Annotated in this window: 54 protein-coding genes (2 of these 54 running past the window's edge); 17 read left to right on the top strand and 37 right to left on the bottom strand. The window is 72.1% G+C overall.

The genetic code is table 11. The features are described from left to right. The 7 genes from ACNYS0_RS29815 to ACNYS0_RS29785 form a co-directional block, all read right to left on the bottom strand. Window positions 1–756 carry the 5' portion of an SDR family oxidoreductase gene (locus tag ACNYS0_RS29815; RefSeq protein WP_422477845.1) on the bottom strand. Its footprint begins 54 nt before the window's first position, so 756 of the gene's 810 nt are visible here — the first part of the coding sequence; its start codon is at window positions 754–756; its stop codon lies off the left edge, out of view. Window positions 757–799: 43 nt separating this feature from the next. After that, window positions 800–1,807, bottom strand: coding sequence for a 2Fe-2S iron-sulfur cluster-binding protein (locus ACNYS0_RS29810; protein WP_422477843.1), 1,008 nt, complete (start codon window positions 1,805–1,807; stop codon window positions 800–802). After that, window positions 1,794–1,997: a hypothetical protein gene (locus ACNYS0_RS29805; protein ID WP_422477841.1), complete on the bottom strand. Its 204-nt coding sequence runs from the start codon at window positions 1,995–1,997 to the stop codon at window positions 1,794–1,796. Before ACNYS0_RS29805 ends, ACNYS0_RS29810 begins: the two co-directional genes overlap by 14 nt. Further along, window positions 1,994–3,160, bottom strand: a complete 1,167-nt coding sequence (locus ACNYS0_RS29800) for a 3-ketosteroid-9-alpha-monooxygenase, oxygenase component (RefSeq protein WP_422477839.1) — start codon at window positions 3,158–3,160, stop codon at window positions 1,994–1,996. Before ACNYS0_RS29800 ends, ACNYS0_RS29805 begins: the two co-directional genes overlap by 4 nt. A gap of 6 nt (window positions 3,161–3,166) precedes the next feature. After that, window positions 3,167–4,225, bottom strand: a complete 1,059-nt coding sequence (gene dmpG / locus ACNYS0_RS29795; RefSeq protein WP_422477837.1) for a 4-hydroxy-2-oxovalerate aldolase — start codon at window positions 4,223–4,225, stop codon at window positions 3,167–3,169. Further along, window positions 4,222–5,130, bottom strand: a complete 909-nt coding sequence (locus ACNYS0_RS29790) for an acetaldehyde dehydrogenase (acetylating) (protein ID WP_422477835.1) — start codon at window positions 5,128–5,130, stop codon at window positions 4,222–4,224. The genes dmpG and ACNYS0_RS29790 overlap by 4 nt, the downstream gene beginning before the upstream one ends. A 62-nt stretch (window positions 5,131–5,192) precedes the next feature. Next, window positions 5,193–5,981 carry a 2-keto-4-pentenoate hydratase gene (locus ACNYS0_RS29785; RefSeq protein ID WP_422477833.1) on the bottom strand — a complete coding sequence of 263 codons (789 nt, stop codon included), beginning with the start codon at window positions 5,979–5,981 and terminating at the stop codon, window positions 5,193–5,195. A 196-nt stretch (window positions 5,982–6,177) separates the two neighbouring features. Between ACNYS0_RS29785 and ACNYS0_RS29780 the strand changes: the two genes are divergently transcribed. Next, window positions 6,178–7,779: a flavin-containing monooxygenase gene (locus tag ACNYS0_RS29780; RefSeq protein WP_422477831.1), complete on the top strand. Its 1,602-nt coding sequence runs from the start codon at window positions 6,178–6,180 to the stop codon at window positions 7,777–7,779. On the opposite strand, the gene ACNYS0_RS29775 is transcribed toward ACNYS0_RS29780, so the two are convergent. From ACNYS0_RS29775 to ACNYS0_RS29750, 6 genes are all read right to left on the bottom strand, one after another. Continuing rightward, window positions 7,769–8,701, bottom strand: a complete 933-nt coding sequence (locus ACNYS0_RS29775; protein WP_422477829.1) for an alpha/beta hydrolase — start codon at window positions 8,699–8,701, stop codon at window positions 7,769–7,771. The two genes, ACNYS0_RS29780 and ACNYS0_RS29775, sit on opposite strands and share 11 nt — an antisense overlap. Continuing rightward, window positions 8,698–9,489, bottom strand: coding sequence for an SDR family NAD(P)-dependent oxidoreductase (locus tag ACNYS0_RS29770; RefSeq protein ID WP_422477827.1), 792 nt, complete (start codon window positions 9,487–9,489; stop codon window positions 8,698–8,700). Before ACNYS0_RS29770 ends, ACNYS0_RS29775 begins: the two co-directional genes overlap by 4 nt. A gap of 108 nt (window positions 9,490–9,597) precedes the next feature. Continuing rightward, window positions 9,598–11,169 (bottom strand): FAD-dependent oxidoreductase, encoded by a 1,572-nt coding sequence (locus ACNYS0_RS29765; RefSeq protein WP_422477825.1) that lies wholly within the window; start codon window positions 11,167–11,169, stop codon window positions 9,598–9,600. 191 nt (window positions 11,170–11,360) lie between these two features. Beyond that, window positions 11,361–12,518: an acetyl-CoA C-acetyltransferase gene (locus tag ACNYS0_RS29760; protein WP_422477823.1), complete on the bottom strand. Its 1,158-nt coding sequence runs from the start codon at window positions 12,516–12,518 to the stop codon at window positions 11,361–11,363. 22 nt (window positions 12,519–12,540) lie between these two features. Then, entirely contained in the window at window positions 12,541–13,134 is a 594-nt protein-coding gene (locus tag ACNYS0_RS29755) for a TetR/AcrR family transcriptional regulator (protein WP_422477821.1), read from the bottom strand. Then, on the bottom strand, window positions 13,131–13,928 hold the full coding sequence (locus tag ACNYS0_RS29750; protein WP_422477819.1) for an SDR family oxidoreductase: 798 nt from the start codon (window positions 13,926–13,928) through the stop codon (window positions 13,131–13,133). The genes ACNYS0_RS29755 and ACNYS0_RS29750 overlap by 4 nt, the downstream gene beginning before the upstream one ends. A 79-nt stretch (window positions 13,929–14,007) precedes the next feature. Between ACNYS0_RS29750 and ACNYS0_RS29745 the strand changes: the two genes are divergently transcribed. The 4 genes from ACNYS0_RS29745 to ACNYS0_RS29730 all read left to right on the top strand — a co-directional run bounded on the left by ACNYS0_RS29745 (window position 14,008) and on the right by ACNYS0_RS29730 (window position 17,980). Continuing rightward, window positions 14,008–14,889, top strand: coding sequence for an enoyl-CoA hydratase (locus ACNYS0_RS29745; protein ID WP_422477817.1), 882 nt, complete (start codon window positions 14,008–14,010; stop codon window positions 14,887–14,889). Further along, on the top strand, window positions 14,886–16,025 hold the full coding sequence (locus tag ACNYS0_RS29740; protein ID WP_422477815.1) for an acyl-CoA dehydrogenase family protein: 1,140 nt from the start codon (window positions 14,886–14,888) through the stop codon (window positions 16,023–16,025). Before ACNYS0_RS29745 ends, ACNYS0_RS29740 begins: the two co-directional genes overlap by 4 nt. Further along, complete coding sequence (locus ACNYS0_RS29735; RefSeq protein ID WP_422477813.1) at window positions 16,025–16,963, top strand: acyl-CoA dehydrogenase family protein; 939 nt, start codon at window positions 16,025–16,027, stop codon at window positions 16,961–16,963. Before ACNYS0_RS29740 ends, ACNYS0_RS29735 begins: the two co-directional genes overlap by 1 nt. Window positions 16,964–17,077: 114 nt before the next feature. Continuing rightward, on the top strand, window positions 17,078–17,980 hold the full coding sequence (locus ACNYS0_RS29730) for a chitosanase (RefSeq protein ID WP_422477811.1): 903 nt from the start codon (window positions 17,078–17,080) through the stop codon (window positions 17,978–17,980). Window positions 17,981–18,104: 124 nt separating this feature from the next. Here ACNYS0_RS29730 and ACNYS0_RS29725 read toward each other — a convergent pair whose 3' ends face one another. From ACNYS0_RS29725 to ACNYS0_RS29715, 3 genes are all read right to left on the bottom strand, one after another. Then, entirely contained in the window at window positions 18,105–19,568 is a 1,464-nt protein-coding gene (locus ACNYS0_RS29725; RefSeq protein WP_422477809.1) for a glutamate synthase subunit beta, read from the bottom strand. Continuing rightward, a complete protein-coding gene (gene gltB / locus ACNYS0_RS29720) occupies window positions 19,561–24,159 on the bottom strand; it encodes a glutamate synthase large subunit (RefSeq protein WP_422477807.1) in 4,599 nt (1,532 codons plus the stop codon). The genes ACNYS0_RS29725 and gltB overlap by 8 nt, the downstream gene beginning before the upstream one ends. A 340-nt stretch (window positions 24,160–24,499) precedes the next feature. Further along, window positions 24,500–25,231, bottom strand: a complete 732-nt coding sequence (locus ACNYS0_RS29715; protein WP_422477805.1) for a VIT1/CCC1 transporter family protein — start codon at window positions 25,229–25,231, stop codon at window positions 24,500–24,502. 256 nt (window positions 25,232–25,487) lie between these two features. Here ACNYS0_RS29715 and ACNYS0_RS29710 point away from each other — a divergent pair, with 256 nt between their 5' ends. Genes ACNYS0_RS29710 through ACNYS0_RS29665 form a run of 10 tightly spaced genes read left to right on the top strand, consistent with a single transcriptional unit; the run spans window position 25,488 to window position 37,012 of the window. After that, window positions 25,488–26,519, top strand: coding sequence for a LacI family DNA-binding transcriptional regulator (locus tag ACNYS0_RS29710; RefSeq protein WP_422477803.1), 1,032 nt, complete (start codon window positions 25,488–25,490; stop codon window positions 26,517–26,519). Between the two features lie 16 nt (window positions 26,520–26,535). Beyond that, window positions 26,536–27,513 (top strand): carbohydrate ABC transporter permease, encoded by a 978-nt coding sequence (locus ACNYS0_RS29705; RefSeq protein ID WP_422477801.1) that lies wholly within the window; start codon window positions 26,536–26,538, stop codon window positions 27,511–27,513. Continuing rightward, window positions 27,510–28,358: a carbohydrate ABC transporter permease gene (locus tag ACNYS0_RS29700; protein WP_422477799.1), complete on the top strand. Its 849-nt coding sequence runs from the start codon at window positions 27,510–27,512 to the stop codon at window positions 28,356–28,358. The genes ACNYS0_RS29705 and ACNYS0_RS29700 overlap by 4 nt, the downstream gene beginning before the upstream one ends. Next, window positions 28,358–29,677 (top strand): ABC transporter substrate-binding protein, encoded by a 1,320-nt coding sequence (locus tag ACNYS0_RS29695; protein ID WP_422477797.1) that lies wholly within the window; start codon window positions 28,358–28,360, stop codon window positions 29,675–29,677. Before ACNYS0_RS29700 ends, ACNYS0_RS29695 begins: the two co-directional genes overlap by 1 nt. 55 nt (window positions 29,678–29,732) lie before the next feature. After that, complete coding sequence (locus tag ACNYS0_RS29690) at window positions 29,733–30,833, top strand: ADP-ribosylglycohydrolase family protein (RefSeq protein WP_422477795.1); 1,101 nt, start codon at window positions 29,733–29,735, stop codon at window positions 30,831–30,833. Window positions 30,834–30,839: 6 nt separating this feature from the next. Continuing rightward, window positions 30,840–32,363 carry an ADP-ribosylglycohydrolase family protein gene (locus tag ACNYS0_RS29685; protein WP_422482809.1) on the top strand — a complete coding sequence of 508 codons (1,524 nt, stop codon included), beginning with the start codon at window positions 30,840–30,842 and terminating at the stop codon, window positions 32,361–32,363. Continuing rightward, window positions 32,360–33,505: an ADP-ribosylglycohydrolase family protein gene (locus ACNYS0_RS29680; protein ID WP_422477793.1), complete on the top strand. Its 1,146-nt coding sequence runs from the start codon at window positions 32,360–32,362 to the stop codon at window positions 33,503–33,505. Before ACNYS0_RS29685 ends, ACNYS0_RS29680 begins: the two co-directional genes overlap by 4 nt. Beyond that, window positions 33,505–34,974 carry an ADP-ribosylglycohydrolase family protein gene (locus ACNYS0_RS29675; RefSeq protein ID WP_422477791.1) on the top strand — a complete coding sequence of 490 codons (1,470 nt, stop codon included), beginning with the start codon at window positions 33,505–33,507 and terminating at the stop codon, window positions 34,972–34,974. Before ACNYS0_RS29680 ends, ACNYS0_RS29675 begins: the two co-directional genes overlap by 1 nt. Continuing rightward, window positions 34,971–36,194 carry a CaiB/BaiF CoA transferase family protein gene (locus tag ACNYS0_RS29670; RefSeq protein ID WP_422477789.1) on the top strand — a complete coding sequence of 408 codons (1,224 nt, stop codon included), beginning with the start codon at window positions 34,971–34,973 and terminating at the stop codon, window positions 36,192–36,194. The genes ACNYS0_RS29675 and ACNYS0_RS29670 overlap by 4 nt, the downstream gene beginning before the upstream one ends. Beyond that, window positions 36,191–37,012: an HpcH/HpaI aldolase/citrate lyase family protein gene (locus ACNYS0_RS29665; protein ID WP_422477788.1), complete on the top strand. Its 822-nt coding sequence runs from the start codon at window positions 36,191–36,193 to the stop codon at window positions 37,010–37,012. Before ACNYS0_RS29670 ends, ACNYS0_RS29665 begins: the two co-directional genes overlap by 4 nt. A 55-nt stretch (window positions 37,013–37,067) precedes the next feature. Here ACNYS0_RS29665 and lgt read toward each other — a convergent pair whose 3' ends face one another. The 10 genes from lgt to ACNYS0_RS29615 form a co-directional block, all read right to left on the bottom strand. Beyond that, window positions 37,068–37,994 (bottom strand): prolipoprotein diacylglyceryl transferase, encoded by a 927-nt coding sequence (gene lgt, locus ACNYS0_RS29660; protein WP_422477787.1) that lies wholly within the window; start codon window positions 37,992–37,994, stop codon window positions 37,068–37,070. A 73-nt stretch (window positions 37,995–38,067) separates the two neighbouring features. After that, complete coding sequence (locus ACNYS0_RS29655; protein WP_422477785.1) at window positions 38,068–38,844, bottom strand: DsbA family protein; 777 nt, start codon at window positions 38,842–38,844, stop codon at window positions 38,068–38,070. Between the two features lie 95 nt (window positions 38,845–38,939). Further along, complete coding sequence (gene trpA, locus ACNYS0_RS29650; RefSeq protein WP_422477783.1) at window positions 38,940–39,755, bottom strand: tryptophan synthase subunit alpha; 816 nt, start codon at window positions 39,753–39,755, stop codon at window positions 38,940–38,942. Further along, the gene (gene trpB, locus ACNYS0_RS29645; protein ID WP_422477781.1) at window positions 39,752–41,038 is read right to left on the bottom strand and encodes a tryptophan synthase subunit beta; all 1,287 of its coding nucleotides are present in this window, start codon (window positions 41,036–41,038) and stop codon (window positions 39,752–39,754) included. The genes trpA and trpB overlap by 4 nt, the downstream gene beginning before the upstream one ends. Before the next feature lie 178 nt (window positions 41,039–41,216). Then, complete coding sequence (trpM, locus tag ACNYS0_RS29640; RefSeq protein WP_422477779.1) at window positions 41,217–41,363, bottom strand: tryptophan biosynthesis modulator TrpM; 147 nt, start codon at window positions 41,361–41,363, stop codon at window positions 41,217–41,219. A gap of 10 nt (window positions 41,364–41,373) precedes the next feature. Beyond that, a complete protein-coding gene (trpC, locus tag ACNYS0_RS29635) occupies window positions 41,374–42,180 on the bottom strand; it encodes an indole-3-glycerol phosphate synthase TrpC (RefSeq protein WP_422406764.1) in 807 nt (268 codons plus the stop codon). A gap of 125 nt (window positions 42,181–42,305) precedes the next feature. Beyond that, complete coding sequence (locus ACNYS0_RS29630; protein WP_422477777.1) at window positions 42,306–42,779, bottom strand: DUF2752 domain-containing protein; 474 nt, start codon at window positions 42,777–42,779, stop codon at window positions 42,306–42,308. Between the two features lie 97 nt (window positions 42,780–42,876). Then, a complete protein-coding gene (locus ACNYS0_RS29625; RefSeq protein ID WP_422477775.1) occupies window positions 42,877–43,128 on the bottom strand; it encodes an HGxxPAAW family protein in 252 nt (83 codons plus the stop codon). 105 nt (window positions 43,129–43,233) lie between these two features. Continuing rightward, on the bottom strand, window positions 43,234–43,878 hold the full coding sequence (locus ACNYS0_RS29620; protein ID WP_422477773.1) for a TIGR02234 family membrane protein: 645 nt from the start codon (window positions 43,876–43,878) through the stop codon (window positions 43,234–43,236). A 71-nt stretch (window positions 43,879–43,949) separates the two neighbouring features. Then, the gene (locus ACNYS0_RS29615; protein WP_422477771.1) at window positions 43,950–45,422 is read right to left on the bottom strand and encodes an anthranilate synthase component I; all 1,473 of its coding nucleotides are present in this window, start codon (window positions 45,420–45,422) and stop codon (window positions 43,950–43,952) included. A gap of 78 nt (window positions 45,423–45,500) precedes the next feature. Here ACNYS0_RS29615 and ACNYS0_RS29610 point away from each other — a divergent pair, with 78 nt between their 5' ends. Then, a complete protein-coding gene (locus ACNYS0_RS29610; protein ID WP_422477769.1) occupies window positions 45,501–45,995 on the top strand; it encodes a hypothetical protein in 495 nt (164 codons plus the stop codon). Here the strand turns inward: ACNYS0_RS29610 and hisI are convergent. Next, on the bottom strand, window positions 45,976–46,353 hold the full coding sequence (hisI, locus tag ACNYS0_RS29605) for a phosphoribosyl-AMP cyclohydrolase (protein ID WP_422477767.1): 378 nt from the start codon (window positions 46,351–46,353) through the stop codon (window positions 45,976–45,978). The two genes, ACNYS0_RS29610 and hisI, sit on opposite strands and share 20 nt — an antisense overlap. Window positions 46,354–46,424: 71 nt before the next feature. On the opposite strand from hisI, the gene ACNYS0_RS29600 reads away from it, so the two are divergent. Next, window positions 46,425–47,060, top strand: a complete 636-nt coding sequence (locus ACNYS0_RS29600; RefSeq protein ID WP_422477765.1) for a TIGR03085 family metal-binding protein — start codon at window positions 46,425–46,427, stop codon at window positions 47,058–47,060. On the opposite strand, the gene ACNYS0_RS29595 is transcribed toward ACNYS0_RS29600, so the two are convergent. The 10 genes from ACNYS0_RS29595 to ACNYS0_RS29550 all read right to left on the bottom strand — a co-directional run. After that, complete coding sequence (locus ACNYS0_RS29595; RefSeq protein WP_422477763.1) at window positions 47,032–48,288, bottom strand: PucR family transcriptional regulator; 1,257 nt, start codon at window positions 48,286–48,288, stop codon at window positions 47,032–47,034. The two genes, ACNYS0_RS29600 and ACNYS0_RS29595, sit on opposite strands and share 29 nt — an antisense overlap. A 102-nt stretch (window positions 48,289–48,390) precedes the next feature. Next, window positions 48,391–50,346, bottom strand: coding sequence for a LuxR C-terminal-related transcriptional regulator (locus tag ACNYS0_RS29590; RefSeq protein ID WP_422477761.1), 1,956 nt, complete (start codon window positions 50,344–50,346; stop codon window positions 48,391–48,393). Between the two features lie 126 nt (window positions 50,347–50,472). Further along, window positions 50,473–51,405, bottom strand: a complete 933-nt coding sequence (gene bdeA / locus ACNYS0_RS29585) for a bis(hydroxyethyl) terephthalate hydrolase (RefSeq protein WP_422477759.1) — start codon at window positions 51,403–51,405, stop codon at window positions 50,473–50,475. Between the two features lie 126 nt (window positions 51,406–51,531). Further along, window positions 51,532–52,287, bottom strand: a complete 756-nt coding sequence (gene hisF, locus ACNYS0_RS29580; protein ID WP_422477757.1) for an imidazole glycerol phosphate synthase subunit HisF — start codon at window positions 52,285–52,287, stop codon at window positions 51,532–51,534. Continuing rightward, a complete protein-coding gene (locus tag ACNYS0_RS29575; RefSeq protein WP_422477755.1) occupies window positions 52,284–52,688 on the bottom strand; it encodes a RidA family protein in 405 nt (134 codons plus the stop codon). Before ACNYS0_RS29575 ends, hisF begins: the two co-directional genes overlap by 4 nt. Then, on the bottom strand, window positions 52,685–53,425 hold the full coding sequence (gene priA / locus ACNYS0_RS29570) for a bifunctional 1-(5-phosphoribosyl)-5-((5-phosphoribosylamino)methylideneamino)imidazole-4-carboxamide isomerase/phosphoribosylanthranilate isomerase PriA (protein ID WP_422477753.1): 741 nt from the start codon (window positions 53,423–53,425) through the stop codon (window positions 52,685–52,687). The genes ACNYS0_RS29575 and priA overlap by 4 nt, the downstream gene beginning before the upstream one ends. Then, the gene (hisH, locus tag ACNYS0_RS29565) at window positions 53,422–54,069 is read right to left on the bottom strand and encodes an imidazole glycerol phosphate synthase subunit HisH (RefSeq protein ID WP_422477751.1); all 648 of its coding nucleotides are present in this window, start codon (window positions 54,067–54,069) and stop codon (window positions 53,422–53,424) included. The genes priA and hisH overlap by 4 nt, the downstream gene beginning before the upstream one ends. Next, window positions 54,069–54,233 (bottom strand): hypothetical protein, encoded by a 165-nt coding sequence (locus ACNYS0_RS29560; protein WP_422406778.1) that lies wholly within the window; start codon window positions 54,231–54,233, stop codon window positions 54,069–54,071. The genes hisH and ACNYS0_RS29560 overlap by 1 nt, the downstream gene beginning before the upstream one ends. Continuing rightward, window positions 54,230–54,829, bottom strand: coding sequence for an imidazoleglycerol-phosphate dehydratase HisB (hisB, locus tag ACNYS0_RS29555; protein ID WP_422477749.1), 600 nt, complete (start codon window positions 54,827–54,829; stop codon window positions 54,230–54,232). Before hisB ends, ACNYS0_RS29560 begins: the two co-directional genes overlap by 4 nt. Continuing rightward, window positions 54,826–55,377: the 3' portion of a histidinol-phosphate transaminase gene (locus ACNYS0_RS29550; RefSeq protein ID WP_422477747.1), read on the bottom strand. Its footprint extends 549 nt past the window's final position; only the last 552 of its 1,101 coding nucleotides appear in the window; its start codon lies beyond the right edge, outside the window; the stop codon is at window positions 54,826–54,828. The genes hisB and ACNYS0_RS29550 overlap by 4 nt, the downstream gene beginning before the upstream one ends.

Here is a 55,377-nt window from a genome sequence, read left to right as displayed (position 1 = left end):
GAGGCCGCCGTCCGCGAAGAAGACGGAGCCGACGCAGTACGCGGACTTCGGGGAGAGCAGGAACTCGACGAGTTCGGCGATCTCCTCCGCCCGGCCCGCACGGCCCGCCGGGATCGCGGCGAGGAACTGCCGGATGCTCTCGGCGGTCGCGGGGTCCTCGGCTGCGGCGCGGGTCATCGGGGTGTCGATGTAGCCGGGCGCGACCGCGTTCAGGCGGATGCCGTCGGCCTGGAAGTCGGCGGCGCGGGTGCGGGCGTACCAGGCGAGGGCCGCCTTCGTGGCGGGGTAGGCGCCGACGCCGCCGTCCTGGGCGCCCGCCTCGTCGGCGACGCGGCGGGCCTCGGCCTCGTCGCCCGCGAGGCAGGCCTCGGCGACCCGTTCCGGCCAGTCGGGCTGCGTGGTCGTCGAGTTGGAGGAGGCGAGGACGACGGACGAGGTCCCGGCCGCGGCGAGCGCCGGGCGCAGTCCCTCCAACAGGCGGATCGCACCGAAGTAGTTGACGGACACCAGCAGGCTCGACGAGCGGCCCGCGCCGCCGGCGAGCCCGGCGAACGGCAGGAGGCCGTCGAGTCTGCCGTCGCCGAGCCGGGTGATCTCGGCGACGGCGTGGGCGCGGCCCTCGGGGTCGCCGAGGTCGGCGGTGACGTCGGCGTTCTCGAGGTCGACGCCGATGACCGTGTGGCCCTGCGCGCGCAGCCGTTCGGTGAGTGCGGCACCCATGCCGGAACCGGCTCCGGTGACGGCGATCGTGGACATGTGCTCCTCCAGGTGTCCGGACGCTCGGCCGTCCGGACTTTCGTCAGTACTCGACCCGTACATGATCCGTCGTCGGCAGCGCCTGGCAGGCGAGCGTGTAGCCCTCGGCGAGGTCCTCCGCATCGAGGACCTCGTTGTGCCGCAGGGTCACCGTGCCCTCCACCACCCGGCATGCACAGGCCGCGCAGGCGCCCTCGCGGCACGAGTACGGGGCCGGGACGCCCGCCGCGAGGAGGGCGTCGAGGAGCGGGGTCCGCTCGTCGCCCGCCGCCTCGTGGGTCCGGCCGTACAGCTCGGCGGTGACCGTCACCGTGGACCCCACGGGGGCGGGCGCCTCGAACACGTCGCCGGACAGGGAGAAGTACCGCTCCCGGTGCACGGCGGACGCCCCCGCCTCGCGCAGCACGTCCTCGGCCCCGTCCATGAGCGGCTGCGGCCCGCACAGATAGGCGGTGCGGCCGGCCGCGAGCGGGGCGAGGAGCGCGCCGAGCGCGGCCCGGGTGGGCAGCCCCTGGAGGGTCTCCAGCCAGTGGACGAGGGCGAACCGGCCGGGGTGTTCCTCCGCGAGGCCCCACAGCGCGTCCCGGAAGATCACCGAGTCCTGGTCGCGGTTGGCGTAGACGAGGGTGACCGTGCCGGTGCCCGCGGCGAGCACGGAGCGGGCGATGGACAGGCACGGGGTGATGCCGCTGCCGCCCGCGAGCAGCAGCACGTCCTCGTCGAGGGACGCAGGGGTGAAGGTCCCGGCGGGCGGCAGGCACTCCAGTACGTCGCCGGGGCGCACCTCGTCGCACACCCACCCGGATCCCGCCCCGCCCGGCACCTTCTTCACGGTGACGCGCGGGGGCTCCCCGGTGTACGGGGAGGAGGCGAGGGAGTAGCAGCGGGCGCCGCCGCCGGGGATCCGCAGGGTGAGGAACTGGCCGGGCAGATACGGCAGTTCGGGGGCTTCGAGGACGAGGGACACCGCGTCGGCGGTCTCCCGTACGACCTCGGCGACGCGCAGGGTGAGCACGCCGGTGACGGGTTCGGCGAGGTCAGCGCTGGTCACGCCGGGTCACCTCCAGACGGCCCTCGTCGACGGCCCGGTCGATGGACGCGCGCAGCTGAGGACAGCCCTGCGCGCCGAGGTGCGGGCAGCCGGCCGACGCGGCGCGCGTCCACTGGATCTGAAGGTGGTGCGGGCTGTACTTCTCGCAGAGCACCTGGCCGCCGCAGGCGCCGCAGCCGACGGGCGTCATGCCCCGCCTCCGGTGATGTACGAGGTGACGCCGCCCGCCTTGAGGTTCCGCTCGGCCTCGGCGCGCCAGTTGTCGCCTGCGTGCCGGGTGTCCAGCTCGAACTCGAAGCGGTCGGTCATCTCGTCCTTGACGTCGGCGGCGTCGACGTAGAACTGCTCGTACCAGCGCCGCAGTTGATAGACCGGGCCGTCCTCCTCGGTGAGGAGCGGGTTGTCGATGCGGGTCTTGTTCTTCCAGATCTCGACGTCCTGCTCGAAGCCGACGGCCAGGCCCTCGCTGGTGACGCGGGCGGCCTCGGTGGCCTCCGCGTCGCTCATGCCGGGCAGCTTCTTGACCATGGCTCCGTACATGAGGACGAAGCGGTCCGGGCCCACCGGGTAGTGGCAGTTGATGAGGACCGTCTCCATCTCGGTGCCGGGTGCCACCTCCGCGTACAGCCAGTCGATCATGTACGAGGGGCCGAAGTAGGAGGCCTCGGAGCGCAGGCCGCCGGAGGCGGAGAGGGTGCCGAGGTCGACGTCGGGGCGCGGCTCCGACCTCATGTACTGGGTGGCGACGTGGCCCTCGAAGACGTTCTTGAAGAACACCGGGAACGAGTAGTGCACGTAGTAGAAGTGCGCCATGTCGACGACGTTGTCGACGATCTCGCGGCAGTTGGTGTCGATGGTGACGGCGTTCCACTGCCAGTCCGACCACAGCTCCCGCTCCTCCAACGGGCCGTGGATTCCGGCGAGTTCGGGAATGTCCTGCTCGGGCGGGGGCGGGTTGCCCTCGGGGTCGTGCCAGACGAAGAGCTGCTTGTTGCGCTCCAGGGCATGCCAGGTGCGGGTCTTGGCGCGCGGTGGGACGCGGCGGGCGTAGGGGATCTCGCGGCAGCGGCCGTTGCCGCCCCAGCGCCAGTCGTGGAAGGGGCAGGCGAGGGTGTCGCCCTTGACGGTGCCGTGGGCGAGGTTGCCGCCCATGTGGGGGCAGAAGGCGTTGAGGACGTGGAGCTCGTGGTCCTCGGCGCCCTCGAAGACGACGAGGGTGGTGCCGAACGCCTGGACCTCGTGCGGTTTTCCGTCGCGGAAGTCGGCGGCGAGGCCGATGCAGTGCCAGCCGCGGGCGAAGCGGGTGGGGGCGGCGCCGGAGTCGATGACACGTACGTCAGGGGTGGTCGTCATGGCGCATCAGGCTTTCTGTGAAGGATTCGACAGAGCGACGGCGATGTCGATGAGCTGGTCCTCCTGGCCGCCGACGAGCCCGCGGCGGCCGGCCTCCAGGAGGATGTCGGTGGCGCTGACCTCGTAGTGGGCGGCCTGGCGTTCGGCGTGCTTGAGGAACGAGGAGTACAGGCCCGCGTAGCCGATGAGCAGGGAGTTGCGGTCGAGGAGGCACTCGTCGGCCATGATCGGGCGGATCTCGTCCTCGGCCGCGTCGATGATCTTCAGTACGTCGATGCCGGTGCGCCAGCCGGAGCGTTCGGCGACCGCGGCCCAGGCCTCGGTCGGGGTGTTGCCCGCGCCCGCGCCGAAGCGCCGGGTGGAGGCGTCGATCTGGCGGGCGCCCGCGCGGACGGCGGCGATGGAGTTGCCGACGCCGAGGCCCAGGTTCTCGTGGCCGTGGAAGCCGACCTGCGCGTCGTCGCCCAGTTCGGCGACGAGCGCGGAGACGCGGTCGGTGACGCCTTCCATCAGGAGCGCGCCCGCGGAGTCGACGACGTACACGCACTGGCAGCCCGCGTCGGCCATGATCCGGGCCTGCTTCGCGAGGGCCTCCGGGGTGCTGGAGTGGGCCATCATCAGGAAGCCGACGGTCTCCAGGCCCCTCTCGCGGGCGAGCCGGAAGTGCTGCTCGCTGACGTCGGCCTCGGTGCAGTGGGTGGCGACGCGGCAGATCGCGGCGCCGTTCCCGTGGGCCTCGCGGATGTCGTCCTTGGTGCCGAGGCCGGGGAGCATCAGGAAGGCGATGCGCGCGTTGGTCGCCGCGTCGGCGGCCGTCTTGATGAGCTCCTGCTCGGGGGTGTGCGAGAAGCCGTAGTTGAAGGAGGAGCCGCCGAGCCCGTCGCCGTGGGTGACCTCGATGACGGGCACTCCGGCCGCGTCGAGGGCGCCGACCACCGTGCGCACCTGGTCGGTGGTGAACTGGTGGCGGTGGGCGTGCGAGCCGTCGCGGCAGAAGGAGTCCGTGACGCGGATGTCCAGGTCGGCCGAGTAGGGCTTGTCCAACGTGCGGGTGGTGCTGGTCACTTGGTGGCCCCCTTCAGCTGCTGCTTCGCGAACTCCTCGCCGACCCTGGTCGCGGCGGCGGTCATGATGTCGAGGTTCCCTGCGTACGGCGGCAGGAAGTCGCCCGCGCCCTCGACCTCAAGGAACAGGGCGACGCGGGCCATGCCGCCGTTCTCGGGGCGGGCCACGTCGAACTGCGGCTCCGCGCGCAGCCGGTAGCCGGGCACGTACGCGGCGACCTGGGCGGCGACCTCCTCGACGCTGCGCACGATCGCCTCGTGGTCGGCGTCCTCGGGGATGGCGCAGAAGACGGTGTCGCGCATGATGACGGGCGGCTCCGCGGGGTTGAGGATGATGATCGCCTTGCCGCGCTCGGCGCCGCCGATGTCCTCGATGCCGCGCGAGGTGGTGCGGGTGAACTCGTCGATGTTCTGCCGGGTGCCGGGCCCCGCGGAGATGGAGGCGACGGACGCCACGATCTCCGCGTACCGCACCGGGACGACCCGGGACACCGCGTACACCATGGGGATGGTGGCCTGGCCGCCGCAGGTGACCATGTTGACGTTGTCGGCGGCGAGGTGGGCGGTGAGGTTGGCGGGCGGGACGACGCCGGGGCCGACGGCGGCCGGGGTGAGGTCGATCGCCCTGATGCCGGCTTCCTTGTAGCGGGGCGCGTTGGCCGCGTGCACGTACGCGCTGGTCGCCTCGAAGACGAGGTCGGGGAGTTCGTCCCGCGCGAGCAGCCGGTCGACGCCCTCGTGGGTGGCGTCGAGCCCGGCGGCGCGGGCCTTGGCGAGGCCCTCGCTCGACGGGTCGACGCCGACCATCCAGCGCGGCTCGATGTGCTCGGAGCGCAGCAGTTTGTAGAGGAGGTCGGTTCCGATGTTGCCGGAGCCGACGATGGCGGCGGTCGCCTTCTTCGTCATACGGGGCCTCACTTGATTCACTTGATTCACTTGGCTCATTCGGCTCACTCGGCTCACTCGGCTCACTCGGTGAACGTCAGGGACACCGGGCCGAGCCCGGTGAAGTCGGCGGTGTAGGTGCGGCCGGGCGCCACGTCGACGGCCCGCGTGCACGAGCCGGGCAGGATCAGGTGCCCGGCCTCCAGGCGCACCCCGAACCGGGCGACCGTGCGGGCGAGCCAGGCGACGGACTCGGCGGGGTCGCCGAGCACGGCGTCGCCGCGTCCGGAGGCGAGCGCCGTACCGGTGTCGTCGCTGAGGTGCGCCTCCACGTCCTTGAGGTCGAGGTCGCCGATCGGCCGGCCGGCCCCGGTCACGTATCCGGCCGACGAGGCGTTGTCCGCGATGGTGTCGGCGATGGCGATGCGCCAGTCCGCGATCCGGGAGTCGATCAACTCCAGGGCGGGGACGACGCGTTCGGTGGCGGCGCGGACGTCGGCGGCGGTGCACCCTTCGCCGGGCAGCGCGGCGCCCAGTACGAAGCCGATCTCGACCTCGACGCGCGGCGCGCAGTACCGGCCGACCGGCACCGGGGTGTCCTCGGCCAGCTCCATCGTGGACAGGAGGTGGCCGTAGTCGGGTTCGTCGACGCCCATCATCCGCTGCATCACGGGCGACGACAGGCCGACCTTGTGACCGCGGACGGTCTCGCCCGCGGCAAGCCGGTCGCGGATGCCGATGAGCTGGATCTCGTAGGCGTCGACGGCGGTGATGCCGTCGAGGGTCTCGGTCAACGGACGGATCGGCGAGCGCGCGGACTCCGCCGCGGCCAGCGCCTCGGCGGCCTTGCGCCGCTCGGCTTCCGTGAGCATCGGGCCCGCTCCTCGCTGCTGGGTTGCTCGGGTGCGGTGACCGTAGGCGGCGCGCGAGTACGGCGGCGACGGCCTGTTCCCGGTGAGCGGGAAGCCGTGGCTGACCGGGTGGCGGCGGCTCTGCGAGCCTCCCCGGCGTGACCGGGTTCCCACAGGAGGGCACGCCGGACGACCACCCACGACCCTAAGGACCGCCATGCCCGAACAGGTGGATGTCGTCATCGTCGGCGCCGGGTTCTCCGGCCTCTACGCCGCGTACCGGATGCGTGAACTCGGCCTGAGCGTCGCCGGGTTCGAGCGCGGCGCGGACGTCGGCGGGGTCTGGTACTGGAACCGGTACCCGGGCGCCCGCTGCGACGTGGAGTCCGTCGACTACTCGTACTCCTTCGACGAGGACCTGGAGCAGGAGTGGGACTGGTCGGAGAAGTACGCGACGCAGCCCGAGATCCTGCGCTACGTGGAGCACGTCGCCGAACGCCACGACCTGCGGCGGCACTTCACCTTCGGCACGTCCGTGGTCGCCGCCGAGCTGGACGAGGAGCGGCTGCGCTGGACGGTGCGCACGGACGGCGGCCAGGAGGTCGAGGCGCGTTACGTGCTGTTCGGCGTCGGCTGCCTGTCCGCCACCCACCTCCCCGAGATCGAGGGCATCGCCGACTTCACCGGGGCCTCGTACCACACGGGTGAATGGCCGCACGAGGGCGTGGACTTCACCGGGCTGCGGGTCGGCGTCATCGGCACGGGCTCGTCCGGCATCCAGTCGATTCCCGAAATCGCGCGCCAGGCAGCGGATTTGACGGTGTTTCAGCGCAGCGCCAACTACTCGATCCCGGCGGGGAACAAGCCGCTGAGCGACGAGGACCGTGCCGCGCAGAAGGCGGGCTACGCCGAGCGGCGCCGCCTCGCCCGCCTGTCCGGCGGCGGCTCCCCGCACATGGCGCACCCGCTGAAGACGCTGGAGGCCTCGCCCGACGAGCGCAGGGCCGCGTTCGAGGAGCGCTGGGAGCTGGGCGGCGTGCTGTACTCGAAGACGTTCCCCGACCAGCTCACCGACCGCGCGGCCAACGACGAGGCGCGCCGGTTCTGGGAGGAGAAGGTGCGCGCGGAGATCGCCGACCCGGCGGTCGCCGAGAAGCTCGTCCCCACCGACCACCCCATCGGCACCAAGCGGATCGTCACGGACGACGGCTACTTCGCGACGTACAACCGCGACAACGTGCACCTGGTGAACCTGCGCGCCAACCCGATCGAGCGGGTGGAGGCGGACGGCATCCGCCTCGCGGACGGCACGCTCACCGAACTCGACGTGATCGTGTACGCGACCGGCTTCGACGCGATGACCGGCTCCCTCGACCGGATCTCGGTGACCGGCCGGGGCGGGCGCACCCTGAAGGAGGCGTGGGCGGCGGGCCCGCGCACGTACCTCGGGCTCGGGGTGGACGGCTTCCCGAACCTCTTCAACCTCGCGGGCCCCGGCTCGCCGTCCGTCCTCGCCAACATGATCCTCTGCGGCGAGCAGCACACCGACTGGATCGCCGGGCTGCTCGGGTATCTGCGCGAGGGCGGCTACGCGGGCGTGGAGGCGCGCCCCGAGGCCGTGGACGCGTGGGTGGACGAGTGCCGGGAGCGGGCGGACGGCACGCTGATGACGGCGGCGGACTCCTGGTACCTCGGCGCCAACATCCCGGGAAAGCCGCGGGTGTTCATGCCGTTCGTCGGCGGCTTCGGGGTGTACGGCGACATCATCGAGAAGGTCGCGGCGGCCGGGTACCTGGGGTTCGAGCTGCTCAGCGAGTGAGGTTCGCCAGGTCGGCGAAGGCGGCCGCGCAGGCCGCCTTCGCCTCGGGCAGAGCGGCCTGGCCGCCCATCGTCATGAAGCCGTGGAACGCCTCGTCGTAGCAGTGGTACCGCGTGGGCACCCCGGCCGCGGTCAGGAGTTGCGCGTAGCGCCGGCCCTCGTCGCGCAGCGGGTCGAGCCCGGCGGTGACGACGAACGCGGGCGGCAGTCCGTCGAGCCGCTCCGCGGCGAGAGGGGTGGCGCGGGGGTCGCGGGCGTCCTCGGGGCGGGGCAGGTACTGCTGCCAGTACCAGCGCAGATGGTCGGCGGTGACGAAGTACCCGTGCGCGTTCTCCTCGTACGAGGCCGAGGAGCGCTCCGGGTCCAGCATCGGGTAGTAGAGGTGCTGGGCGGCGAGGGCGGGGCCGCCGCGCTCCCGGGCGAGCAGCGCGGTGACCGCGGCGAGCGTGCCGCCCGCGCTGTCGCCCGCGACGACGAGGGGCCGGCCCGGGTGGGTCCTCGCGGCCCACAGGAGCGCGGTGTAGGCGTCCTCGGGTGCGGCGGGGAAGGGGTGTTCGGGCGCGAGCCGGTAGTCGACGGACACGACCGAGGAGCCGGTGGCGGCCGCGAGTTCGCGGCAGAACCCGTCGTGCGAGTCGAGGGAGCACAGCGCCATGCCGCCGCCGTGGAAGAAGACGACGACCGGCGCGTTCCCGGCCTCGCCCGCGGGGTCGTAGACCCGCACGGGCACGCCGTCGGCGTCCTGGTCGAGCACTCGGTGCAGCGCGGGGAGCCGGGGCGGGGGCGGGGCGGGGCGTTCCGCGAAGTACGTGCGTACGTCGCGGATGTCGGTGAACTCGGTGCCGAGGGCCGGGAAGTTGGCGGTGCAGGCGTCGATGAGGGCCTGCACGTCGGGGCGGGGGCGGCGGCCGTTCGGGGTCACTGTCCGCCTCCCTCTCCCCGCCCGCGCCGGGCGAACACCGGCATCCGTCCGGCCGACGCGCCGCCGTCCGCGGCGACCTCGGCACCGGTGAGGTAGGAGGCGTCGTCGGAGGCGAGGAACGCGACGAGCCGGGCGACCTCCTCGGGCCTGCCGATGCGGCCGAGCGCGGCGGCCGGGTGCTCGGTGGTGCCGAGGTGGGCGGTCATCGCCGTGTCGATGGCGCCGGGGAAGACGGCGTTGACGCGGATCCCGTCGCCGCCGAGTTCGAGGGCGGCGGTCCGGCTCAGGCCGCGCAGCCCCCACTTCGCGGCCCCGTACGAGCCGTGCCCCCAGATGCCCTGGACCCCGGCCTGCGAGGAGATGTTGACGATCGCCCCGCCACGCTCCCCCGCCCGCATGGCGGGAACGACGGCCTGGAGCCCCAGGAACGGCCCGACGAGGTCGACCTTGAGGATCCGCTCCAGCTGGGCCGGGTCCTCGTCGACGATGGGCGAGGTCGTGTAGATGGCGGCGTTGTTGACGAGGACGTCGAGCCGGCCGTACGTCCCGGTGGCGACGCGGACGGCGTCCGCCCAGGACGCGGCGTCGGTGACATCGAGGCGCACGAAACACGCGGCGCCGTCCCCCAGGTCATCGGCGACCTTCTCCCCCTCCGCCACGAGTACGTCCCCGAGCACGACCCTCGCCCCGCGTGCCACCAGCTCGCGGGCGATGGCCTCCCCCATCCCCCGCGCCGCGCCGGTCACCAGGGCGACCTTCCCGTCCAGTTGTCCCTCACGTCCACTCATCGCCGTACGCCTCCCACTCGGTTCCTGCCCGGCCCTTCCGCCTTGCTCGGCGCGGGGGCGGGGCCGGGCCCGACGGCCCACCCCCGCCCCCACCCGTACGCCCCGAGGTCACCCGCCCCCGGCCATCCGCTTCGCCGCCCGGTGGCCGAAGACCATTCCCGTGCCGATGGGGGCGCCGGGGCCCGGGTACACCGCCCCCGTCACGTTCGCCGCCGTGTTCCCCACCGCGTACAGGCCCTCGATCACGGAGCCGTCCGCGCGCAGCACCCGCGCGTCCACGTCCGTGCCGACCCCGCCCTTCGTGCCCAGGTCGCCGAGGACCATCCGCACCGCGTGGAACGAGCCGGAGGACAGCGGCAGCAGGCACGGGTTGGGCGCGCCCTCCTCGCCCTCGCCCGCGAAGAACCGGTCGTAGGGGTCGTCGCCGCGGCCGAACTCCGGGTCGTGTCCCTTCTCGGCGTACTCGTTGAAGGTCTCGACCGTGGCGGCGAGGCCCTCCGCCGGCACCCCGATCGCCTCGGCGAGCGCCTCCACGGAGTCCGCGCTGTGCCAGACCCCGGCCGCCTCGAACGACTCGCGGTCGACGGGGACGAGGACGATGCCGGGCGGCTCCTCGCCGTGCCGCGCGTCCCACACCCACCACACGGGGCGGTCCGGCGCGTCCCCGGCGCCCGCCGCGATCATGGCCCGGCCCATCCGGTCGTAGGACAGGCACTCGTTGGCGAACCGGCGGCCCTCGGCGTCGACGAAGACGCCGCCGCGGAAGCCGAGCGCGAACGCCGCGCCGCCGTCGGGGAAGAGCACGGACGGGCACCACCAGCTCTCGCCGAGCAGCGACGTCGCCGCGCCGAGCCCCTGGGCGGCCCGCAGCGCGTCCCCCGTGCCGCCGCCCTCGGGCCCCATCGTCCAGTCGGCCCCCGGCCCGTTGCCCCAGGCGCGGCGCAGCTCGGCGTTCCGCTCGTAGCCGCCCGCGGCGAGCAGCACGCCGCGCCGGGCCCGGACCGCGACCGTGCGGCCCTGCGCGTCGCGCACCTCGGCCCCGACGACGCGCCCGTCCTCGTCCTGCACGAGCCCGGTGAACGCGGTGCGCGTCCGCGCCCGCCCGCCGGCCGACTCCAGCGCCAGCAGCAGCCGGCCGATCAGCGCGCGGCCGTCCTCCAGCGCCCCCTCGGGCGCCGGCACGCCGAGCCGCTCGCTCCAGGCGGGCGGACGGACGGCGTCGAGCAGCGGCTGCTCGCCCGCGGGCCGCTCCAGGGCGACCGGGAAGACGCCGCGTCCCGCGTCGAAGCGGCCGGGTCCCGGGTAGTAGTCGGGGAACGGCCGGTACTCGAACCGCAGGAACGCGTTGCGCTCCAGGAACTCGACGGTGGGTCCGGCCCCGTCGAGGTACGCGTCCTGCATCTCGTGCGGCGTCGAGTCGCCGACCAGGGACCGGAAGTAGGCGCGGGCCAGGTCGGCGCTGTCCTCGACGCCCGCGCGGGCCTGCGCCTGGTTGCCGGGCAGCCACAGGCAGGCCCCGGCGTACGCGGTCGTCCCGCCGAAGTACTCGGTCTTCTCGACGACGAGGGTGTCGAGGCCGCGCGCGGCGGCGCTGTACGCGCCGGTGAGGGCGGCGCCGCCGGAACCGACGACCAGCACGTCGACCGTCTCGTCCCACTCCACAACAGCGTTACTGCTCACAGCGTCTCGCTCCTCTCGTACCACTGGGAAAGGACGGCGAGCGTGTCGCCGGGCTCGGGAGGAACAGGAGTACGGGTCATGCCCTCAGCCTGTCCGCACCTCACCCGGCGCTCCACCGCCGGTTCCCGCTCAGCGGGATGCTGCGGCCCCGGCGGGGGTTTTCACAGACGTTCAGAGGCGTTCACAGACGTTCAGAGGCGCTCGATGATCGTGACGTTGGCCTGGCCGCCGCCCTCGCACATCGTCTGGAGGCCGAACCGGCCGCCGGTGCGCTCCAGTTCGTGCAGCAGGGTCGTCATCAGCTTGCTGCCGGTGGCGCCGAGGGGGTGGCCGAGGGCGATGGCGCCGCCGTTCACATTGACCTTCTCGGGGTCGGTGCCGGTCTCCTTGAGCCAGGCGAGGACGACCGGCGCGAAGGCCTCGTTGATCTCGACGAGGTCGATGTCGTCCATGCTCAGGCCGGTCTTCTTCAGCGCGTACGCGGTCGCGGGGATGGGCGCGGACAGCATCCGGATGGGGTCCTCGCCGCGTACGGACAGGTGGTGGATGCGGGCCCTGGGCGTCAACCCGTGTTCCCGTACGGCCTGTTCGGAGGCGAGGAGCATGGCCGCCGCGCCGTCCGAGACCTGCGAGGAGCAGGCGGCGGTGATGGTGCCGCCCTCGACGACGGGGTTCAGGCCCGCCATCTTCTCCAGGGTGGTGTCCCGGCGCGGGCCCTCGTCGACGGTGACGTCCCCGTAGGCGACGGTCTCCTTCGCGAACCGGCCCTCGTCGATGGCGCGCAGTGCCCGCTGGTGGGACTGGAGCGCCCACCGCTCCTGGTCCTGCCGCGTGATGCCCCACTTCTCGGCGATCAGTTCCGCGCCGTGGAACTGGTTGACGGGCGCGTCGCCGTAGCGGGCACGCCAGCCCTCGCTGCCCAGGAAGGGGCCCTCGGTGAGGCCGAGGGGTTCGGCGGCCTGCCGGGAGGCGAAGGCGATGGGGATCATCGACATGTTCTGGGTGCCGCCCGCGACGACGAGGTCCTGGGTGCCGGAGAGCACGCCCTGCGCCGCGAAGTGGATCGCCTGCTGGGAGGAGCCGCACTGCCGGTCGACGGTGACGCCCGGCACCTCCTCGGGAAGCCCCGCGGCGAGCCAGCAGGTGCGGGCGATGTCGCCGGCCTGCGGCCCGACGGTGTCGAGGCAGCCGAAGACGACGTCCTCGACGGCGGCCGGGTCGATGCCGCTGCGCGCGACGAGCTCCTTCAGGACGTGGGCGCCCAGGTCGGCGGGGTGGACGGCGCTGAGCCCGCCCTTGCGCCGCCCGACGGGGGTGCGGACCGCATCGACGATGTAGGCCTCGGCCATGACGCATCAACTCCAGTCTCTTCTAAAGATGGTGGGGCTTGGCTATCCCGTCGAGCACCATCGCCAGGTACTCGCGGGCGATCTCCTCGGGGCTGTGTCTGCCGTCCGGCCGGTACCAGGAGGCGGCGACCCACACGGTGTCGCGCACGAACCGGTAGGTGAGCCGGATGTCGAGGTCGGCGCGGAACGATCCGGCGGCCACCCCTTCCTTCAGGGTGGTCAGCCAGGTCTGCTCGAACTTGCGCTGCGAGGCGGCGAGGAACGCGAACCGCTCCCGGGCCGCGAGCGCCTTCGACTCCTTCTGGTAGATGGCGACGGCGGGGCCGTGCCGGTCGATCTCCCGGAACGACTCGGTGACCAGGGCCCGCATCGTCTCGCGCGGATCGTGTCCGGCGGCGAGCACCGTGTCGTAGCGGCCCCACAGCTCGTCGAGGAAGCCGCGCAGGATCTCCTCGACGATCGAGTCCTTGGAGTCGAAGTGGTAGTAGAGGCTGCCCGCGAGCATCCCCGCGGCGTCGGCGATCCGGCGCACGGTGGTGGCGTCGTAGCCCTGCTCCGCGAACACCTCGGCCGCCGTGGCGAGGAGTTCGCGGCGCCGCTCGGGCGAGGGGCTCATGCGCGCTGGCTGCTGACGGAGACGGTCTCGCCGGTCATGTACGAGGAGTATCCGGAGGCGAGGAAGACCATCACGTTGGCCACCTCCCAGGGCTCCGCGTAGCGGCCGAAGGCCTCCTTCTCGGTCAGCTCGGCGAGCAGCTCCTCGGACGTGACCTTGACGAGGTGGGGGTGCATGGCGAGGCTCGGCGCCACCGCGTTGACCCGCACGCCGTACTCGGCGGCCTCTATCGCCGCTGTCCTGGTCAGGGCCATCACTGCGGCCTTGGCGGCGGCGTAGTGCGCCTGTCCGGCCTGGGCGCGCCAGCCGATGACGGACGCGTTGTTGACGATCGCGCCGCCGCGGCCGGTGTCGCGGAAGGCGCGCAGGGCGGCCCGGACGCACCGGAACGTCCCGTTCAAGGTCACGTCCAGGACCTTGGTCCACTGCTCGTCGGTCATGTCGACGAGTGCCGAAGTACCGCCGAGACCGGCGTTGTTGACGACGATGTCGAGTCCGCCGTGCCGCTCGGCGGTGTGCGCGAACAGGGCCTGCACCTGCTCCTCGTCGGTCACGTCGCAGGCGAGCGCGGAGACCCGCTCGGCTCCGAACTCGGCGGCGAGGGCCGCTTCGCTCTCCTTGAGGCGCCGCGCGTGCGCGTCGCTGATGACGACGCGGGCGCCCTCCTCCAGGAAGCGGCGCGCGGTGGCACCGCCGATCCCGGCGCCCGCGGCCGCGGTGATGACGGCGCCGCGCCCGTCGAGCAGCTGGTGGCCGGGGACGTATCCGGGAGCCGTGGACGTCACCGAACTCATACGCGCACCTCTTTCGGGTCGACGCTGTCCATGCTCATAAGCTAACCTACCAAACACTTGTTAGGGAAGGATGTATCCGATGCCAGCAGCGCAGTCCGCCGGGGCCGCCCCCGACACCGGTCCCGACACCCCCGTCCTGTACGAGGTCAGGGGCCGGGTCGCGCACGTGACGATGAACCGGCCGAAGTACCGCAACGCGCAGAACTCGGCGATGACGTACGCCCTGGACTCCGCCTTCTACCGGGCCGCCGAGGACGAGGACGTGAAGGTGGTCGTGCTCGCGGGCGCGGGCGAGCACTTCTCGGCGGGGCACGACATCGGGACACCGGAGCGGGACGCGCACCTGCCGTTCGAGCGCCGGGCCGGGCTGTGGTGGGACCACTCCGACAAGCGGGGCGCCGAGTCGCGGTTCGCGCGCGAGTCGGAGGTGTATCTGGGCATGTGCCGGCGCTGGCGCGAGCTGCCGAAGCCGGTGATCGCCTCGGTGCAGGGGGCGTGCGTGGCGGGCGGGTTGATGCTCGCCTGGATCTGCGACCTGATCGTGGCGAGCGAGGACGCGTTCTTCGCCGACCCGGTCGTCCGGATGGGGATACCGGGCGTCGAGTACTTCGCGCACCCGTGGGCGATGCCGCCGCGGATCGCCAAGGAGTTCCTGTTCACCGGCGAGCGGATGAGCGCGCGCAGGGCGCACGAGGTGGGGATGGTCAACAGGGTGGTGCCCCGGGACGAGTTGGCCGCCGCCACGTACGACCTGGCGGACCGGGTGGGCGAGATGCCGCGGCTCGGGCTCGCGCTGACCAAGCGCGCGGTGAACCAGGCGGAGGACCTCCAGGGCCTGCACGCGGGCATGGACTCGGTGTTCGGCCTGCACCACCTGGCGCACGCGCACAACGCGGAGACGGCCGCGGACTCCCTCGGCGGCATGGACGTACGCGCGATGAAGGAGGCGGGCAGCCGATGAACCTGGACCTCACGCCGGAGGAGGACGCGTTCCGGGAGGAGGCGCGGACATGGCTGGCCGCACATGTGCCTTCTGATCCCCTGCCGTCGCTGGAGACCGCCGAGGGCTTCGCGGCGCACCGCGCGTGGGAGGCGGAGCTGTCCGCGGACCGCTGGTCGGTCGTCTCGTGGCCCGAGGAGTTCGGCGGCCGCGGCGTGGACATCTTCAAGTGGCTGATCTTCGAGGAGGAGTACTACGCGGCGGGGGCCCCGGGCCGCGTCTCCCAGAACGGCATCAACCTCCTCGCCCCGACCCTCTTCGACCACGCCACGGACGAGCAGCGGGCGCGCGTGCTGCCGTCGATGGCGAGCGGCGAGGTGATCTGGGCGCAGGCGTGGTCGGAACCGGAGGCCGGGTCGGACCTGGCCTCCCTCCGCTCGCGGGCGATCCGCACGGACGGCGGCTGGCTCCTGCGCGGCCAGAAGACCTGGTCCTCACGGGCGGCGTTCGCCGACCGGGCCTTCGGCATCTTCCGCACGGACCCGGAGGCGGCCAAGCCGCACCACGGGCTGACCTACCTGATGTTCGACCTGCGCGCGCCGGGCGTCACGGTCCGCCCGATCGGCCGCATCGACGGCAAGCCGGCCTTCGCCGAGCTGTTCCTTGACGACGTGTTCGTGCCGGACGAGGACGTGATCGGCGAGGTGGGCAACGGCTGGCGGATCGCGATGTCGACGACGGGGAACGAGCGGGGGCTGATGCTCCGCTCCCCCGGTCGCTTCCTCGCCGCGTCCGACCGGCTGCTCGGGCTGTGGCGGGAGCGCGGCGCGGATCCGGCACTGCGGGACCGGGTGGCGGACGCGGTGGTCGGGGCGCGCGCGTACCAGCTGTTCACGTACGGCAACGCGTCGCGGTTCGCGGCGGGCGAGACGATCGGGGCCGAGTCGAGCCTGAACAAGGTGTTCTGGTCGGAGTACGACATCGCCTTGCACGAGACGGCGCTCGATCTGCTGGGCGCACAGGGCGAGTTGACCGGCGGGGAGTGGGCGGAGGGCTACGTGTTCTCGCTCGCGGGTCCCATCTACGCCGGTACGAACGAGATCCAGCGCGACATCATCGCCGAGCGGCTGCTCGGCCTGCCGAAGGGACGCCGCTGATGAGGTTCCTCCTGGACGCGGAGCAGGCCGAGTTCGGCCGCACGCTCGACCGGATGCTCTCGGCGGCGGACACGCCGTCGGCGATACGGGCGTGGGCGCGCGGCGACGCGGGCCCCGGGCGGGCGCTGTGGGGGCGGCTCGCGGAGGCGGGGGTGTTCGCGCTCGCCGTCCCGGAGGCGTACGAGGGGGTGGGCCCGCTGCCGGTGGAACTGGCGGTTTCGTACGTGGAGTTGGGCCGCCACGCGGTGCCGGGCCCGGTCGTGGAGAGCGCGGCGGTGGCGACACTGCTGAGCGGTTCGGAGGCCGCGAAGGAGTGGCTGCCCCGGATCGCGGCGGGAGACGTGCTGGTCACGTTGGCCTCCGGGCCTTGGGCGCTGGACGCCGACTCGGCGGACGGGGTGTTCGTGGTGGACGGCGACGAGGTGCGGCTCGCTGCGGGGCACGGTCCGCTGCGGGAGTCGGCGGATCCGGCGCGACGCCTGTTCGTCCCGGACGAGGGCGGCGAGGTCGTGGCGCGCGGCGCGCGGGTCCGGGAGGCGGTGGACATGGCGTCGTTCCTGACGGCGGCGCAGTCGCTCGGCGTGGGCCTTGAACTGCTGCGTCGCACGGTCGAGTACGTGAAGCAGCGCGAACAGTTCGGGGTCGCGGTCGGCTCCTTCCAGGCGGTGAAGCATCGCCTGGCGGACGCGCTGGTGGGCCTGGAGTTCGCGCGCCCGCTGCTCTTCGGGGCGGCGCTCACGATGAGGCCGTCCGACATCGCGGCGGCGAAACTGGCGACCGGCGAGGCGGCCTACGCGGCGGCCCGCGCGGCCCTCCAACTCCACGGCGCGGTGGGCTACACGGAGGAGCTGGACCTGTCCCTGTGGCTCCGCAAGGCCCGCCCATTGAGGGACGCGTGGGGCACACCTGCGGCGTGCCGAAGCCAGATCGTGGCGTAGGCCGACGCTCCCGGAGGTGAGCGGGGCAAATCGAGCCCCGCCGGCGATTGAGGCGCGGGGGCCGGGGTGGAGCCCCGAGGCCGCAACGCCGGTGCCCGGTCTAATCTGACCCGCATGAAACGCGCGGGCTGTCTGCTCCTCTCCTTCCTGGCCGTGGCCCCCGTGGCCACCGCCGCCGTGTACCTCCTGTCACCGGACGACTCACCGGAGGGAAAGGGCCCCCGCCCCACCGCCTCCGCCCCGGCCCGCCCCGGCGACCGGTCGGAAGCGGAGCGCAAGGCCGACGACAAGATGATCGCGAGCCTGCCGCCCGGTCTCGCCGCCCCGGAGAAGAAGGACCTGGCGCAGCGGATCGTCGCCAGCGCCGAGAACTCGACGCTCGACTGGCGCGGCCAGTACGGCTACATCGAGGACATCGACGACGGCCAGGGCTACACGGCGGGCATCATCGGCTTCTGCACCGGCACCCACGACCTGTTGACTTTGGTCGAGCGCTACACGAAGGCCCACCCGGACAACGGCCTGGCCCGCTACCTCCCCGCCCTGCGCGAGGTCGACGGCACGGACTCCCACGAGGGTCTCGACCCCGGCTTCACCGCGGCGTGGAAGAAGGAGGCCACGCACAAGGCCTTCAGGGACATCCAGGAGAAGGAGCGCGACCACAGCTACTTCGACCCGGCGGTCCGCCTCGCCAAGCTCGACGGCCTGGGCACGCTCGGCCAGTTCATCTACTACGACGCGATGGTCATGCACGGCCCCGGCACGGGACCGTACGGCTTCTACGGCCTGCGCGATGCGGCCCTCAAGGAGGCCGACACCCCGTCGCAGGGCGGCAAGGAGAAGGCGTACCTGGACATCTTCCTGGACCAGCGCCGCAAGGCCATGAAGTCCAAGACCCCCGACCGCGACACGACCCGCATCGACACGGCCCAGCGTCAGTTCCTCTACGACGGCAACCTGTCGCTCAAGACCCCGCTGACGTGGAAGGTCTACGGCGAGACGTTCCACATCGACTGACCCGGCCACCACGCACCGCGACGCCCGCCCAGGCGTCCGGTCGGGGACTGTAGGGCGAGCGTCGCGCTCTGTTCCGTACGCCGTTGTACGGGACGTATCTTGACGGCCTGTCAGGCCGTGTGGATCACACGGCCAGCGCGCGGTCCGTCGGCCGGATCGGGGCCGGCAGCTCCGACACCCCGGTCAGGAAGCGGTCCACGCCGCGGGCGGCCGAGCGGCCCTCCGCGATGGCCCAGACGATCAGCGACTGGCCGCGGCCGGCGTCGCCCGCCACGAACACACCCGGCACGTTGGTCTGGAACTCGTCGTCGCGGGCGACGTTGCCGCGCGCGTCGAGCTCCAGGCCGAACTGCGAGACCAGACCGTTCTCCTGGTCCGTGCCCGTGAAGCCCATCGCGAGGGTGACCAGCTGCGCCGGGATCTTGCGCTCGGTGCCGGGCTTGTTGACGAGCTTGCCGTCGACGAACTCGACCTCGGCGAGGTGCAGCCACTGGACGTTGCCGTCCTCGTCGCCCTCGAAGTGGGTGGTGCCCGCCGAGTAGATGCGCTCGCCGCCCTCCTCGTGCGCGGAGGTGACCTTGTAGAGCATCGGGAACGTCGGCCACGGCTGCGTGGTCGTGTTCCGCTCCGCGCCCGGCTGCGGCATGATCTCCAGCTGCGTCACCGAGGCGGCGCCCTGGCGGTGGGCGGTGCCCACGCAGTCGGCGCCGGTGTCGCCGCCGCCGATCACGACGACGTGCTTGCCCTCGGCGGTGATGGGCGGCTGGACGTAGTCGCCCTCCTGCACCTTGTTGGACAGGGGCAGGTACTCCATCGCGAAGTGGATGCCGTTCAGCTCGCGGCCGGGGACCGGGAGGTCGCGGGAGACCGTGGCGCCCGCGGCCACGACCACGGCGTCGTAGCGCTTGCGCAGGCCCGCCGCGTCGATGTCGCGGCCGACCTCGACACCGGTGCGGAACTTGGTGCCCTCCGCGCGCATCTGCTCGATGCGGCGGTTGATGTGGCGCTTCTCCATCTTGAACTCGGGGATGCCGTAGCGGAGCAGGCCGCCGATGCGGTCGGCGCGCTCGTAGACGGCGACCGTGTGACCGGCCCGCGTCAGCTGCTGGGCGGCGGCGAGTCCCGCCGGGCCCGAGCCGATGACGGCGACGGTCTTGCCCGACAGGCGCTCGGGGATCTGCGGGGCGACGTCGCCCCGGTCCCACGCCTGGTCGATGATCGAGACCTCGACGTTCTTGATGGTCACGGCCGGCTGGTTGATGCCGAGCACGCACGCCGACTCACAGGGGGCCGGGCAGAGACGACCGGTGAACTCCGGGAAGTTGTTGGTCGCGTGCAGGCGCTCCTGCGCGGCCGACCAGTCCTCGCGGTACGCGTAGTCGTTCCACTCGGGGATCAGGTTCCCCAGCGGGCAGCCGTTGTGACAGAACGGGATGCCGCAGTCCATGCAACGGGACGCCTGCTTGCTGATGATGGGCAGCAGGGACCCGGGAACGTAGACCTCGTTCCAGTCCTTGACGCGCTCCTCGACCGGGCGGGTCTGAGCGACCTCGCGGCCATGGTTGAGAAAGCCCTTGGGATCAGCCATTGGTCGCCGCCTCCATCATCTTCTCGGTGATCTCGGTCTCGGAGAGACCGTCTCGCTCGGCGGCGTCCTTGGCGGCGAGCACTGCCTTGTACGTGCTGGGGATGATCTTGGTGAACCGGGCCACCGTGGCGTCCCAGTCGACGAGCAGCTTCTCGGCGACCGTCGAACCGGTCTCCTCGGCGTGCCGGCGCACCACGTCGTGCAGCCACTGCTTGTCGGTGTCGTCGAGGGGCTCGACGGCCGACTTGTTCCCGGCGTTGAGGTTGTCCGGGTCCATGTCGATGACGTACGCGATGCCGCCCGACATACCGGCCGCGAAGTTGCGGCCCGTCTCGCCGAGGATCACCGCGTGGCCACCGGTCATGTACTCGCAGCCGTGGTCGCCCACGCCCTCGGAGACCACCGTGGCACCGGAGTTGCGGACGCAGAAGCGCTCGCCGGTGCGGCCGCGCAGGAACAGCTCGCCGCCCGTCGCGCCGTACGCGATGGTGTTGCCGGCGATCGTCGAGTACTCGGCGAGGTGGTCGGCGCCGCGGTCCGGGCGGACGACGATCCGGCCGCCGGACAGGCCCTTGCCGACGTAGTCGTTGGCGTCGCCCTCCAGGCGCAGCGTCACACCGCGCGGCACGAAGGCGCCGAAGGACTGGCCCGCGGAGCCCGTGAAGGTGATGTCGATGGTGTCGTCGGGCAGGCCCGCGCCACCGAACTTCTTCGTCACCTCGTGGCCGAGCATGGTGCCGACCGTGCGGTTGATGTTGCGGATGGCGACCTGGGCGCGGACCGGCTGGGCGTCCGTCTGGTCGTTCGCGGCGAGGGCGTCGGCGGCGAGCTTGATCAGCTCGTTGTCGAGCGCCTTCTCCAGGCCGTGGTCCTGCTCGATGATCCGGTGCCGGACGGCACCCTCGGGCAGCTCGGGCACGTGGAACAGCGGCTCCAGGTCGAGGCCCTGCGCCTTCCAGTGGTTCACGGCCCGCTCGGTGTCGAGGAGTTCGGCGTGGCCGACGGCCTCCTCGATGGAGCGGAAGCCCATCTCGGCGAGCAGCTCGCGGACCTCTTCGGCGATGAACTTGAAGAAGTTGACGATGTACTCGGCCTTGCCGGAGAACCGCTCGCGCAGCGTCGGGTTCTGCGTGGCGATGCCGACCGGACAGGTGTCCAGGTGGCAGACGCGCATCATGACGCAGCCGGAGACGACGAGCGGCGCGGTCGCGAAACCGAACTCCTCGGCGCCGAGCAGCGCGGCGATCAGCACGTCGCGGCCCGTCTTCAGCTGGCCGTCGGTCTGCACGACGATGCGGTCGCGCAGGCCGTTGAGCAGCAGCGTCTGCTGGGTCTCGGCGAGGCCGAGCTCCCAGGGACCACCGGCGTGCTTGAGCGAGGTGAGCGGCGAGGCGCCCGTGCCGCCGTCGTGACCGGAGATCAGGACGACGTCCGCGTGCGCCTTGGACACACCGGCCGCGACCGTACCCACGCCGACCTCGGAGACCAGCTTCACGTGGATGCGGGCCTGCGGGTTGGCGTTCTTGAGGTCGTGGATCAGCTGAGCCAGGTCCTCGATGGAGTAGATGTCGTGGTGCGGCGGCGGGGAGATGAGGCCCACGCCCGGCGTCGAGTGACGCGTCTTGGCGACCCACGGGTAGACCTTGTGGCCGGGCAGCTGACCGCCCTCACCGGGCTTGGCGCCCTGGGCCATCTTGATCTGGATGTCGTCGGAGTTGACGAGGTATTCGCTCGTCACGCCGAAGCGGCCGGAGGCGACCTGCTTGATCGACGAGCGGCGCGCCGGGTCGTACAGGCGCTCCGGGTCCTCGCCGCCCTCACCGGTGTTGGACTTGCCGCCCAGCTGGTTCATGGCGATGGCGAGGGTCTCGTGGGCCTCGCGCGAGATGGAGCCGTACGACATGGCGCCGGTCGAGAAGCGCTTGACGATCTCGGAGGCCGGCTCGACCTCGTCGATGGAGATCGGCTGGCGGCCCTCGGACTTGAAGTTGAACAGGCCGCGCAGCGTCATCAGACGCTCGGACTGCTCGTTCACGCGGTCCGTGTACTTCTTGAAGATGTCGTAGCTGCCCGAGCGCGTGGCGTGCTGGAGGCGGAAGACCGTCTCCGGGTCGAACAGGTGCGGCTCGCCCTCGCGGCGCCACTGGTACTCGCCGCCGATGTCGAGCGCGCGGTGTGCGGGCGCGATGCCGGAGGCGGGGTACGCCTTGGCGTGCCGGGCGGCGACCTCCTCGGCGATGACGCGCAGGTCGGCGCCGCCGATCTTGGTGGTCGTGCCGTTGAAGTACTTCTCGACGAAGGCCTCGTCGAGGCCGACGGCCTCGAAGACCTGGGCGCCGCGGTAGGAGGCGACGGTCGAGATGCCCATCTTGGACATGACCTTGAGGACGCCCTTGCCGAGCGCGTAGATCAGGTTCCGGATGGCCTGCTCGGGCTCTATGTCGTTCAGGAACGTCCCGGCGCGGACCAGGTCCTCGACGGACTCCATGGCGAGGTACGGGTTGACCGCCGCGGCACCGAAGCCGATGAGCAGGGCGACGTGGTGGACCTCGCGCACGTCACCGGCCTCGACGAGGAGGCCCACCTGGGTGCGCTTCTTCGTGCGGATGAGGTGGTGGTGGACGGCCGCGGTGAGCAGCAGCGACGGGATCGGCGCGTGCTCGGCGTCGGAGTGCCGGTCGGAGAGCACGATCAGGCGGGCGCCGGCCTCGAGGGCGGCGTCGGCCTCGGCGCAGATCTCGTCGATCCGGGCGGCGAGCGAGTCGCCGCCGCCGTGCACCCGGTACAGGCCGGACAGGGTCACGGCCTTCATGCCGGGCATGTCGCCGTCGGCGTTGATGTGGATGAGCTTGGCGAGCTCGTCGTTGTCGATCACCGGGAAGGGCAGGGTGACCGCGCGGCACGTGGCGGCCGTGGGCTCCAGGAGGTTGCTGCCGGGGCCCAGCGGGGAGCGCAGCGAGGTGACGAGCTCTTCACGGATGGCGTCAAGCGGCGGGTTGGTGACCTGCGCGAACAGCTGCGTGAAGTAGTCGAAGAGCAGCCGCGGGCGGGCGGACAGGGCCGCGATCGGGGTGTCCGTGCCCATCGAGCCGATCGGCTCGGCGGCGGCCTTGGCCATCGGCGCGAGGAGGATGCGGAGCTCTTCCTCGGTGTAGCCGAAGGTCTGCTGGCGGCGCGTGACGGAGGCGTGCGTGTGCACGATGTGCTCGCGCTCGGGGAGGTCGGAGAGCTCGATCTCGCCGGCCTCCAGCCACTCCTCGTAGGGGTGCTCGGAGGCGAGGGCGGACTTGATCTCGTCGTCCTCGATGATGCGGTGCTCGGCGGTGTCCACGAGGAACATCCGGCCGGGCTGGAGGCGGCCCTTCTTGACGACCTTGGCCGGGTCGATGTCGAGGACGCCGACCTCGGAGCCGAGGACGACGAGGCCGTCGTCGGTCACCCAGTAGCGGCCCGGACGCAGACCGTTGCGGTCGAGAACGGCGCCGACCTGGGTGCCGTCGGTGAAGGTGACACAGGCCGGGCCGTCCCAGGGCTCCATCAGGTTGGAGTGGTACTGGTAGAAGGCGCGCCGGGCCGGGTCCATGGAGGCGTGGTTCTCCCAGGCCTCCGGGATCATCATCAGGACGCTGTGCGGCAGCGAACGGCCACCGAGGTGCAGCAGCTCCAGGACCTCGTCGAAGGAGGCGGAGTCGGAGGCGTCCGGCGTACACACCGGGAAGGTCCGCTCGAGGTTGTCCGAACCGCCGAAGAGGTCGGAGGCGAGCTGCGACTCACGGGCGCGCATCCAGTTGCGGTTGCCCTTGACGGTGTTGATCTCACCGTTGTGCGCGACGAAGCGGTACGGGTGCGCGAGCGGCCACGACGGGAACGTGTTCGTGGAGAACCGGGAGTGCACGAGCGCGATCGCGGATGCGAAGCGGCGGTCGGACAGGTCCGGGAAGAAGGGCTCCAGCTGGCCGGTGGTCAGCATGCCCTTGTAGACGATCGTGCGCGCGGAGAGCGACGGGAAGTACACGTCGGCCTCGCGCTCGGCGCGCTTGCGCAGGACGAAGGCCTTGCGGTCGAGCGCGATGTCCTTGGAGGTGCCGTCCGCGACGAAGATCTGGCGGAAGGCCGGCATCGTCGAGCGGGCCATGGAACCGAGCAGCTGCGGGGCGACCGGGACCTCGCGCCAGCCGAGGACGTTCAGGTCCTCTTCGGCGGCGATCGTCTCGATCTTCGAGACGAACTCGTCCGTGCCCTCCTCGGGCAGGAAGGCGATACCGACAGCGTACGAACCGGCCTCGGGGAGGTCGAAGTCGACCACCTCGCGCAGGAAGGCGTCCGGAACCTGGGACAGGATGCCGGCGCCGTCGCCCGAGTCGGGCTCGGAGCCGGTGGCACCGCGGTGTTCCAGGTTTCGCAGAACGGTCAGCGCCTGCTCGACCAGCGTGTGGCTCGCCTCGCCGGTGAGGGTGGCCACGAACCCGACGCCACAGGCGTCGTGCTCGTTACGCGGGTCGTACATGCCCTGGGCAGCAGGGCGAGCATCCATGTGCGACCAAGTCTGGCCGCTGTTGGAATGCTGGGACGGCTGGCGCGAGGTACGCATCGGCTCTCCCGTCGTCGTCGTGGCAAGGTACGTGCCGAGGGACGACGTTGGCCCTCTGCGGAGAAGTGCAGCTCAAAAAATTTCGTGCAGATTACATGATGGGGCGGTTCTCGGGAACCGGATACTGCGTTCCAACATGCGGACACCGCGGGTGGCGGCGGGAGAGGCCTCAGCGGGCAGATCGATGACCGAGGGCCGGGGTGGTGCCGGTGTGCGCCGAGGGCCTCATTGCCCTCAGCGCTTACGGCTCATGCCCCGTGGTCAACTAATCGAAACCGCGCGGTAACGACTACTTATGCATGGGGCTGTATAGGCATCTTCAGGCCACGGCCGCGACCCGTCAACCAGCAAAAGTCCCGAAGACGCTTCCCAGGAGATACGTCACACCCGCCGCCGCGCCACCGAGGGCCAGCTGCCGCAGCCCGCTGAACCACCAGGAACGCGCCGTCACCTTGGCCACGACCGCCCCGCAGGCGAAGAGTCCGACGAGCGCGAGGAGCACGGCGGGCCACAGCGCGCTCGCGCCGAGCAGATAGGGCAGCACCGGAATCAGGGCACCGAGCGCGAACGACCCGAAGGACGAGACGGCGGCGACCATCGGCGAGGGAAGATCACCGGGGTCGATGCCCAGCTCCTCGCGCGCGTGGATCTCCAGAGCCTGCTCGGGGTCCTTCGACAGCTGCTTGGCCACCTCGTGCGCGAGCTCGGGCTCGACACCCCGGGACACGTACAGCTCGGCGAGCTCCTTCTCCTCGTCGGCCGGGTGCTTCCGCAACTCGCGGCGCTCGACGTCGAGTTCGGCCTCGACCAGCTCGCGCTGGGAGGCGACGGAGGTGTACTCGCCCGCGGCCATGGAGAAGGCTCCGGCGGCGAGGCCCGACAGGCCGGTGATGATGATCGTCTGCTGCGAGACGGCGCCGCCCGCGACACCCGCCATGAGCGCGAAGTTGGAGACGAGCCCGTCCATCGCGCCGAAGACCGCGGGGCGCAGCCAGCCACCGTTGACATCACGGTGCGTGTGGTTGTCCCGGTGGGCGTCGTGCAGTGCTGCCCCGGTCTCGATGATGGTCATGCTCGTGAACCCCGCTCCCCTGTGACTGCTGTTGCTTCGAGTCCGAAAGTACGCGCGAAAAAACGGCTCTGCCAGCAAGGAAGGCCGTACTTACCTGCGGTTTTGCGCCCTGCGCAACGCGCTGACCTCCATCTTCCCGAAGCGGCCAGTGACCTGGATCACAAGAAACGCGCGTTGACGGGCCGGAAACGAGGGAGCAACATCCGTAAACGTTTCCAGCAACGGAAAACGTTTACAGAAGAAGGGGAGGAACGCCGTGCCGCAGCCGACGATCATCTCCATCGCCGAGCGCGCCGGGGTCTCCATCGCGTCCGTCTCCCGCGTGCTCAACGGGATCGGGGCCCGCCCCGGGACCGTCGAGAAGGTCGAGCGCGCCGCCGCCGAACTCGGCTATGTGCCCAACGCGGTGGCCCGCTCCCTCAAAGGCGGCCGCACCCGCCAGCTCACCTTCGCGATGCCCGACATCGGCAACCCGGTCTACGTGGCGATGGTCCGCGCCATCCAGTCCGTCGCGAAGGCCGCCGGGTACCGCCTCCTGCTGCACTCCACGGACGCCGTCGCCGAGGACGAACTCGCCGTCCTGCGCAGCCTCGGCGACCGCACCAGCGACGGGCTCATCCTGTGCCCCATCCGCATCACGGACGCCCATGTGGACGCGCTGCGCTCGGCCTCGGGCCCGGTCGTCGTCATCGGCTCACTGCCCAGCGGCGTGCCGGTCGACAGCGTGCGCGCCGACTCCGTCGAGGGCGTCGCGCTCGCCGTGCGCCATCTGTACGGGACGGGCCGCCGCCGCATCGCCTTCGTCAACGGCCCCGCCGACACGGTCCCCGGCCGCAAGCGCGGCGAGGGCTTCCGCAAGGCCCTCGCGGACTGCGGCCTCGCGTACGACCCGGACCTCGTCGTGCACACGGACTTCGGCATCGAGTCGGGGGCCGCGGCCGCCGAAGCGCTCCTCGACCTGAAGCCCGACGCGGTCTTCGGCGCCAATGACCAGCTGGCGCTCGGCGCTGCCCGCGCCCTGCACGCCCGCGGCCTGCGGATCCCGGAGGACGTCGCGGTCGCGGGGATGGACGACAGCGTGCTCGCGCAGGCCGGCTGGCCCCCGCTGACCAGCGTCGACCTGGGTTCCACCGAGCGCGGACGGCTCGCCGCCGAACTGCTGCTGCACCGCCTGAACGACCCGGAAGCCCCCGGAAGCACCCCCGGGGACCGCACTCCCCGCTCCACCACCGCCCCTCCCCGCCTCGTCGTCCGCGCCTCCACGGGCCGGGCGGCGCCCGACAGTTGAGACATCGAGGATTCCCATGAGTCTCACCGCGCCACGGGACAACGCCGTCCCTGGTAGCCGCGGCACACCGCCACCTCGCACTCCCAGTCAGCGCAAGCGAGCGCTCGGCCTGGACCGGGGCGCGTGGTTCCTGCTGATGCCCGCGCTGATCCCGATCCTGGTCCTCAGCGTGGTCCCGCTCCTGTACGGCCTCTCGCTCGCGTTCACCGACTCGCAGGCGGGGCGGACCGCCCCCACGCGGTTCATCGGCCTGGACAACTTCCTCGACCTGCGCCACGACTCGCTCTTCTGGGAGTCGTTCCGGATCGGTCTGGTCTGGGCGGTGTCCGTGACGGCGCTCCAGTTCGTGCTCGCGCTCGGCCTCGCCCTCCTCCTCAACCAGAATCTGCGTTTCCGCTGGATGGCCCGGACGCTGGCGCTGGTCCCGTGGGCGATGCCCGAGGTCGTCGTCGGCATCATGTGGCGGCTCGTCTACCACTCGGACGCGGGCGTCCTGAACAAGACGCTGACCCAGCTGGGGATCATCCACGAGCATGTCGACTGGCTCGCGGACCTGTCGTACGCGCTGCCCGCCGTGATCGTGGTGGGCGTGTGGGCGGGCATGCCGCAGACGACGGTGGTGCTCCTCGCCGGGCTCCAGAACGTGCCGGTGGAACTGCGGGAGGCCGCGCAGCTGGACGGCGCGGGCCTGTGGCGCCGCTTCACGGCCGTGACCTGGCCGGCCCTGAAGCCGGTGGTCATCGCCATCACGGCGCTCAACTTCATCTGGAACTTCAACTCGTTCGGCCTGGTCTACGTGCTGACGCAGGGCGGACCCGGCGGCCAGACCCGCCTGCCGATGCTGTTCGCGTACGAAGAGGCCTTCAAGTACGGGCAGTTCGGCTACGCCGCCGCGATGGGCCTGGCGATGGTCGTGGTGATCGCGGTGCTGCTGACGCTGTTCCTCCGCAAGAAGCTCAAGGAAGACGTGGAAGGCGGGGTGGCGGCGGCATGAGCGCGAGTACGACACTCCCCCGGGTCGCGGGCCGCGCCGGCCAGTATGTGGCGCTGCTCTGCTACATGGTCTTCCTGGCCTTCCCGTTCCTGTGGCTGGTCTCGACGTCCTTCAAGTCCCCGCAGGAGCTGGGCGCGATCGACCCGAGCTGGCTGCCGAAGCATCCGAGCCTGGACAACTACCGCTCCGCGTTCGACGCGCAGCCGCTGCTCCGCTCGGCGCTCAACAGCCTGGTCGTCGCGGTCAGCGCCTCCGTGATCTCGGTGGCGATCGCGGTCCCGGCCTCGTACGTCATGGTCCGGTACCGGAGCCGGGTCAGTCAGGCGGGCACGGGCTGGATCCTGGTCAGCCAGATGTTCCCGTTCGTGCTGATCATCATCCCGCTGTTCCTGGTCCTGAAGAACCTGCGCATGATCGACAGCCTCCTCGGCCTGATCATCGTCTACGTCGTCTGGAACCTGCCCTTCTCGCTCTGGATGCTCCAGGGCTATGTGAAGTCGGTGCCGCGCTCCCTGGAGGAGGCCGCCGCGGTGGACGGCGCGGGCCGCCTGCGCACCCTGACCAGCGTGGTTCTCCCGCTCCTCGCCCCGGGCCTGGTCGCGACGCTGATGTTCAGCTTCGTGACCGCCTGGAACGAGTTCTTCTTCGCCCTCGTCCTCCTCAAGTCACCGGAGAACCAGACGATGTCGGTCATCCTCACCCGCTTCCTCGGCGCCGAGGGCGTCGCCGACCTCGGGCCGCTCGCCGCGGCCTCGGTCCTCGCGACGATCCCCAGCCTCGTCTTCTTCGCGCTGCTCCAGCGGCGGCTCGTCGGCGGCATGCTCAGCGGGGCGGTGAAGGGCTGATGCGCGGACGCGGGCTCACCGCGGCGGCCGCGGCCGCCCTCTCCCTCACCCTGCTCGCCGGCTGCTCCGGGTCGGGCTCGGACTCCGAGTCGGCGGACGGCACGGTCACCCTCGAATTCCTCAGCCTCGCCTGGCAGAAGGAGTCCATCGAGGCCAACAAGGCGCTGGTCAAGCAGTGGAACGACACCCACGCCAAGGTCAAGGTCACGTACGTCCAGGGCGTCTGGGACAGCATCCACGACCAGATGCTGACGTCCTTCGAGGGCGGCAAGGCACCGGACATCTTCCACGACGACGCCTCCGACCTCACCGACTTCGGGCACGGCGGCTACCTCGCCGACCTCAGCCCCTACCTCCCGAAGTCGCTGCGCGCGGACATCCCGAAGGCGTCCTGGGCCACGACGACGTACGGAAAGAAGATCTACGGCATCCCGTTCCTCCAGGAGCCCCGCGTCCTCGTCGTGAACGAGAAGCTCCTGAAGCAGTCGGGCGTACGCACACCGACGGTCCAACACCCATGGTCCTGGGCCGAGTTCGAGCGCGCGAGCAAGAGACTCACGCGCGATCGAAATCGCGACGGCAGGCCCGAACAGTACGGCGTCGCCTGGTCGATGAAGGAGCCCGTCACCCAGTCCGTGAACCTCGCGCGGTCCACCGGCGGCAAGATCTTCTACAAGGACGCGGACGGCAAGAACGAGATCCGCTACGACGCCGCAGACTCGGCCGTCGCGCGCCTGATCAACCGGCAGGTCGACCAGGCGCACACCGCACCCAGGTCGGCGCTCGGCATGGCAGGCTCGGACACGCTGCCCGGCTTCTTCGCGGGCAAGTACGCGATGCTCCCGCTGAACTTCTCGTTCCGGCAGCAGGTCCAGCAGCAGGCCCCCAAGGGCTTCGACTGGACCGTCCTGCCGATGCCCGCGGGCTCGGGCGGCCTGGCGCAGGGCGTCGCCCCGCAGACCCTGTCCGTCTCCGAGGACAGCAGGCACAAGAAGGCGGCCGCCCGGTTCATCGCCTACCTCACGCGCGCCGACCACCAGGTCCAACTGGCGCGCGGCGACTGGCTGTTGCCCACCAGCCGGAAGGCGCTCAAGGACCCGTCCCTCACCACGGAGAAGTACGGCTGGCGGACCGGCTCCGAGCTGGCCGCCGCGCTGCGCCCGTCGCCGGTGCTCGGGGTGCGGGGCTACGCCGAATGGAAGGACAAGATCGCCACTCCGGCCTACCAGGAGTACTACAACGGCGCGTTCGGCGTAACAGAGCTGCGCAAACGTCTGGCGGACGACGGCAATCTGATTCTGAACCGCTACCAACGATGAGCACCTGAGGTACCACCAGCACCAGCACAACCCCAGAGATGAGCACGAACACACCATGAGCGTCAGCGTCGAACCGGACCCTCCTTCGGGAGGACCGGCGCAGTCACGCAGACTCCGCACCGTTCCGCACCCTCCCCCCGCGGCCGCGATCTCCCTGCGGGACCGCGCCCGCGGGGCGCTCCTCGGCCTCGCCGTCGGTGACGCGCTCGGCGCGCCGGCGGAGAACATGAAGCCGTCCCAGATCCGCGAACGCTGGGGCCGCATCGAGGGCTTCGTCTCCGCCGACCCGGCGGGCACGGACGACACCGAGTACGCGATCTTCTCCGGCCTCCTCCTCGCCGAGCACGGCGCGGGCCTCACCATCGAGCACGTCGAGCGGGCCTGGCACACCTGGATCGCGGACCGCGACGAGGGTCCCTTCAAGGGCGCCGGTTTCAGCGAACGCGGCACCCTGGAGAACCTCCGCAGGGGCCTCGCCGCCCCGATCTCCGCCCAGCACCGGCACGCCTGGAGCGACGGCCTCGCGATGCGCGCGGCGCCCTTCGGGGTGTACACGGCGGGCCGCCCGGCGGAGGCGGCCCGCCTGGTGTCGATCGACGGCACGGTGTCGCACGACGGCGAGGGCATCCACGGCGGCCGGGCGGTCGCGGCGGGGGTCGCTGCGGCCATGGTCAGCCACAACCCGGACGCGGTGGTGCAGGCGGCGCTCTCGGTCGTCCCCGATGACTCGTGGACGGCCCGCTCCCTGCACCGCGCGGTCTCGGCGGCGCGGCGGGCCCGCCGGGACCCGGACGGCACGCAACTGTCCATGGAGCGGGCGGTCCGCAAAGCCGTCGTCATCGGCGGCTACCCGTGGACGGACCTCGCGCCCGAGGCGGTCGGCCTCGCGTTCGGCGCGTTCGCGGTGGCCCGCGGCGACTTCCGCGAATCGGTCCTCACCGCGGTCAACATGGGCCGCGACGCGGACACGACGGCGGCGGTGGCGGGAGCGCTCGCCGGTGCCCTCGGCGGTGAGCCGTCGATCCCCTCGGCCTGGGCGTCGGCAATCGGCCCGGTGCGGGGCAGCTGCCTCCCGTCGATGGCGGGCCGCCACATCCTGGACGTCGCGAACCGCCTCACGCCTCCCCCACCGGACCGGACGGGGGCGGTGGCATGACCCCCGATCACACCTCGCGCCTCCGCCCCGCCCCCCCGCGCCTCAAACGCCGCCGGTGCTGATTCTGCCCCCGCCGCGAGCACATCCCCGGCAAACCAAGCCCCACAGCCGGACGAGAGCCGACGGGGCCCCGCGGGCACGACACCGGCTCGGCAAGTTCAAGCTCCGCTGGCGATTGAGTCGCGGGGCCCGGGGCAAAGCCCCGCGGCCACAACGCCGGCTCAGCAAAACCAAGCCCCGCCAACGACCGAGGCACAGGACCCGGGGCAAAACCCCAAGGGCACAACACCGGCTCGGCAACATCAAGCCCCGCCGGCGATTGAGGCGCGGGGTCCGGGGCAGAGCCCCGCGGCCGCAACCGCATCCGCCGCCACAAACGTCGACCGCATCGAGGGCCTGCTCCTCGGGATCGCCGCAGGGGACGCCGCCGGCTGGCCGTCGGGACGACACCGCGCAGCACGGCTCCCCGACTGGACCCGCCGCCTCACCCGCGAACTGGACACCTTCGCGGAGCAGAACGCCACCACCACCCTCCCCGTCCCCATCGCCCTGAACCAACCCCCGGAACCCCTCCGCCTGGGCCCGTCGGACGACGCCGAATGGGCCGCCTCCACCGCACACGCCGTCCTCTCCGCGCACGCGCACGGCCTCGCCGACCTCGACCCCGACCACCGCGTCCGCTCCTCCCTCTCCCTCGCCTGGAACACCCTCGCCGACGAGATCGCCGCCGCCGCGGCCCGCGCCGACGAGATCGAATCCGCCGACATCCCCCTGCGCGCCCGCATCTCGGTCCGCGCGGGCCTCGGCAACCTGGCCGCGGGCCTGCGCCCACCCGCCACCGGCCACGACAACCCGCACTACTTCGACGACGCCGCCTGCGTCCGCGCCGCGGTCCTCGCGGCCGTCCACCCGGGCCGGCCCGAACTCGCCGCGGAACTGGCCGAGTTCGACGCCCGCTACACCCAGGACGGCGACGGCGTGCACGGCGCCCGCGCGATGGCGGCGGCCGTCGCGACCGCGCTCGGCGGCGCGGACGTCGACACCTGCGTGGACGCCGCACTCACCCAGCTCCCACCCGGCACGGAAATCCACCGCAACGCCCACAGAGCGGTGGAGCTCGGCCGCGCCGCGGCGGCGGCCCGCCCAGGACGGCCCGGCAACGCGTTCGCGCTCGTCCCCGTCCTGGAACACGAGATCGTCGACCACGTCTACAGCTACGGAATCGCGGCGGCCGAGACCGTCCCCGTGGCGCTCGCCGTCGCGACGGCCGCCGCCGGGTCGATCGCCGAGGCCGTACCCACCGCGGCCTGCCTGTCCCGCGTCGCGGACTCGGCACCCGCCCTGACCGGCGCCCTCACCGGCGCGATCGGCGGGGCGGAGGCGCTGCCGCACACCTGGCGGGACGCCTGCGACATCCTCGCGGGCTGCGCGCTTCCGCAACTCGCGGGAACCCGGCTGACGACCCTCGCGGGACGCCTCGCCCGCGCCACCTCCAACTCCCCCGCAGCGGAAGGAACGTCACCATCATGAGCGTCTCACTGGAGGACCGCACCACCGGCGCCCTGGTCGGCGCGGCCGTGGGCGACGCGCTCGGCGGCCCGGTCGAGGGCTGGACGCCGGAGGCCATCGCGGAGCGGCACGGCGGCCGGGTGCGCGGCATCGTGGAACCGTTCTACAAGGACGACTGGCGTACGGCCCGCCCCATCGCGCCGTACCACAAGGGCGACGGCCACGTCACCGACGACACCTTGATGACCCACGCGCTGATCCGCGTCTACGAGAAGGTCCGCGACCACCTCGACGCGTACGCGGTCGCCGACCACCTGGTCCCCGACCTGATCACGACCCCCCGCTGGATCCCGGAACTGGAGGCGGAGGCCCTCCCCCTCCAGCGCATCTTCCTCGCCGAGAAGTGGATCGTCGCGCGCATCCACTACGGGCACGTGGACCCGCGCGAGGCGGGCGTCGGCAACATCTTGAACTGCGGCGCGGCGATGTACATGGCCCCGGTCGGCGCGGTCAACGCGGGCAACCCGCTCAAGGCCTACGAGGAGGCCCTCGACGTCGCGGGCGCGCACCAGTCCTCGTACGGCAGGGAGGCCGCGGGCGTCTTCGCGGCGGCGGTGGCCGCGGCGTACAAGCCGGGCGCGACGCCGGAGTCGGTGGTCGAGGACGCCCTCGCGCTCGCCAAGGACGGCACCCGGTCGGCGATCGAGGCGGTCTGCGAAGTGGCGTCCCGCTACGACGACTTCGAGGACGCGCTGAAGCCGCTGCGCGAGGCGGTCACGCCGTTCGACACGGTCGGCCCCGACTACCGCAAACCGTCGCTCGGCGCCCGCCGCCCGTCCCGCCTGCACGCCATCGAGGAACTCCCCATCGCCCTCGGCATGCTTCTCGTCGGCCGCGGCGACTTCCGGCACACGGTGCTCGGCTCGGTCAACTACGGCCGCGACTGCGACTCGATCGCCACGATGAGCGGGGCGATCGTCGGGGCGCTGTACGGGGAGGGGGCCGTGCCCAAGGAGTGGAGCGCCGAGATCGCGCGGGCCAGCAAACTGGACCTGCACGGCCCGGCGACGGCCCTCTCGCAGATCACGCGCGAGGTCTACGCGAAGGACCTGGACCGCCGCCGGGCCCACGATGCCGCGTTCGCGGCGGTGGCGGGGGCGTGATGCTCCGCCTCACCTGGACCCAGCCCGAGGATCTCCTCGGCCACGAACTGCGCCAGGCGGCGCAGGACGGTCGCGACGCGTCTTCTGTGGAGGCCCGCTGGCTGTCGGCGGGCGGCCACCTGGCCCCGGCCCGGGCGGGGTCGTCCCCGACTCCCGCGCCCCCGGCACTGCGTGCCCTGGCCGAGGCCCTGCTCGACGAACTCGCCACGATCCCTTCCCCATTGCCCGAACCAACGGACTTGGCGGCGATCGAGTCGACGACAAACCCATCTCCCCCACCCCGCCCCTTCCCGAAACCGGGGCTCCGCCCCGGACGCCGCTCCTCAATCGCCGGCGGGGCTCCATTTGGAGCCCCGCCGGCGATTGAGGCGGCCCGTCCGGCAGGACTTTCGGGAAGGGGCGGGGTGGGGGAAGAGGACGCCCTGCGCGACCGGCTGCACGCCGCCTGGCTCGGACGGGCCGCGGGCTGCCTCCTCGGCAAGCCCGTCGAGAAGCTCCCGCTCGAAGGGATCCGGGCCATCGCCCGTTCCACCGGAAACTGGCCGCTGAACGGCTGGTTCACGGAGCGCGGCCTGGACCCCGCGGTAGCGACCGCCCACCCCTGGAACCGCCGCAGCGCCCCCACCTCCCTCGCCGAGAACATCGACGGCATGCCGGAGGACGACGACCTCAACTACCCGCTCCTCGCCCTCCTCCTGATCCGGCGTCACGGAACGGACTTCACCACGGACGACGTCGCCAGGCTCTGGCTCGACGAACTCCCCGCAGGCCGCACCTTCACCGCCGAACGCATCGCCTACCGCAACCTGCTCGCCGGCCTCGAACCCCCGCACACGGCGACGTACAGAAACCCCTTCCGCGAGTGGATCGGCGCCCAGATCCGCGCCGATGTCTTCGGCTGGATCAACCCCGGCGCCCCGCACCACGCGGCCCGTCTCGCCCACCGGGACGCCGTTCTCACCCACACCGCGAACGGCGTCTACGGCGCGATGTTCACGGCCGCCACCATCGCCACCGCCGCCTCGGGCACCGCGGACGTGCACACGGCACTCGCCTCCGGCCTGGCCGTCGTCCCCCCGCGATCCCGCTACGCCCACGCCGTCCGCCTCGGCATCGAACTCGCCCGCGCCCAGGAGGACTTCGAGACGGTCGTCGACGCGCTGCACGCCGCCTACGCCGACCACCACTGGGTCCACGTCCTCCCCAACGCCGCCCTCCTCGCGGCCGCCCTCACCCACGCCGACGGCGACTTCGAGGGCTCCATCTGCCGCGCGGTGTCCGGGGGCTGGGACACCGATTCCAACGGAGCGACCGCCGGCTCGGTCGCCGGACTGCTCGCCGGGCACCCCGACGCGCTCGGCGAGCGCTGGACCGCCCCGCTGAAGAACCGGCTCGCCACCACGGTCGCCGGCTTCGACGGCATCGGCTTCGACGAACTGGCCCGGCTCACCCTGGAGGCCCGCACATGACGCCCCCCACCGACAACGAAACCACCGAAACCCCCCAAGGCCCCCTCACCGGCCTGCGCGTCCTCGATCTCGCCACCCTCTTCGCCGGGCCGATCTGCGCCACGATGCTCGGCGACTTCGGCGCCGAGGTCATCAAGGTGGAACACCCGCGCAGGCCCGACCCGTCCCGCGGCCACGGCCCGTCGAAGGACGGCGTCGGCCTCTGGTGGAAGACGCTCGGCCGCAACAAGAAGAACCTCACCCTCGACCTGTCCTCCCCCGGCGGCCGCGAGGTCCTGCTCAGGCTGGTCGCCGAGTCGGACGTCGTCATCGAGAACTTCCGCCCCGGCACCCTGGAGAAGTGGCACCTCGGCTGGGACGAGCTGAGCGCCGCCAACCCGCGCCTGGTCCTCGCCCGCGTCACCGGCTTCGGCCAGTTCGGCCCGTACGCGCGCCGCCCCGGATTCGGCACCCTCGCGGAGGCCATGTCCGGCTTCGCCGCGATCACCGGGCAGCCCGACGGGCCGCCCACGCTCCCCCCGTTCGGCCTCGCCGACTCCATCGCCGCGCTCGCCACCTCGTACGCGATCATGACGGCGCTCCACGCACGGGACACCACGGGCCGCGGCCAGGTCGTCGACATGGCGATCATCGAGCCGATGCTGTCGATCCTCGGCCCCCAGGCCACCTGGTACGACCAGCTCGGCTACGTCCAGCCGCGCACCGGCAACCGTTCCACCAACAACGCCCCGCGCAACACCTACCGCACCAGCGACGACAAATGGGTCGCGGTGTCCACGTCCGCGCAGTCGATCGCCGAGCGCGTGATGCACCTCGTGGGCCGGCCCGAGTTCATCGCCGAGGAGTGGTTCGCGACGGGCTCCGGCCGCGCGCGGCACGCCGACGAACTCGACGCGGCGGTCGGCGGCTGGATCGGGCGGCACACCCGCGACGAGGTGGTCGCGGCCTTCGAGAAGGCGGAGGCCGCCATCGCCCCGGTCTACGACGTCCGCGACGTCCTCGCCGACGAGCAGTACCAGGCCCTGAACTCCATCACCGAACTCCCCGACCCGGACCTCGGCACGGTCAAGATGCAGAACGTCCTCTTCCGCCTCTCCGAGACCCCCGGCGCCATCCGCTGGACGGGCCGCCCGCACGGCTCGGACACGGACGAGATCCTCGAAGGCCTCGGCCTGTCGGAGGCGGCCGTCGCCTCCCTGCGGGAGGCTGGTGCGGTATGAGCGCATCACTGGAGAAGACGTACCTGACCTGGCTGTACGTGCCCGGGGACCGCCCCGACGTCGTCGCCAAGGCGCTCGGTTCGGGCGCCGACGTGGTGCTGGTCGACCTGGAGGACGCGGTCGCCCCCGACCGCAAGGCGTACGCGCTCGACGCCACCGTCGAACTCCTCGCCGACAAGCACAAGGCGCCGGTGCACGTCCGCGTCAACGCGCTGGACGGTCCGCTCGCGGAGCAGGAGGTGCGCCGCCTCACCCCGCTCCCCGGCCTCGACGCGCTGCGGCTGCCGAAGGTGGCGGGGCCTGCCGACCTGAACCGCGTACAGGAGTGGGCGGTCGAAGTGCCTCCGCTGTACGCCCTGTTGGAGTCGGCGGCGGGCGTCGAGCACGCCTACGACATCGCCGCGCACCACGGTGTGCACGGCATCGCGCTCGGCGAGGCGGACCTGCGCGCCGACCTCGGTGTCACGGACGCGGCGGGCCTCGCGTGGGTGCGCGGCCGGGCGGTCGTGGCGGCGCGCGCGGCCCACCTGCCGCCACCGCCGCAGTCCGTGTACCCGGACGTCCGCGACACGGAGGGACTGGCCCGTTCCTGCGCCGAGGGCCGCGCCCTGGGCTTCCTCGGCCGTACGGCGATCCACCCCCGCCAGCTCCCGGTGATCGAGGAGGCCTTCCGGCCCACGGAGGCGGAGGTGGCGGCGGCCCAGGAGATCGTGTGCGCGGCGGCCACGGAGGCGGGCGCGCTGGCCCTCCCGGACGGCCGCTTCGTCGATGCGGCGGTGGTGGCGGCCGCGCGCAGAACGCTGAGGCTGGCGCAATGAAGAGGGCGCCGGACCAAGTGGTCCGGCGCCCTCTTTGACGTACAGCAGAGGACCGTCAGGTCTTCTTGGCCTCGGCCCCGTCCTTGGCCCCGTCCTTGGTCTCGTTCTTCGCGAGGTCGACGTCGTCCTTGACGTCGCCGTCCCGCTCGGCGGCCGCGTCCTCGGAGGCGCCCGGCTCGACGACCTCTTCGCGTCCCGGCCGCTTCTTCGCCGACACCACCATGTAGATCACGGCGAGCAGGAAGACGACCAGCGCCGTCCAGCAGTTGAGCCGCAGGCCGAAGATGTGGTGCGCGTCGTCCACGCGCATGTACTCGATCCAGAAGCGGCCGACGCAGTACGACGCGACGTACAGCGCGAACGCCCGCCCGTGTCCGAGCCGGAACTTCCGGTCGGCCCAGATGACGAGCAGCGCGACGCCGATGCACCACAGCGACTCGTACAGGAACGTCGGGTGGTAGGTGCCCGGCACCCGCCCGTCCGTGTCCGAGGTGATCTTGAGGGCCCACGGCACGTCGGTGGCGCGGCCGTACAGCTCCTGGTTGAACCAGTTGCCCCAGCGGCCGATGGCCTGGGCGAGGGCGATGCCGGGCGCGATGGCGTCGGCGTAGGCCGGCAGCGGGACGCCGCGGCGGCGGGCCCCGATCCAGGCGCCGACCGCGCCGAGCGCGATGGCGCCCCAGATACCGAGGCCTCCCTCCCAGACCTTGAAGGCGTCCACCCAGTCACGGCCCTCGCTGAAGTACAGCTCGTAGTCCGTGATCACGTGGTAGAGGCGACCGCCGACCAGGCCGAAGGGCACCGCCCAGACGGCGATGTCGGCGACCGTGCCGGCCCGCCCGCCGCGGGCGACCCAGCGCCGGTTGCCGAGCCAGACGGCCACGAAGACGCCGATGATGATGCAGAACGCGTAGCCGCGCAGCGGAATGGGTCCGAGATAGACCACTCCGCGCTCGGGGCTGGGAATGAAGGCAAGTTCCATGGCAGGTCCGACGCTACCGTGCCGGGCCGCGGGCACGACGGGCAGCCCGGCAACGGCTGAGTAACGGCTCCGACTACTTGTTCGCCTCCTCGACCATCTTCTTGAACTTGGCCGGGGTCAGGGTCTGGTCGCTCAGGATGTCCTTGCCGTTGAGCCGGACCGTCGGCGTCCCGTTGAACTTCGCGGCCTGGAAGGCCTTGTACGACTTGTTCACCCAGCTGTCGTGCGTGCCCTTGTTCACACAGGACTTGAACGTGCCCGTGTCGAGGCCGCCGACCTTTCCGGCGAGCTCGATCAGCTTGTCGTTCTTCGCGAAGGCGTCGTCGGTTTCCTCGGGCTGGTTCTCGAACAGCACGTCGTGGTAGTCGCGGAACTTCCCCGCGTCCTGCGCGCAGCCCGCGGCGTTGGCCGCGCGGAGCGAGCCGGTGCCCTGCATGTTCGAGTCGATCAGCGTGACGAGGTGGTAATTGACCTTCAGCTCACCCGCGTCGGCGAGTTCGTGGATCGTCGAGCGGTAGGTGTCCTCGAAGGTCTTGCAGGCGGGGCAGCGGAAGTCCTCCCACACTTCGAGCGTCGACTTCGCGCCGGCCTTGCCGACGGGGATCGCCAGCTCGTCCTTGCCGGCGGCGCCCTTCGGCGCGACCACGGGCCCCGAGGCCGCGTCCCCCGAACTGTCGTCGCCCGAATTCGCGGCGACCACCCCGATCACCGCGGCCAGGCCGAGCACACACACCACGGTCGCGCCCACGATCAATGTCCTGCGCCGCTTCTCAGCGGTCTTCTGCTTCTGGCGCTCGGCGGCTAGGCGTTCGCGGGCCGCGCGCTTTCCCTCTCGGTTCTTCTCGCTCACACATGCGCCAACGAACCGGGAAGGCACGAGCGTGCCTCCCCGGTCCGGTTTCCATCCGTATGGGTGACGTAACTCCCTGTTACTACGGGTGGTTTCTAGCCCTTGTCCCGTACGCCCGCGGCGAGTTCACCGGCGAGGGCGCGCACCGCCTCGAGACCGGCCTTCTCGTCCGGGGCGTCCAGCATCCGCTTCACGAACGCCGAGCCGACGATGACGCCGTCGGCGAAGCCGGCGACCTCCTTGGCCTGCTTCGCGTTGGAGACGCCGAGGCCCACGCAGACCGGGAGGTCGGTGGTGGCCTTGGTGCGCTCGACGAGCTCCTTGGCCTGGTTGCCGACGGACTCGCGGGTTCCGGTGACGCCCATCAGGGACGCCGCGTACACGAAGCCCGAACCGGCCGCCGTGATGGTGGCGAGGCGCGCGTCCTTGCTGCTGGGGGCGACGACGAAGACGGTCGCGAGGCCGTGCTTGTCGGCGTGCTCGCGCCACACGGCCGACTCCTGCACGGGCAGGTCGGGCAGGATGCAGCCCGCCCCGCCCGCCTCGGCGAGCTCGGCGGTGAACCGCTCGATGCCGTAGCGGTCGATGGGGTTCCAGTACGTCATGACGAGGACCGGCTTCCCGGTGGCCTCGTGGGCCTCGCGGACCGTCCGCATGACGTCCTTGATCTTCAGGCCGCCGCGCAGCGCGATGTCGTCGGCGGTCTGGATGACCGGGCCGTCGAGGACGGGGTCGGAGTGCGGCAGGCCCACCTCGACCACGTCGGCGCCGCCGTCGAAGGCGGCCTTGACCGCCTCGATGCCGCCGTCGACGGTCGGGAAACCGGCGGGCAGGTAGGCGATGAGGGCGGAGCGGCCCTCGGCCTTGGCGCCGGCCAGGGTGTCGTTCAGCAGCTGAATGTTCCCGCTCACTTGGCGTCTCCCTCGATCTCGGCCACCTCGGCGTCGGCGTTCGCGGCCACGGCGCCGTCCGTGCCGTACAGGCCGAAGTAGCGCGCGGCCGTGTCCATGTCCTTGTCGCCGCGCCCGGACAGGTTGATGATGATCAGCCCGTCCTTGCCCAGCTCCTTGCCGACGTCGAGGGCGCCCGCGAGGGCGTGCGCCGACTCGATGGCCGGGATGATGCCCTCGGTCTGCGAGAGCAGGCGCAGGGCCTGCATCGCGGCGTCGTCCGTGACCGCGCGGTACTCGCCGCGCCCCGAGTCCTTGAGGTAGGCGTGCTCCGGGCCGATGCCCGGGTAGTCGAGGCCCGCCGAGATCGAGTACGGCTCGGTGATCTGGCCCTCCTCGTCCTGGAGGACGTAGGAGCGGGAGCCGTGCAGGATGCCGGGCTCGCCCGCGCTGAGCGTCGACGCGTGCTCGCCGGTCTCGATGCCGTGCCCGGCCGGCTCGCAGCCGATCAGGCGGACGTCGGCGTCCGGGATGAACGCGTGGAACAGGCCGATGGCGTTGGAGCCGCCGCCGACGCAGGCGATCGCGGCGTCGGGAAGGCGGCCGACGCGCTCCAGGATCTGGCGGCGCGCCTCGACGCCGATGACCCGGTGGAAGTCGCGGACCATGGCCGGGAACGGGTGCGGGCCCGCGACCGTGCCGAACAGGTAGTGCGTGTTGTCGACGTTGGCGACCCAGTCGCGGAACGCCTCGTTGATGGCGTCCTTGAGGGTGCGGGAGCCGGACTTCACGGCCTCGACCTCGGCGCCGAGCATCCGCATCCGGGCCACGTTCAGGGCCTGGCGCTCGGTGTCGATCTCGCCCATGTAGATCTTGCACTCGAGGCCGAGCAGCGCGCAGGCGGTGGCCGTGGCGACGCCGTGCTGGCCCGCGCCGGTCTCGGCGATGACGCGGGTCTTGCCCATCCGCTTGGTGAGCAGGGCCTGGCCGAGCACGTTGTTGATCTTGTGCGAGCCGGTGTGGTTCAGGTCCTCGCGCTTGAGGAAGACGCGGGCGCCACCTGCGTGCTCGGCGAACCGGGGCACCTCGGTGAGGGCGCTCGGGCGGCCCGTGTAGTTGACGAGCAGGTCGTCGAGCTCGGCGGCGAACGCCGGGTCGTTCTTGGCCTTGTCGTACTCGACGGCGACCTCGTCCACGGCGGCCACGAGGGCCTCCGGGATGAACTTGCCGCCGAACGCGCCGAAGTAGCCCTCGGCGCTCGGGATGTGACCCTCGGGGTCGGGAATGAAGTATTCGCTGGGCATGCGTAACCCTCACGGTGAGTTGGGTGTGACTGGTCGCCGTGGGGGGCGTGGGTGACCGCGCAGCACGTTCCCGCGCCCCTTGCTGGGGCCAAGGTACGTACTGGATCGCGGACGTCGGCGCTTGCTCGCTCGCGCCCGCGCGGCGGTGGCCGCCGGTTGTCAGGTAGGACCCGCGCCCCTAAAGGGCGCCTCGCCATCGCATGCCTTGGATCTGGCCGGGCTCCGCGCCGATGTGGTACCTGACCCGCCTGCCGCGCACACGGCGCGCCGGGGCCCGGCAGCCGCGGGGGCGGCAACCGGGTGCGAGGCGGGAGGCGATCGGCATGGCGGTGAGTTTACCGCCCGTGGCGCAGGGCCGGGTGCGCGCCCGCCGCGACGAGGTCGGCGACGGCGGACTTCGGGTCGCGGCCGGTCACCAGGGACTCGCCGACGAGGACGGCGTCCGCGCCCGCGTTGGCGTACGCGATCAGGTCGTGCGGGCCGCGCACGCCGGACTCGGCCACCTTGACGATGTGGTCCGGGATGTCCGGGGCGACGCGCTCGAAGACGCCGCGGTCGACCGAGAGGTCCTTGAGGTTGCGGGTGTTGATGCCGATGACCTTGGCCCCGGCGTCGACCGCGCGCTCCACCTCGTCCTCGTCGTGCGCCTCGACGAGCGGGGTGAGGCCGATGGACACGGCGCGCTCGATGAGGGACTCAAGGGCGGGCTGCTCCAGGGCCGCGACGATCAGCAGCGCGAGGTCGGCGCCGTACGCGCGGGCCTCCCACAGCTGGTACGAGGTGACGATGAAGTCCTTGCGCAGGACCGGGATGTCGACCTTGGCGCGGACGGCCTCCAGGTCGGCGAGCGAGCCGCCGAAGCGGCGCTGCTCGGTGAGGACGGAGATGACGGAGGCGCCGCCCGCCTCGTAGTCGGCGGCGAGCGCGGCGGGGTCGGCGATCGCGGCGAGCGCGCCCTTGGAGGGGCTGGACCGCTTGACCTCGCAGATCACCTTGACGCCGTCGCCCTTGAGCGCGGCGACCCCGTCCTTGGCCGGGCGAGCCTTCGCCGCGCGCTCCTTGAGCTCGTCGAGGCTGACGCGCGCCTGCCGCTCCGCAAGGTCGGCACGGACTCCGTCGATGATCTCGTCGAGCACACTCACGCGAGCGGACTCCTTTCCGGGCATCCCCTGGGTGTTCATCTGGTCCTTGTGAATGGTATCCGTCGAAGGGCGAAGGTCCCGCATCCGGTTGACGTCGGTCCCACTACCTGGACAGATGCAGTTGATCAAGGGCTTAGGAAGCCACCGAACGGCAGGTTCCGGACAACGGTGAAAGCGAGTACGACCCCGCCGACGACCCACAGCTGCGCGCGGCCGAGCGCGAAGCTCACGGCCCGGCCGCGGGCCGCCCGTACGGCCCACACGGTCCACACCACGGCGAACAGCGCGTAGCCGACGACGGCGAGGGCATTGGCGCCGAGCGCGCCCGTGAGGTCCCCGTGCGCGACCGCGTGGGCGCTGCGCAGGCCGCCGCAGCCGGGGCAGTAGGCGCCGGTGAGCTGGAGGAAGGGGCAGGCCGGGTAGTGGCCCGGTTCGTTCGGGTCGACGGCGCCCACATAGGCGAACGCGAGGGCGACCCCGCCCAGCACGCCGAGCGGGACCGCGAGCCGGCGCAGGGCGCCGAAGCGGGCGGGGGCGGTGTCGGTGCCGGGCTCGGCATCGGTGTCGGTCGTCTCCACGGTCACCCGTGAATTCTGCATCCGCGGGCCCCGGACCGCTCCCCGGGAAACACGAAAGGGGCGGTGCAGCCGGTCGGTCGGCCGCTCCGCCCCTCTCGCGGGTCTACTGTACGAGGACTCAGGCCTCGGAGCCCGCGGGCTGCGCCGCCGCGGTGGACTTGAGCTGGAGCTCGGCACGCTTCGGCTTGCCCATGCCCATGGCGCTCATCGCGCCGCCGACGATCGCGGCGATCGCCAGGAGGGCCATGCCGGCCCAGAAACCGGCGACGTTGCCCATCACCATGAAGGCGCCCGCGACACAGAACCCGATGAAGGCGATGATGACACCGGTCCAGGCGGCCGGGGTGTGTCCGTGGCTGCTGTCCGCCATGGCTTGCTCCTCGTTGCTTATGGCCTATGCGTACGCATGGCGTACGACGTTCCTGTCTATTGTCCCGCACTCGCACGCGAGTGCGGGAGGCGGGGTCCGGGGCCGCTAGGCGCCGGTCGGGTCCTCGCCGCGGTCGAGGGCCTTCCACAGCTCCTCGGGGCGGTCCGGGTCCACGGCCTTGCGGCGGGTCCGCGGGGCGCCGGAGCGCTCGTAGCGGCCTCCCATCGACGGCCAAGCCGCGCCGTACACCACGGCGAGGATCCCGGCGATCAGGATGAGCGCGCCGCCCGCCGCGGAGACGTACGGCCACGGGGTGCTGCTGAGCGCGTGGATGGTCGCGGAGGCGTCTCCGGCGGCCTGCGCCGCCTTCTCGTCGAGCGCGGCGCTGTCGCCCGCGCCGAACACGGCGGCGGCGACGGCGCCCGCCCCGCTGAGCGCGAGCAGGAGGGCGACCAGGACGCGGCCGACCTTGCGGACCGCGAACACGGCGACGAGCGCGGCGAGCCCGACTATGGCGAGGGCCGCGGGGACGCCCGTGACGTCGCTGCCCTTCGCGGTCAGCGGCAGCTTGCCGCCGGCGACCGCGGCCACACCGGAGCACCACTCCTGCCGGGAGGCGAGCAGGGCGATGGCGGCTCCCGCGGCCCCGCAGAGCAGGGCGACGGCGAGGCTGCGCCGGCCGTTCGGCGAGGAAGCAGCAGGCTCGGCGGCATCGGTACGGGGGTGCGGTACAGCAGTCACGTACTCCACTATCGCCCCTGTGCGCGGGTTTGCGTGAGCCGGGGCCCGGAGTCGTGCGTCACGTCACAGGGCGTTCCGCGTCACATCCGGTTCGCGGTGTGCACGGCGCGCAGTACCGCCGCCGCCTTGTTGCGGCACTCGGTGTCCTCGGCGACCGGGTCGGAGTCGGCGACGACGCCCGCGCCCGCCTGCACGTACGCGGTGCCCTCGCGCAGCAGCGCGGTGCGGATCGCGATGGCGGTGTCGGAGTCCCCGGCGAAGTCGAGGTAGCCGACGCAGCCGCCGTAGACGCCACGCCGTGACGGCTCCAGCTCGTCGATGATCTGGAGCGCGCGCGGCTTCGGGGCGCCGGACAGGGTGCCGGCCGGGAAGCAGGAGGTCAGCACGTCGAAGGCGGTGTGGCCCTCGGCGACCTGCCCGGTCACCGTGGACACGATGTGCATGACGTGCGAGTACTTCTCGATGTTCATGAAGTCGACGACCTCGACGGAGCCCGGCTCGCAGACCCGCCCCAGGTCGTTGCGCCCGAGGTCGACGAGCATCAGGTGCTCGGCCCGCTCCTTGGGATCGCCGAGCAGTTCCTCGGCGAGGTCGTGGTCCTCCTGCGGCGTCGCGCCGCGCGGCCTGGTCCCGGCGATCGGGTGCACCATGGCGCGCCCGTCCTCGACCTTGACGAGGGCCTCGGGCGAGGAGCCGACGACGTCGAATCCGTCGAAGCGGAACAGGTACATGTACGGGGACGGGTTCGTGGCCCGCAGCACCCGGTAGACGTCCAACGCGCTCGCGGTGCAAGGGGTTTCGAAGCGCTGGGACGGCACGACCTGGAAGGCCTCGCCCGCCCGGATGCGCTCCTTGATGTCCTCGACGGCGTCCTGGTACTGCTTGCCGCCCCACAGGGCGGTGAACTCCGGGACCTCGGACGGCGGGAGGGCCGTCGGGGCCGTCTCGACCGGCTTCGCGAGGTCGGACTCCATGGCGTCGAGGCGGGCGACGGCGTCGGCGTAGGCCTCGTCGACGCCGGTCTCCAGGTCGTTGTGGTTGATCGCGTTGGCGATCAGCAGGACGGATCCGTCCCAGTGGTCGAGCACGGCGAGGTCGCTGGTGAGCAGCATCGTCAGCTCGGGCAGCTTGAGGTCGTCGCGCTCCCCCGGGCCGACCTTCTCCAGGCGGCGCACGATGTCGTAGCCGAGGTAGCCGACCATGCCGCCGGTGAACGGGGGCAGGCCCTCGTAGCGCGGGGTGTGCAGCGCCTGCACGGTGGCGCGCAGGGCGGCGAGCGGGTCGCCGTCGACCGGGACGCCGACGGGCGGCGTGCCCAGCCAGTGGGCCTGCCCGTCGCGCTCGGTCAGCGTGCCGGCGGAGCGCACGCCGACGAACGAATAGCGGGACCAGGAGCGGCCGTTCTCCGCGGACTCCAGGAGGAACGTGCCGGGCCGCTCGCCGGCGAGCTTGCGGTAGAGGCCGACGGGCGTGTCGCCGTCCGCGAGGAGCTTGCGGCTGACAGGGATCACTCGGCGGTCGGTCGCGAGCTTGCGGAAGGTCTCGAGGTCCATGGCAGGAGCCTACTTCCGTCCGGGGGACGTCCCGCGCGCCTGGTCGAGGGGTGGACGGCGCCCCGCTAGAAGGGAGCGGTGACGAAGACCAAGAGCCACCGGAATCCCCGTACGACGAGCGCCCTGTCCGGGTTCGCCCTCGCCGCGGTCGCCGCGACCGCGCTGACCGGCGCCGCGCCCGCCCCCGACGACTGGGCCGCGCCCGCGCCCCGCGACGTCGAGGCGCGGGTGCGGGCCGCGGGCCTGGAGATGCTCGACTCCGAGAAGCTGACCATGCACATCCACCCCCACCTCACCGTGTACGCGGGCGGCCGTCAGGTGACCGTCCCCGCGGACATCGGCATCGACCGCTCCGGCGAGCAGCCCCGCTTCAGCCCGCTGCACACGCACGACACCAGCGGCACCGTGCACGTGGAGTCGGCCCAGTGGAAGGACTTCACGCTCGGCCAGTTCCTCACCGAGTGGGGTGTGCGCCCCACGTGCCGGGCCGAGGTCGACGGGAACCCGGTGGCCGGGGACCCCGCCCGGATCATCTTCCGGGACCGTCAGGAGATCACGCTGCGCTGTCGCTGACCGGCAGCTCGTCGCGGTCGAAGCAGGTCCGGGCGCCGGTGTGGCAGGCGGCGCCCACCTGGTCGACCTTCACGAGCACGGTGTCGGCGTCGCAGTCGAGGGCGACCGACTTCACGTGCTGGAAGTGGCCCGAGGTGTCGCCCTTGACCCAGTACTCCTGGCGGCTGCGCGACCAGTAGGTGCAGCGTCCTGTGGTCAGGGTGCGGTGCAGCGCCTCGTCGTCCATCCAGCCGAGCATGAGCACCTCGCCGGTGTCGTACTGCTGGGCGATGGCGGGGACCAGGCCGTCGGCGCTCCGCTTGAGGCGGGCGGCGATGGCCGGGTCGAGGCTGCTGCTGGGTACGGGCGCGCTGGTCATGGGGACCATTGTGCCGCGCCGAGTCGCACGTCCACTGTCCGGTGCGGCGCGGCCGGTCGTAGGCTGGCGGCATGTCGACCCATGCCAAGCGTGAACGACTTCTGCTCGCCGATCTGTTGGAGGCCTCCGGGCCGGACGCCCCCACGCTGTGTGAGGGCTGGAACACCCGGGACCTCGCGGCGCACGTGGTGGTGCGCGAGCGCCGCCCGGACGCCGCGGGCGGCCTGCTCGTCAAACAGCTCGCGTCGCGCCTCGAGCGGGTGCAGGCCGAGTTCGCGGAGAAGCCGTACGAGGAGCTGATCCAGCTGATCCGCACGGGGCCGCCGCGGTTCTCGCCGTTCTCGCTCAAGCAGATCGACGAGGCGTCGAACGCGATCGAGTTCTACGTGCACACCGAGGACGTCCGCCGTGCGCAGCCCGACTGGACGCCGCGCGAGCTCGACCCGGTCTTCGCCGACGTCCTGTGGTCGCGCCTGGAGCGGATGGCGCGGGTGATGGGCCGCAAGGCGCCCGTCGGCCTGGTGCTGCGCCGCCCGGACGGCCAGACGGCGGTGGCCCACCGCGGCGTCCCCGTGGTCACGGTCACGGGCGCGCCCGCGGAGCTGGTGATGTTCGCGTTCGGCCGGCAGGAGGCGGCGGACGTGGAGATGGACGGCGAGAAGTCGGCGATCGAGCGGCTCACGGAGACGAAGGCGCTGGGCCTCTGACCGCCTGAGGTGCCGGCCGGTACGCGCTGAGGGCCAGTCCCAGTTCGACGAGGTCGGTGGGGCGGGCGAGGCTGCGTCCCGTGAGCTGCTCGCAGCGGCGCAGCCGGTTCAGGACCGTGTTGCGGTGGCAGTAGAGGCGGGCGGCGGCGCGCTGCGCGGAGCCGTCGCAGTCCAGCCAGGCCGTCAGCGTGTCGAGCAGCAGGGTCCGGTCGGCAGGCGGCAGGGCGAGCAGCGGGCCGAGCACGCGGTCGGTGAGGAGCTGGCCGAGCGCGGGCGCGGCGGCGACGAGCGCGGCGGGCAGCTGCTCGTCCAGGAGCACGGTGCCGCCGTCCTGCGGGCAGATGCGCAGCGCGGTCTCGGCGAACCGCCGGGCGCCGCCCACCGCGGCGAGCCCTTCGACGGCGGGGCTGACGCCGACGCGCAGTCCGGGCCTCGGGCGGCAGAACTCCCGTAGTGCCGCGGTGAGTTGATCCACGCCCAGCGCGCCGAGCGCCACGATGGCGCGTTCGGTGTCGGCGGCGGTGTGCCAGACGGCCCGTGCGGCGCCCGGCAGGGTGGGCCGCGGGGCGCCCCGGCCGCCGCCGACGGCGATCAGCACCGCGTACCGGCCGCTCTCCGGCAGGTCGAGCGCGGTGGCGGCGTCCGGCAGGTCGGCGATGCGGAGCGCGCCGTCGAGGAGGGCGGCGGCCATCAGACGGCGCCGGTTCTCGCGCCTCCAGGTGAGTTCGCGCTCGGCGCGCCGGTAGGACTCGGCGACGTGGGTGCAGTGCTCGTCGACGAAGTTCCACACGTCGACGGCGAGATGGACCAGGAGGTGCGCGTCCTCGGGATGCCGCAGGGTCACCTCGTCGACGAGCGCCTGCCAGACCAGGGCGCCACCGAGCCGGAAGGCGTGCGACACGGCGTCGAGCGGGAAGCCGCGGGCCGCGCGGTCGGCGCCGATCCGGGCGGAGCAGGCGCGGGCGGCGTCCCGGTTGCGCGGCGGATCGAGCAGCGAGGCGACGCTGTGCCGCAACGAGCGCTGGATCTCCGCGCGTACGTCGGCGGGGTCGGCCTCGATGGCGGCGCGGTAGGCCGGTTCCTGCTCGTACAGCTCGGCCGCCAACCGGTCGGTGAGCGCGGGGAGTTGGCCGAGGAGTGGCCGCGCGGCGCGCCGCAGCACGGCGACCGCGTCCGACCCTGCGCCGGCCCGAGCGGGAGGTCGGGGACGTACGAGATGCGCGGGCATGGCAGTCCTCCACGGCTCGGCTCACGAGTCCGCAGAATGACATACCGTCTGGTCGGTCTCCAGCCCCCGGAAGAAATGCGCAGGTCACCGTGTGCCCGCGCCTCAGGTTTCCGTGCGGTCCACCAAGCGGGCCAGTTCGACGCGGGAGCGGATGCCGAGCTGCGCGAAGACGTTGCGCAGGTGGTGGTCCACCGTGCGGGGGCTCACCGAGAGGCGACGGGCGACCTCACGGTTGGTGTCGCCGTGCGCGACGCGGCGGGCGATGCGCAACTGCTGGGGCGTCAACTCGGCCAGCCTGCCCGGTGCTTCACCCTCCGTCGCCGACTCCCCCGTGGCGCGCAGTTCGGCGCCCGCCTGCGCCGCCCAGACCGTCGCGCCGCACCGCTCGAAGGCGACCAGGGCGTCCCGCAGCACCGTGCGGGCCCGCGCCGGGCGCCGGGTACGGCGCAGCCACTTGCCGTAGAGGGCGAGGGTGCGGGCCCGCTCGAAGTCGCCGCCCGCCCGCTCGTGCCGGGCCAGGGACTCCTCGAAGCGGGACTCGGCCGTCGCCGGATCGCCCGCAGCCAACAGGGCCCGGCAGCGCGCGAGTTGCGCGGGGGCGAGCGGGTCGTGGCCGCGCTCGACCCACACCGTGAACGCGCCGACCGCGGCCTCGGCCCCGCCCGGCTCGCCCGCGAGCACCGCCGCCTCCACCAGACAGGGCACGGCCAGCATCCGGATGCCGAAGTGCCCCTGCCGGGGCCCTTGTCCGACGAGTGGTCCGAGCCGGGCGGCGGCGCGGGCCGCGTCGCCGCGCGCCAGGTCCGCGCGGGCCAGGGCCCATTGGGCGAGCGTCGCGGCCTGCGCGAGCCCGTGCCGGGCGGCGACGTGCTGCGCGGCGGCCGCGTGCCGGGCGACGGTGTCGACGTCGCGGTCGAGCGAGGCGACGAGGGCGAGGACGGCGTGCTGGTGCGCGAGCACGTTGCGCTGCCCCGCAGCGAGCGCGGCCCGCACGCCCTCCTCGGCGTGGGCGCGGGCGCGGACGTGCCGCCCCGAGCGCAGCTCACCGTAGGCGAGCAGTTCCAGGGCGCGCGGCAGTTCGGCAGCCGCGTCCCGGTCCCGCGCGGCCGCGAGCGCACGGCTGCCCAGGCGGCAGGCCGGCTCCACGTCCCCGGCGACGAGGGCGGCGGCACCGGCCCGCAGCAGCACCCCCGGCTCCCGCTCCCCGGCCGAGCGCGCCACGACCCGCCGCAACGCGACCCGCCCGATCCCGGCGCGCGCTCCGAGGGACGCTGCCATGCCGACCCGGTAGTCGAAGGCGGAGAGCGCGGAGTCCGCCGTACGCGCCCGGCCACCGTGCTCGACCGCCTCCCGGTACCCCCGCGCGTCCCCCAGCGCCCAGGCCGCCTCCGCCGCGCCGAGGCGCGCTTCGAGGGCGGCCGGTTCGGCGCACAGGCGGGCCGCCAGCAGGAGGGACTCACGGGCGTCCGCCACCGGACCGTCCCGCAGCGCCAGCAGGCCGCGGACCAGCGCGGCCCGGCCACGCAGGGCGTCCGAACCCGCCAAGCCGCCCACCTGGCCGATGAGTTCGCGTGCCCGGTGCGGGCGGCCCGCGAGGCGCGCGTGGTCCGCCGCCGCGAGCAGGCGCTCGGCGCGGACCGCCGGGTCGTCGGCGAGGCGTGCCGCGTGGGCGAGCGCCGTGCAGCGCTCACCGTGGGGCGCGTCCTGCGCCGCGGCCAGTTCCGCACCGAGGGCCGGGTCCGGGTAGGCCGCGCCGAGCGAGCGGTGCAGCAGCCCCGCCGAGCGTTGCCGCTCCCGCGTCGCGGCGGCGGCGAGCAGCCGGTGCGCGGCCCTGCGCCGCTCCGGTTCCACGGCCTCGTACAGCCTGCGCCGCCCCGGCAGCCGCAGCCGGCCGTCGGGGCCGCGCCTCAGGCCCGCCCGCTCGGCCGCGTCCAGCGCGTCCGCGCCGAGCCCCGCCGCGGCAGCGGCCCGCAGCACGAGTCCCGCGTCGACGCCGGGCCCCTCGGGGTCGGCCTCGTACGCGGCGGCGGCAAGCAACAGGACGGTTCTTCCGCTCACTTGGCGCACGTTAGTGACCAACCGGCGCACGCGAAGCGCCGGTTGGGCGGGAACCCAACCGGCGCCTTCGTACGGTGTTCCAGCGCACAGGACGTCAGAACCTCAGGACGTCACGACATCACAACGTCACGACGTGTGCGGGCAGTTGCCCCGGTACTCCGCGATCGTCAGGCTCGAACTCGGCAGCGGGCAGAGGAACTGCTCGTACCGGGTGTCGTTGTCGATGAACCTCTTGAGCCACGAGATGCTGTACTTCGCGATCGTGGTGTTGGACGTGTTCGGCGTGAAGTGCGTGGCGCCGCGCAGCTCCAGATACGCCTTGTCCAGCGATCCCGGCAGGCTCTGGTAGAAGGGCTCGGAGTGCGTGGCGACCGGCGCGATGGTGTCGCCGTCGGCGCCCACGACGAGCGTCGGGGTCGTGACCTCGGGCCAGGTCTTGTCGAGGTTCCAGCCGGTCAGGGGGATCGCGGCCTGGAGCGAGGGCCGGCTCTTGGCGGCCTCCAGCGTGCCGCCGCCGCCCATGGAGTGGCCCATGACGCCGAGCCGGCTCGTGTCGATGCGGCTGCGCACCGAGCTCTGCTGGGTCAAGTAGTCGAGCGCGGACAGGAGTTGGCGGCCACGGCTGTCGGGCTGGTCGAGCGTCGTGTTGGTGTCGATGGTGAAGACGACGAAGCCCTGCGAGGCGAGGCGCGGGCCCAGCCAGGCGATGGACGACTGGTACGCCGTGTAGCCCGGCGAGATCGCGACGGCGCCGAACGTGCCGTCCGATGTCGACGTCGGGTAGTAGATGGTGCCGCCGCCGAAGCCGCTCACGCTCAGCGAGGAGACGGTGGTCTGTGAGACGGCGTAGGAGCCGCGCGAGGCCTCGATGCTGGAGACGGTCGGGGCGGGGCCGCGTTCGTAGGGGTTCTCGGCGGCCTGGGCGGTCAGGGTCTGCTGGGTGGCGAGACCGCCGAGGGCGAGGAGGGTGGCGAGTCCCGTACGGATGAGACGGGTTCGGAACTTGCTCGCGGCTCGCCTGGCGTGCACGGGGGGCGCCGCACTTCTGTGCTGCTGCACGATGACGCGTTCCTCTCGGAAGGGCGGAGCCCGTCCCGAGGGCGCCGCCGTGGTCACTGACAGCGACCACGGTGGCGCCGGTTCCGTCTCGCCCGCATCGGCGAAATCACCGGTCTCGCGGGAAAGTCAGCGGACGGGGTGCCCCGCCTCGCGCAGCGTGTCCTTGACCTCGCCGATGCGCAGATCGCCGAAGTGGAAGACGGAGGCGGCGAGCACGGCGTCCGCGCCCGCGGCGACGGCCGGCGCGAAGTGCTCAAGACTGCCCGCGCCGCCCGACGCGATCACCGGCACCGACACGTGCTTGCGGACGGCCTCGATCATCTCGATGTCGTAGCCGTCCTTGGTGCCGTCGGCGTCCATCGAGTTGAGCAGGATCTCGCCCGCGCCAAGATCGGCGGCCTGGTGCGCCCATTCGACGGCGTCGATGCCGGCGGACTTGCGGCCGCCGTGCGTGGTCACCTCGAACGAACCCGACTCGGTGCGGCGCGCGTCCACGGACAGCACGAGCACCTGGCGGCCGAAGCGCTCGGCGATCTCGCGGATGAGGTCCGGGCGGGCGATGGCGGCGGTGTTGACGCCCACCTTGTCCGCGCCGGCGCGCAGCAGCTTGTCCACGTCGTCGGCGGTGCGCACGCCGCCGCCGACGGTGAGCGGGATGAAGACCTGCTCGGCGGTGCGGCGCACCACGTCGTACGTGGTCTCGCGGTTGCCGGAGGACGCGGTGATGTCCAGGAAGGTCAACTCGTCGGCGCCCTCGGCGTCGTAGACCTTCGCCATCTCGACGGGGTCGCCCGCGTCGCGCAGGTTCTGGAAGTTGACGCCCTTGACGACGCGGCCGTTGTCCACGTCGAGGCAGGGGATGACTCGGACGGCGAGCGTCACGGGGTGGCTCCTCGGAAGGCTTCGAGTTCGACTTCGACCAGGATGCGCGGGTCGACGAAGCCCGAGACGACCATCAGGGTCGTCGCGGGGCGCACCTGTCCGAAGACGTCGTTGTGGGCGCGGCCGACCTCGTCGACGTCCCGCGCGTGGGTCAGATACATCCGGGTGCGGATCACGGACTCGGGGCCGAGCCCGAACTCCGCGATCGCCTCCAGGGCGTTGCCGAAGGCGACGGTCGCCTGCTCGTACGGGTCGCCCTCCCCGTACAGGACGTCCTGGCGGAACGAGGTGGTCCCGCCCACGACGACCCGGTCCCCGGCGGCGACGGCGCGCGCGAAGCCGAAGGACTCTTCCCAGGGACTACCGCTCTGCACACGCCGCACGCCGTCGGAGGAGGTCATCGGGACACGGCCTCCAGGGCCTCTTCCAGCGTGAACGCCTTGGCGTACAGCGCCTTGCCGACGATGGAGCCCTCGACGCCGAGCGGTACGAGCTCGGCGATGGCGCGCAGGTCGTCGAGGGAGGAGACGCCGCCGGAGGCGACGACCGGGCGGTCGGTGGCCGAGCAGACGTTGCGGAGCAGCTCCAGGTTCGGGCCCTGGAGCGTGCCGTCCTTGGCGATGTCCGTGACGACGTAGCGCGAGCAGCCCTCGGAGTTGAGGCGCTCAAGGGTCTCGTAGAGGTCGCCGCCGTCGCGGGTCCAGCCGCGGCCGCGCAGCGTCGTGCCGCGCACGTCCAGGCCGACCGCGATCTTGTCGCCGTGCTCAGCGATGATCTTGGCGACCCACTCGGGGTCCTCCAGGGCGGCGGTGCCGATGTTGACGCGGGTGGCGCCCGTGGCGAGCGCGGCGGCGAGCGAGTCGTCGTCGCGGATGCCGCCGGACAGCTCCACCTTGATGTCCATGGCCTTCGCGACCTCGGAGATCAGGGCGCGGTTGTCGCCGGTGCCGAACGCGGCGTCCAGGTCGACCAGGTGCAGCCACTCGGCGCCGGAGCGCTGCCAGGCGAGGGCGGCCTCCAGCGGGGAGCCGTAGGAGGTCTCACTGCCGGACTCGCCGTGCACGAGGCGGACGGCCTGTCCGTCGCGGACGTCGACGGCGGGGAGGAGTTCGAGCTTGTTGCTCTGGGAAGCGGTCACAGTACGGAGATCCAGTTCTTCAGCAGCTGCGCTCCGGCGTCGCCGGACTTCTCGGGGTGGAACTGCGTCGCCCACAGCGCGCCGTTCTCGACGGCGGCGACGAAGGGGCCGCCGTGCGTGGACCAGGTGACCTTGGGCGCACGCATGGTGGGGTTGCGGACTTCGAGCTCCCAGTTCTGCACGGCGTAGGAGTGCACGAAGTAGTAGCGCTCGTCGGTGTTCACGCCCGCGAACAGCTGGGAGTCCTGCGGGGCGTCCACGGTGTTCCAGCCCATGTGCGGGACGACGTCGGCCTTCAGCGGTTCGACGACACCGGGCCACTCGTCGAGGCCCTCGGCCTCCACACCGTGCTCGATGCCGCGCGCGAACAGGATCTGCATGCCGACGCAGATGCCCATCACGGGACGCCCGCCGGAGAGCCGGCGGCCGACGATCCAGTCGCCGCGCGCCTCCTTCAGGCCGTTCATGCAGGCGGCGAACGCGCCGACGCCGGGCACGAGCAGCCCGTCCGCGTTCAGCGCCTTGTCGTAGTCACGGGTGATCTCGACATCGGCGCCCGCGCGGGCGAGGGCACGCTCCGCGGAGCGCACGTTGCCGAAGCCGTAGTCGAAGACGACGACGCTCTTGGTCTTGTCGGCCGACATCAGTAGAGCCACTCCAACCGCAGGATTCCGGCGACGAGGCACATCGCGGAACCGATTCCCATCAGCACCACGACGCTCTTGGGCAGTTGCTGCTTGTAGAAGGACCAGGCTCCGCCGGCGAGGAAGAGGCCGACGAAGATCAGTACCGCTGCCAGGCCGCTCACAGCGCGCCCTTCGTGGAGGGCAGGATCCCGGCGGCGGCCGCGCGCGGGTCGATCTCGCTCGCGTAGCGCAGGGCGCGCGCGAGGGCCTTGAACTGGCACTCCACGATGTGGTGCGCGTTGCGCCCGTACGGGACGTGGACGTGCAGCGCGATCTGGGCCTGCGCGACGAAGGACTCCAGGATGTGCCGGGTCATCGTCGTGTCGTACTCGCCGATCATCGGCGCCAGCTTCTCGGGCTCGGTGTGCACGAGGTACGGGCGGCCGGAGAGGTCCACCGTGACCTGCGCGAGCGACTCGTCGAGCGGCACGGTGCAGTTGCCGAAGCGGTAGATGCCGACCTTGTCGCCGAGCGCCTGCTTGAAGGCGGCGCCGAGGGCGAGGGCGGTGTCCTCGATGGTGTGGTGCGAGTCGATGTGCAGATCGCCCTCGGTCTTCACCGTGAGGTCGAACAGGCCGTGCTTGCCGAGCTGGTCGAGCATGTGGTCGTAGAAGCCGACCCCGGTCGCGACATCGACCTTTCCGGTGCCGTCGAGGTCGATCTCGACGAGGACCGAGGTCTCCTTGGTCGTACGCTCCACGCGTCCGATGCGGCTCATGCGCCGAACTCCTTCTTTGCTTCGCGGGCCGCGTCCAGGAACGCGTCGTTCTCTTCGGGGGTTCCTACGGTGACGCGCAGGCGGCCGGGCACTCCGTTGTCCCGGATCAGGACGCCGCGGTCGAGGATGAACTGCCACACGGCGTGCGGGTCCTCGAAGACGCCGAACTGGACGAAGTTGGCGTCGGCGACGGTGACGTCGAAGCCGAACCCCTCCAACTCCCCGACCACGCGGTCGCGTTCGGTCTTCAGCTGCTCCACGTACTGGAGCAGCGTGTCGGTGTACTCCAGGGCGGCGAGCGCCGTCGCCTGGTTCACGGCCGACAGGTGGTAGGGCAGCCGCACCAGTTGGACGGCGTCGACCACGGCCGGGTCGGCGGCGAGGTAGCCGAGGCGCAGGCCCGCCGCGCCGAAGGCCTTCGACATCGTCCGCGAGATGACCAGGTTCGGTCGGCCCTCGATCAGCGAGAGCAGCGAGGAGCCGTGGCTGAACTCGGTGTACGCCTCGTCGACGATCACCATCGCGTCCCGCCCGGCGGCCTCGTACAG

It is taken from the genome of Streptomyces anthophorae, from assembly GCF_049310305.1.
In the GTDB taxonomy this organism is placed as follows: domain Bacteria; phylum Actinomycetota; class Actinomycetes; order Streptomycetales; family Streptomycetaceae; genus Streptomyces.
Note: the sequence above shows the minus strand (reverse complement) of the source record. Positions and strands in the feature narration are given on the sequence as shown.

What these genes read in the sequence shown, in the direction of transcription:
- ACNYS0_RS29805 (WP_422477841.1), bottom strand. Translation starts at nt 1,997, where the DNA reads ATGACGCCCGTCGGCTGCGGCGCCTGCGGCGGCCAGGTGCTCTGCGAG.
- ACNYS0_RS29800 (WP_422477839.1), bottom strand. Translation starts at nt 3,160, where the DNA reads ATGACGACCACCCCTGACGTACGTGTCATCGACTCCGGCGCCGCCCCC.
- ACNYS0_RS29790 (WP_422477835.1), bottom strand. Translation starts at nt 5,130, where the DNA reads ATGACGAAGAAGGCGACCGCCGCCATCGTCGGCTCCGGCAACATCGGA.
- ACNYS0_RS29785 (WP_422477833.1), bottom strand. Translation starts at nt 5,981, where the DNA reads ATGCTCACGGAAGCCGAGCGGCGCAAGGCCGCCGAGGCGCTGGCCGCG.
- ACNYS0_RS29780 (WP_422477831.1), top strand. Translation starts at nt 6,178, where the DNA reads ATGCCCGAACAGGTGGATGTCGTCATCGTCGGCGCCGGGTTCTCCGGC.
- ACNYS0_RS29770 (WP_422477827.1), bottom strand. Translation starts at nt 9,489, where the DNA reads ATGAGTGGACGTGAGGGACAACTGGACGGGAAGGTCGCCCTGGTGACC.
- ACNYS0_RS29760 (WP_422477823.1), bottom strand. Translation starts at nt 12,518, where the DNA reads ATGGCCGAGGCCTACATCGTCGATGCGGTCCGCACCCCCGTCGGGCGG.
- ACNYS0_RS29755 (WP_422477821.1), bottom strand. Translation starts at nt 13,134, where the DNA reads ATGAGCCCCTCGCCCGAGCGGCGCCGCGAACTCCTCGCCACGGCGGCC.
- ACNYS0_RS29750 (WP_422477819.1), bottom strand. Translation starts at nt 13,928, where the DNA reads ATGAGTTCGGTGACGTCCACGGCTCCCGGATACGTCCCCGGCCACCAG.
- ACNYS0_RS29745 (WP_422477817.1), top strand. Translation starts at nt 14,008, where the DNA reads ATGCCAGCAGCGCAGTCCGCCGGGGCCGCCCCCGACACCGGTCCCGAC.
- ACNYS0_RS29740 (WP_422477815.1), top strand. Translation starts at nt 14,886, where the DNA reads ATGAACCTGGACCTCACGCCGGAGGAGGACGCGTTCCGGGAGGAGGCG.
- ACNYS0_RS29735 (WP_422477813.1), top strand. Translation starts at nt 16,025, where the DNA reads ATGAGGTTCCTCCTGGACGCGGAGCAGGCCGAGTTCGGCCGCACGCTC.
- ACNYS0_RS29730 (WP_422477811.1), top strand. Translation starts at nt 17,078, where the DNA reads ATGAAACGCGCGGGCTGTCTGCTCCTCTCCTTCCTGGCCGTGGCCCCC.
- ACNYS0_RS29725 (WP_422477809.1), bottom strand. Translation starts at nt 19,568, where the DNA reads ATGGCTGATCCCAAGGGCTTTCTCAACCATGGCCGCGAGGTCGCTCAG.
- gltB (WP_422477807.1), bottom strand. Translation starts at nt 24,159, where the DNA reads ATGCGTACCTCGCGCCAGCCGTCCCAGCATTCCAACAGCGGCCAGACT.
- ACNYS0_RS29715 (WP_422477805.1), bottom strand. Translation starts at nt 25,231, where the DNA reads ATGACCATCATCGAGACCGGGGCAGCACTGCACGACGCCCACCGGGAC.
- ACNYS0_RS29705 (WP_422477801.1), top strand. Translation starts at nt 26,536, where the DNA reads ATGAGTCTCACCGCGCCACGGGACAACGCCGTCCCTGGTAGCCGCGGC.
- ACNYS0_RS29700 (WP_422477799.1), top strand. Translation starts at nt 27,510, where the DNA reads ATGAGCGCGAGTACGACACTCCCCCGGGTCGCGGGCCGCGCCGGCCAG.
- ACNYS0_RS29695 (WP_422477797.1), top strand. Translation starts at nt 28,358, where the DNA reads ATGCGCGGACGCGGGCTCACCGCGGCGGCCGCGGCCGCCCTCTCCCTC.
- ACNYS0_RS29690 (WP_422477795.1), top strand. Translation starts at nt 29,733, where the DNA reads ATGAGCGTCAGCGTCGAACCGGACCCTCCTTCGGGAGGACCGGCGCAG.
- ACNYS0_RS29680 (WP_422477793.1), top strand. Translation starts at nt 32,360, where the DNA reads ATGAGCGTCTCACTGGAGGACCGCACCACCGGCGCCCTGGTCGGCGCG.
- ACNYS0_RS29675 (WP_422477791.1), top strand. Translation starts at nt 33,505, where the DNA reads ATGCTCCGCCTCACCTGGACCCAGCCCGAGGATCTCCTCGGCCACGAA.
- ACNYS0_RS29670 (WP_422477789.1), top strand. Translation starts at nt 34,971, where the DNA reads ATGACGCCCCCCACCGACAACGAAACCACCGAAACCCCCCAAGGCCCC.
- ACNYS0_RS29665 (WP_422477788.1), top strand. Translation starts at nt 36,191, where the DNA reads ATGAGCGCATCACTGGAGAAGACGTACCTGACCTGGCTGTACGTGCCC.
- lgt (WP_422477787.1), bottom strand. Translation starts at nt 37,994, where the DNA reads ATGGAACTTGCCTTCATTCCCAGCCCCGAGCGCGGAGTGGTCTATCTC.
- trpB (WP_422477781.1), bottom strand. Translation starts at nt 41,038, where the DNA reads ATGCCCAGCGAATACTTCATTCCCGACCCCGAGGGTCACATCCCGAGC.
- trpM (WP_422477779.1), bottom strand. Translation starts at nt 41,363, where the DNA reads ATGCCGATCGCCTCCCGCCTCGCACCCGGTTGCCGCCCCCGCGGCTGC.
- ACNYS0_RS29630 (WP_422477777.1), bottom strand. Translation starts at nt 42,779, where the DNA reads ATGCAGAATTCACGGGTGACCGTGGAGACGACCGACACCGATGCCGAG.
- ACNYS0_RS29625 (WP_422477775.1), bottom strand. Translation starts at nt 43,128, where the DNA reads ATGGCGGACAGCAGCCACGGACACACCCCGGCCGCCTGGACCGGTGTC.
- ACNYS0_RS29615 (WP_422477771.1), bottom strand. Translation starts at nt 45,422, where the DNA reads ATGGACCTCGAGACCTTCCGCAAGCTCGCGACCGACCGCCGAGTGATC.
- hisI (WP_422477767.1), bottom strand. Translation starts at nt 46,353, where the DNA reads ATGACCAGCGCGCCCGTACCCAGCAGCAGCCTCGACCCGGCCATCGCC.
- ACNYS0_RS29600 (WP_422477765.1), top strand. Translation starts at nt 46,425, where the DNA reads ATGTCGACCCATGCCAAGCGTGAACGACTTCTGCTCGCCGATCTGTTG.
- ACNYS0_RS29595 (WP_422477763.1), bottom strand. Translation starts at nt 48,288, where the DNA reads ATGCCCGCGCATCTCGTACGTCCCCGACCTCCCGCTCGGGCCGGCGCA.
- ACNYS0_RS29575 (WP_422477755.1), bottom strand. Translation starts at nt 52,688, where the DNA reads ATGACCTCCTCCGACGGCGTGCGGCGTGTGCAGAGCGGTAGTCCCTGG.
- hisH (WP_422477751.1), bottom strand. Translation starts at nt 54,069, where the DNA reads ATGTCGGCCGACAAGACCAAGAGCGTCGTCGTCTTCGACTACGGCTTC.
- hisB (WP_422477749.1), bottom strand. Translation starts at nt 54,829, where the DNA reads ATGAGCCGCATCGGACGCGTGGAGCGTACGACCAAGGAGACCTCGGTC.